The sequence below is a fragment of the Acinetobacter sp. 24-47-67 genome (assembly GCF_056779735.1).
In genome coordinates, this window is the sequence record NZ_JBWYIK010000015.1 from 1 (window position 1) to 47,706 (window position 47,706).

Genomic DNA, 47,706 nt, shown 5'->3' on the forward strand with positions numbered 1-47,706 from the left:
GTGTGGGGTTACCCATGTGAGAGTAAGTCATCGCCAGCTCATTATTCTAAACACCCCCTTCAATACAAGGGGGTGTTTTTTTATATCAAAAAATTGAATTTGAAAATAATTTGAGTAGATATCGCGAAATTTTTGGATTCATTCTGATGTTTAGTGTACTGCTGAAATTTTCTCTAAAAAATATTTTGTCCTTTCATGTCGCTCTAGTGGCTTATTAAAGAAGTCATCAGTCGGGCAATCCTCTAGAATTTTGCCTTGATCCATAAATATCACTCGATCTGAAACTTTTTTTGCAAATCCCATTTCATGGGTAACACACATCATCGTCATGCCTTCTTTTGCAAGTTGGCTCATGACTTCAAGCACTTCACCCACCATTTCAGGATCTAATGCAGAAGTGGGTTCATCAAAAAGCATACAGACTGGGTCCATACAAAGACCACGTGCAATCGCGACACGTTGTTGTTGACCACCTGATAATTGTCCTGGAAATTTATCTTTGTGTGCTGTCAAACCTACTCGATCCAAATATTGTAAGGCCTTTATTTTAGCGTCTTCAGTTGAGCGATTAAGTACTTTGATTTGTCCTATTGTTAGGTTATCTAACACAGTCATATGAGGAAAAAGTTCAAAATGTTGAAATACCATACCTACTCTAGATCTGAATTTTGCTAGATTCGTTTTAGAGTCTTTTAAAGCGGTACCATCAACGATAATATTTCCTTGTTGAAAAGGTTCTAAAGCATTTACTGTCTTAATAAGTGTAGATTTACCTGAGCCAGATGGACCGCATACAACGACAACTTCACCTTTGTTGATAGTGGTTGAGCATTCGCTAAGTACCTGAAAATCTCCATACCATTTGGATACATCTTGAATTTCAATCATTGGCATTTTGATTCTCCTTATCGAATAATGGCTATTTTTTGATGTAAGCGTTTAACTAGTCGTGAAAGTGCAAATGAAATGACAAAATAGACGACAGCAACAACTAGATAGAAAACGGCTTTGGTTTCCGAACCATAGGTATTAGCTAAAGTATTTGCATTGCCTAAGAAATCTGGTGCACTGATGACATAAACCAAAGACACATCTTGAAAAAGAACAATGGATTGCGTCAATATCACGGGTAACATATTTCTAAAAGCTTGGGGTAAAACTACATATGACATCGTCTGGCGATAATTAAACCCCAAGGCGTAACCTGCATTCACTTGTCCTTTAGAAACTGATTGAATGCCAGAACGGACAATTTCTGAAAAAAAGGCAGCCTCAAAAATGGCGAAGGTTACTACACTTGAAAATAAAGGTCCCCAATAGGTGTGATATTGGAAATCGAAAAACTTAGGAAGTAAAAAGTAAAAGATAAAAATAACTTGAATGAGGGGAACACCTCGAAAAAAGTCGACATAAAATTTTGCAAATCCACTGGCAATTTTATTATTTGATAGACGCATCATCGCGATTGGTGTACCAAGAAGAATCCCACCAATAATCGAAAGAATGGTTACTGTAACTGTAAATTTAAAACCAGCGATCAAACTTGCAACGACATCGGGATGAGTTAGAACACTAAAGTCCATTTTATTTACCTCCCGAACCTAGACCTGGTACAGCCATCCGTTTCTCAATCCATGCCATCAGGTATTTAATTGAATAAGTGATGATGAGATAAACAGGTGTTGAAAGAATTAAAATGACCACGTCTTGAGAGGTTTCTTCTCGCATTGTTTTGGTATATGCAAAAAAATTCAAAACACTTAAGGCAAAAAGTACGGCTGAATTTTTAAATACATTCATTGCTTCTGATGTCAGTGTTGGCCAAACGATTCGATAAGCCACTGGCAGAATGACATAACGATAACTTTGGTTTAAATTTAAACCAATCGCATAAGCTGCATTTTTTTGACCTTGTGAAACGGTATTAATACCTGCTCGAACCTGCTCAGCAATCCTTGCAGCGGTATATAGACCCAGTGCAAATACACCAATAATTGCTGGATTATTATTTAAAATATTTTGCCACCATCCGCCAGGAACCATTTCACCACTTCCAGTACTCATACTTAATGGCAGGAGTTGAGGAAAAACGAATGCCCAGAAAAATAATTGAACGATTAAGGGTATATTTCTGAATAACTCTACATAACAAGTCCCAATGAATGAAAGTAACTTATTGGGTAATGTACGCATAATGCCAATAAGTGAACCAAGTAAAAATGCGATGAAAAAGGCAATGACAGCAGTCCAGATCATGGTCCAAATACCTGATCCAAGTATTTGTAACCAGGTCGGTGCATCAGCAACAGCTGAATAACTTGAACCTCCAATCGCACTACAGATAGATTCAGCCCAATCTTTTTTATCAACGCCATATTCGTTAGATGCCAAGCAAAATGACGTCCAATTTAAAGAACCAACAGCCATTGAAATTTCCTGCAATGGTTACGAGAAAAAAGGGCTTAAGTGTTTCTATTTAAGCCCTCATAATTTTTGTTATTTAATCCCTGCATCATTCGGAGATGCTTTTAATTTTTTAAATGAGCTACTCATAGGCATGTTTAGATTGATATTGCGTGGTGGAATAGGTGATAAGAACCATTTTTTATAAAGGGTATCCATTTGACCATTTTTCCACATTCCAGTTACCACACGATCTGCAATCGCTTTAAACTTGGCATCCCCTTTAGGCAGCATAATTCCGTAAGGTTCTGACGAAAGGACTGGACCTACAATTTTAAAATCTTGAGGTTTTGATGATTTGGCAATGAGCCCTGCAAGAATATTGTCATCCATAACAAATGCAGCTGCACGTCCCGAAGCGACCATTGCAAAAGAATCAGCATGATCTTTACCATAGACATTGGTAACTTTTATTTTTTCTCCTCGTGCACCCATTTTAATATATTTATCCGAGGTTGTTCCTTGCGTTGTGGCAACGGCTTTACCATTTAAATCACCTAAATCTTTGAAAGGCGCTGAAGCTTTGACTGCCATACGTACTTCAGTGGCAAAGTAATTTGTAGAGAAGTTGACTTGCTGTTGTCGCTGGACAGAGTTGGTTGTCGTCCCGCATTCCATATCAATGTTTCCAGCGAGCATTTCAGGAATTCGCGTGGAAGAAGTAACCGCTTTATATTCAACTTTTAAGTTGGGGAGTTTTAAGTCTTTTTTTAATTCGTTAGCTACGTTATTACAGATATCGATGGCATATCCCATAGGTTTACCACCCACGATATATGAGATTGGATCAGAAGATTCACGATACCCGATGATCACTTTTCCATTTTTTTTGATTTTCGCAATCGTGTCAGTAGCATTGGCTTGACTCATTGTTCCACCAGCGATGATGAAGCCTAATGCGCTGAGAAGGACTTTACCAGATAGACTTTTCATCAAGAAATCTCCATGTCTTTTAATATATCGTTCTTATAATTTTGACAGTTCTCAAATTTGGTTGAAATCTATTCAAAATAAGCTATTAATTATTTTTATACTTTCTATGAGAATAAGTAAAGAATAAAAAATACTCGAAATTCAAATGAATTTAGATTTTTTGATTAACGCGAAACAAATCATGAGCTTATAAAACCTTAATCATGAGTAAGTGGTTTATTTTTAATCAACCATAACTGCAGATAACGCTAAAAAATTATTTTTTTTATTTAAACTTGAGTGCTCATATTTTTTTGAATATTAATTAAAAAAAAGTGATTGAATTATAATGTATTTTATCCTTATTTGTTATTAACAATTAAGACTAATTGATTAACTTAACACTTGAAACTTATGTTATAAGAATTGTAGGCATGATTATTGCTTAAATAATAACGATGTTAGGGGGTAATGATTAATGAAATTAGCGTTAGGACTAAAAGTATCCAATTCTTTGTCTTTGACACCCCAGCTCCAACAAGCGATCCGACTTTTACAATTATCCAGCTTAGAGTTGGAGCAAGAAGTTCAATTGCAGTTGGATAGTAATCCCTTACTTGAGAAGGTGGAAGACGATTCCCCAATGCAAAGTTTGGAGGAGTTGAATCAGGAGCAGTCTGCTAGTGATCTTACTCGAGAATTAAATGCAGATCATTTACCAAATGATTTACCTGTAGATACTGAATGGGATGATGTCTATACTCATCAATCATCATCAATGGAATTACCAGAATATGAAGAACGTGAGGATAATCGTTCAATTCAAAATACACTGAAAGATCATATTTTACAGCAAGTTAATCTCCTAAATTTCTCCCAAACTGATCTTTTGATTGCCTATTGCATCGTAGATGGTTTGGATGAAAAAGGCTTTTTAGATGAGAGCGTTGAAGAAATTCACCACGCAGTGCTGACTTTACTCGCACAGATGGATATTCAAGAAGATGTTGAGATAGATGAAATTTTAGTGGTGTTGAAACATATACAAAGACTAGAGCCGATTGGCGTTGGTTCACGCAATCTTGTGGAATGCTTATATGTTCAGCTTCAAGTATTGCCTAATACCTTACCTTGCCGTAATGACGCGTTATTGTTATTGCAGCATTATGAATTATTGATTGCCAATGACCTAAATAAATTACTGAAGCAAACAGGTTTTAAACTTGAACAGTTAAAAGCAGCAATACAACTTTTAAAATCATTACAACCCTATCCAGGTCTAATGTTTGAGAATAAAGAATCTGATTACCAGGTACCTGATGTGGTGGTGGCAAAGAAAAATGACAGTTGGCATGTGCACTTAAATCCGGATATTTTGCCAAAATTACGCATCAATCCTTATTATGCAAATATGATTCGTCGAGCTGATCAAAGTGCAGATAATCAATATTTACGCAATCAAATGCTTGATGCTAAAAATTTTATTAAAAGTGTAGATGAGCGCCATAAAACGCTTTTAAAAGTAGCGACATGTATTGTTCAGCATCAACGAGATTTTTTAGAGTTGGGTGCTGAAGGAATGAAACCTTTGGTGTTGAGAGATGTGGCGGAGGAGGTTGAGTTACATGAATCAACAGTATCTCGTGTAACCACCAATAAATATTTGCTTACGCCGAGAGGGTTGTTTGAACTTAAATATTTTTTCTCAAGCCATGTTGGAACAACGTCAGGTGGTGAAGCGTCTTCAACTGCGATCCGAGCAAAAATTAAAAAGTTGATTGCTGAAGAGAACCCAAGAAAACCATTATCTGATAACAGTTTAGCTAAGTTGTTAAATGAGGATGGTATCGATGTTGCACGTCGTACAGTCGCAAAATATCGCGAATCGTTACATATTCCTGCATCATCCGATCGAAAAGTCTTGATCTGAAATTTGAAGTGTGATTATTCTAGAGGTTCATTATGACGAAATAATGAATCTCTTTTTTTTAGTTACACGAGGTTTAGCCAGCATGATTTCATGACTTAAATTTGCAGAATAATTCTATGTTGAATGTTCTGTCATGCAATCACATGGCTTAACTCAATCAAATCCTTTAGAAGGAGAGGGATAGGATTATGCAAATAACAATTCGTGGACATCATTTAAGTATTACTCCTGCAATAGAAGAGAATATTCGTTGTAAATTCGCCGAAATGACCAAGCACCTTGATCAGGTCAATAGTATGCAGGTGAAACTCACAAAGGATCACCAAGTCGATAAGCGTTCGAAAAAAGGAAGTTCGAATCATATCGCTGAAGCAATCGTGCGTTTACCAGGCGTCGAACTTTTTGCTCAGGCATCTGGCGATGATATGTATGCATCAATTAAAAAATTGACTGAGAAAATAAAAAGACAGTTAATGCGATATCGTAAAATGCAAATGGCTTTTCAGCCGCTGCCTATATGACGGTCTGTAGCTGAAAATAAAAAAAGAGGTATATTGCCTCTTTTTTTTATAGATAAATTGTATAGCAGATGAATTCATTGAATGAGTTATAGTAAAATAATCCGTTTTTACACAATCGATCGTCCCATGAGAGGTCTTTGCAATGAATAGTGAACAGCTCACTGAAATCTTAAAAGCTGCTTTCCCTTCTGCTGATGTTGCTGTAAGTGGACAAAGTGGGAAATTTGACCTCCGTATTGTAGATGATCTGTTTGAAGGTAAAAGAACAGTTGCTCGTCAACAAGCAGTTTATGCTCCTCTTAACGAATATATTAAAAGTGGTGCAGTTCACGCTGTAACCATACGCGCAATGACAAAAGAAGAATGGCGCAAAGCTAGTCTTTTCGGAGCTTAAGGAATAAATGGATAAATTTCTAATCACTGGTGGTAAAAGACTACAAGGCGAAGTTCGCATCTCTGGTGCAAAAAATGCTGCATTGCCACTTTTAGCAGCAATGATTCTTGCTGAAACACCAATTACGCTCAGAAATGTACCCAAGCTTAAAGATGTTCATACGCTTGTAAAATTAATTGCAGGTCTTGGGATTAGCATGAAGTATGAAGGTGACACTGTTGTCGCTGATACTTCAACCCTTGATAATCAATTTGCACCATATGAACTCGTAAAGACTATGCGAGCTTCTATTTTGGTGCTTGGCCCATTGCTGGCGCGCTACGGTAGTGCAAAAGTATCTTTACCTGGTGGTTGTGCTATTGGCTCACGTCCTGTTGACCAGCATTTAAAAGCATTAGAAGCTTTAGGTGCGGAAATTGAAGTCGAAGCAGGCTATGTCAATGCAAAAGTTGATGGTCGCTTAAAAGGCGGTGAAGTTGTTTTCGATATGGTTACTGTGGGTGGGACAGAAAACATCCTCATGGCTGCTGTCTTAGCAGAAGGTGTTACTACCATCCGTAATGCGGCTCGTGAACCTGAAATCACTGATCTTGCACAAATGCTCATTAAGATGGGTGCGAAGATTGAAGGTTTAGATACGGATACATTAATCGTCACTGGCGTAGAAAGTTTGCATGGTTGTGAATATTCAGTTGTTGCTGACCGTATTGAAACAGGATCTTATTTAGCGGCTGCTGCTATTACGGGCGGACGAGTTAAAACGACACATACAGATCCATTGCTGATGGAATCAGTGTTGGATAAATTTGAAGAAATGGGTGCAGAAGTTACGCGCGGTGATGATTGGATCGAACTCGATATGATGGGTAAGCGTCCTAAGGCCGTTAGTTTCCGTACATTGCCTCATCCAGATTTTCCAACAGATATGCAAGCACAATTGATGGCGGTCAATGCAATCGGTCGTGGGTTTGCAACAATTTCAGAAACGATTTTTGAAAACCGTTTTATGCATGTACCTGAATTGTCACGTATGGGCGCTAATATTCAGGTTGAAGGTAATGATGCAGTTGTAACAGGAGTTGAAAAACTTTCAGCTGCACCTGTTATGGCAACAGATTTGCGTGCTTCATTTTCTTTAGTTTTGGCTGCTTTAGCTGCTGAAGGAGAGACTTTAATTGACCGTATTTATCACATTGATCGCGGTTATGAAGATGTTGAAGCAAAATTACAAGGTTTAGGTGCCCAAATTAAGCGAGTGAGCGAGTAAGTTAATGAGCGATATGAGAAACGGTGATCCTAATTTTGACGTAATGGGCAATTTTGATCATGGTTTAACCTTAGCATTAAGTAAAGGTCGTATTTTAAAAGAGACATTGCCATTGCTAGAAACAGCAGGGATTAATCTTTTAGAAGACCCAGATAAATCGCGTAAATTAATTTTTCCTACGACGCATAAACATGTTCGAATTTTAATTTTACGTGCATCTGATGTACCAACGTATGTAGAAAATGGTGCGGCTGATATTGGTGTTGCAGGTAAAGATGTACTGATGGAACATGGTGCACAAAATGTCTATGAACCATTAGATCTTAAAATTGCAAACTGTAAGTTAATGACAGCGGGCAAAGTGGGTATGGAGCGTCCGAAAGGTCGTTTGAAGATCGCGACCAAGTACGTGAATTTGACGCGTCAATACTATGCGAGCTTAGGTGAGCAAGTTGATGTGATTAAACTTTACGGTTCGATGGAGCTTGCACCATTGGTTGGTTTGGGTGATTACATCGTCGACGTCGTGGACACAGGTAATACACTTCGCGCGAATGGCTTAGAGCCTCTTGAAGAAATCTGTAAAGTGTCTTCTCGATTGATTGTGAACAAAGCGAGCTTTAAGCGTAAGCAAGCCTTACTTAATCCGATTCTTGCACAGCTTGAAAAAGCGGTGGATGAACGAGAAAATGCAAAGCAAGTGAAAACTGCTTGAGTTTGTTGATTTTAAGAACCGCCCGAAAGGGCGGTTCTTTATTATACAAGACTGTATTTTCTGATTTGTTCTATTAATTGAAATTGTAATTTATCTAGATTTACATATACTGGGATAAAATCAATTTCATATTCTGGATGTTTTCTAAGTTTTAAATTTATTTGATTTATCGTTAGCTTTGTATTTAGCACTTTCAAATCTGATATGAAAATATTGCATCCTTGATTCCAATCATTAAGAAATCTATTTAATTGATTATCTAAAGTAAACCGTGATAAATCTGATATTAACGAGTAAATATAGGCAGTATTGTCTTTAATTTCTTGTACTTTATGATTAAAGTCTTCTGAAGATTTTAACTCATCATAAGAGTTTTTTCTTTCAGAAATCCAATATAATAAATTAAGCTGTTCCCTATAGTTGGTGTTTAGTAAGCTGATAATTTGAAAAGAAAGTTTTGAAATTTGTTGGGAGTTAAATTGTTTTTTCCATGAAAGAAAACCAACAATAGCAACTATTGGCGTCAGTACATAAGCTGTTGTGGTAATTATGGTATTTATTCGATGCATACTTACAGCACAAATCAATGATTGACCTTGACAGTAATAAAAATATTGAAAGAATCCACAAATAGCTAAAACAACGACATAAACACCTAAATAGTAACCGACATATTTTTCTATTTCTTTCATCTAAAACTCCCCCGAATAAAATCAAATCATGATAAGAACAGAGCTCAATAGAAAATTCAATTTAATCAAAAGTTATTTTCAATCATTTCTATCTGGGTTGCTTGAATGAAGATGCCCACAAATCAACAGAAAACAGGTAAACTAAAGCTTCCCTTTAATTTCATTGTGGATAAATTGATGCGACGTTTATCGACTCAAGATCAAAATTTTAAGCAAGACTTTGCTGACTTGCTCGCTTTTGAAACCGTGAGTGACCCAGAACTTTTAAAAACAGTAGACCAAATCATTGCCGATGTTCGTCAACATGGTGATGCTCATGTTCTCAAACTCACACAACAGTTCGATCGACATCCAGCGCATCAATTTTCAGATTTAGAACTGACACAAGAGCAACTTAAAGCTGCATTTGATCATTTAACGGCTGAAGTTCGAGAAGCTTTAGAGTTGGCTGCAAATCGTGTCCGTGAATTCCATCAGGCACAAAAACAAGATGGTTGGACCTATGTTGATGCTTTGGGTAACACCTTAGGCCAAAAAGTGACGCCGCTTGACCGTGTTGGAATTTATGTGCCAGGTGGTTTAGCTTCATACCCATCATCAGTACTCATGAATGCAGTTCCTGCACACGTCGCAGGAGTGCCTGAAATTATTATGGTTGTGCCTGCACCAAATGGTGATTTAAATCCATTGGTGTTGGCAGCTGCGTATTTGGCAGGTGTCACTCGAGTGTTTACGATTGGTGGTGCGCAAGCGGTTGCAGCATTGGCCTATGGTACTGAAACCATTCCAGCAGTAGATAAAATTACTGGACCGGGCAATCGTTTTGTTGCGGCAGCAAAACGCGCCGTATTTGGTCAGGTAGGTATTGATATGATTGCAGGTCCTTCAGAAATTTTAGTGTATGCTGAAGGGGACAATAATGCAGAATGGCTTGCAATGGATCTTCTGTCTCAAGCAGAGCATGATACTGTTGCTCAAGCTGTATTTATTACGCCAGACGAGCAACTGCTTCATGATGTCGCGATTGCAATTGAAGAGCACTTAAAAGCACTTCCTAAAGCAGAAATCGCACGAACTTCTATTGCTAATCGTGGTGCGCTTGTTTTAGTTAAAGACCGTGCCGAAGGTGCAGAATTGATCAACCAAGTTGCCCCTGAACACTTGATGCTATGTTTAGATGAAGCACAAGAAATGGCTGAAGGTATTCGCCATGCAGGTGCTATCTTCATGGGGCGTTATACGCCTGAAGCAATTGGTGATTACTGTGCAGGTCCGAACCATGTATTGCCAACCTCGGGTACGGCACGTTTTTCATCACCACTCGGAGTGTATGATTTCCAAAAGCGTTCAAGCTTAATCATGTGTTCAGAGGATGGCGTGAAAACCTTAGCGAAAACAGCAGATATTCTTGCACAGCAAGAAAACTTAGATGCTCACGCTCGTTCAGCACGATATCGTTATCAGTAATTTAAGCGATAAATTTAGAATGAATATTCCTCTCTAAATCTGTTTTTAAGCATTGCTTGAAATCGAAATGCAAGTGAGGTTAGGTGAGGGTAATTAAAAAATCTCTCCCTAACCTCCTTAGTCAGTGAGGGGAATTTAGAGAATTTAAAAATGAATATTACAGTAGAACAAATGCGTTTTTGGAGTCCCGAAGTACGTGAACTAGAGCCATATGTGCCTGGTGAACAACCCAAAATCCAAAATCTTTTAAAATTGAATACCAACGAGAACCCGTATCCACCATCTCCAAAAGTTGTAGAAGCGGTACAACAAGTTTTAGCAAATGGCGCGGATGTTTTACGTTTGTATCCTGACCCTGACGCATCGGAATTAAAGCAAGCAATTGCGAAACAGCAACATGTTCCAGTGGGACACGTGTTTGTTGGTAATGGTTCTGATGAGGTTTTAGCTCATATTTTTAAGGCATTTTTTGTTCAAGATTTGCCAATTCTTTATCCAGATATTACCTACAGTTTCTATCCTGTTTATAGCCAATTTTTTGGTGTGAAAACTCAAATTTTGCCTTTAAACGAAAAATTTGAAATTGTTGTGGATGACTATAAGCAACCAAATGGCGGCATCATTATCACCAATCCAAATGCCCCTACCAGTATTGCACTTGGTTTGTCTGCAATTGAGGAAGTACTTCAATCGAACCCAAATTCAGTGGTTGTGATTGATGAAGCATATGTAGACTTTGGTGCTGAATCTGCAGTGGCTCTCGTAGAAAAATATGACAACTTGGTGGTCTGTCAAACAACTTCGAAATCACGTTCGCTTGCGGGATTAAGGGTCGGGTTTGCGATTGCACAGCCGCATTTAATTGCAGCGTTAGAAGCGGTAAAAAATAGCTTCAATTCATATCCAATGGACCGTTTTGCGATTGCCGCTGCAGTGGCGTCTTTCGAGGATCAAGCCTATTTCGAAGCGCAAAATGCCAAAGTGATTGCTAGTCGTATAAAGTTAGTTGAGCAACTGAAATCCTTAGGGTTTGATGTGTTGCCTTCTGCCGCAAATTTTATATTTGCAACACTGCCTAGCAAAGATGCAGGTCAGCTTGCAAATGAATTGCGAGAGCGTGGCATTATCGTAAGATATTTTAATAAACCACGTATTAATCAGTATTTGCGTATCACCATTGGTACAGATGAGCAAAATCAACGTTTAGTAGACACCTTGAAGAATGACATTTTAAAAGTGTGAGTGCTGCAAATTTTTGTTGTTGAAAAAGCGACCAGATAGGTCGCTTTTTTATGATTCGTACCATTGATTCATCAGTTTTAGCATGGCTTCAACCTTATCAAAACATTCTTGATATTCTGCATCGCAATCTGAACTGATTGTGACACCACCACCAGCCCAAATAGACACATCTTGCTGATATTTTTGAATCGTTCGGATCAAAATATTCCAAGAACCAGTACCATCAAAATTGAAATAACCAATAGAGCCACAGTATGCACCGCGTGGGGACTCTTCAAGTTCTTCAATAATTTCCATCGCTCGAATTTTGGGTGCCCCCGTTATTGAACCGCCGGGGAGTGCTGCGTGTAAAACATCTAATTGATGAACATCGGATTTTAACGTCGCTTCAATTTCACTGACCATGTGGTGGACTTGATTAAAGCTTTCAATGTTAAATAATTTTGGTGTCTTGACAGTGCCAGTTTCTGCATAAATGCTTAAATCATTTCTGAGAAGGTCAACAATCATTAGATTTTCGGCTTTATCTTTCTCAGAGTTGATGAGTGTTTGTTTTGATTCTTGGTCTTTTTGAGGATCTTTAAAGCGTGGCATGGTGCCTTTGATCGGTTTAGTGATCATTTTTTTATTGGGTCTAAACTCGATAAATAACTCAGGTGAACAGCTCAAAAGTTCAAGGTTATCAATTTTAAGATAAGCAGCATAAGGAGCATTTGTGAGTGCCCAAAAAGGTTTAGCTATACTCAGTAGCTCACCTTCAGCTTGTGCTACAAATTCTTGAGTTAGGTTAATTTGGTAACAATCCCCAGCAACAATGTAATCTTGTACTCGTTGAAATGCAGTTCGATATTGTTGTTTAGTCCAACGTGCTTGCATGGGTGAACTGAGTTGAAATGATGATGGACTAGATTGCTGAAAACAGTCTAATAATCGTGTATAAAGGCACTCGGCATTATGTTCAGTGCTATAGAAAACCCAATTATTATTTTCATAAATCAAATAGCTTTCATACAAGCCAAAAAACAATTGTGGTTGTTTTTTTACCTTGGTGTTGATTTGAAAATTTGCTGCAAAATTATAATCATAGTAACCAATGTAACCGCCTCTGAAATAATGGCTTGCAGAATCTGGAAGTGAATTTTCGCTACATTGAACAAAATCTTTGAGTGAAGAAAATTGGCTTTCATACTGATAATTAAAATCAGAACAACGCACAAATTGACTGAATCCGCCGTTTATATAAACGCAATATTTTTTTGGCAAAAATCCGATAATCGGTAAATCCTGATTTTCAAGATATACCAATCCTGTCAATGAACCAATTTTTTGCAAAAAATCAGCTTTACTTAGTCCTGAAATTTTTAAGTTTTGTTTAAAAAATGAAGCACTTACCATTTGTGACTTGTTACACTCTTTTCAGAAAATTTGCATCACCCATTTAATACTAGTTCACACTTATGCCATTTATCGGGAATAGGTCGAATTTTCTTAACAGATATTGATCATAAGATAACATAAGGTTAACTTAATACTGCAAAGCGAACTGCTCAAGGATGAAGTTTCAGTAGTTAAATTATAAAAACTTCAGAAACACGGAGAGCAGTCAAAAAAATGAAAAAATGCTCTTGGGAGAGTACATAATGAAATTATTCACAAAATTGGCTTTAGTTTCTTCAATGGCGGTGAGCGTGAATGCTATGGCGATGCAGGCAATGGATGATGCATCACTCAGCGCAACGACTGGTCAAGATGGTATTACTATTGCCATTGATACAACTGCTGGTATCGAAATCGATAAGTTATATATTCATGATAATGATGGTTTTACAAATAGCGCTTTGACATTCGGTGATACGACCATTAATACAGCTGGCACTGCTGATCCAACAATTGGTGCTGGTGCAATCACGGTTAACGGTTTAACGATTTCAAAGGGTACTGGAAATACTCAAAACTTAGCAACGTTGAAAGTTGATGCCGCAGATGTTGGTGGTCAAGCGGTACTTAATGTTCTTGCTGAAACTGGTGCTTTAGACATCAATGTTGGTTCTATTGGGGTTGCAAGCTCTGGCACTTACAGTTCTGATGACAATGTTCGTGGTGTTGTTGAAGGTTCTGAAAAACAAATTATTACAGGTTTAACATTATCATTGGGTGCAACCAAAGCAAACGTTCAATTAGGTAATGCACCTCAAGGCGCTATGATTGTCGTTGATTCTGAAATCACTGGTGGTTTATCTACAAGCTTAACTATTAATGATACATCTACATCGGGTGGTGGTAGCATTGGAATCGAGGGCTTGAAAGTTACAAGTTCAGGCAGTAAAAACCTGAATGCTGACGCCAAAATTGGTGTAACAAAAGATGGATTATATATCAGCCCAGCTCAATCACCATTGAATGCTTACATCCAAAAAGTTTCTTTAGGTGAAGCTAATAAGAGTATCGGTTCAATCGAAGTTCAAGGTTTGAATTTGGGTAGCACTTCAATCAAAATTTCTGGTCACTAAGTTTTTATACAAAAAACGCGTGTTGATCACGCGTTTTTTAAATTTTGCGAATTTGAAATTAAAAAGTAAAAGTACTGTATTTTTAGGATGAAAAAGGTATTCTGAATATAAGAATAAATGTGAGTGCAAACTCCAACTACAGAATCATAAAGGCAAGTACGCCGAACTAGAACAGTTAACATTATGATAGAAATTACTTTAGGCTCTGCAATTATGTATTTTTTTGCGAGTCATGCTCTCGAAATTAAAGAAAAACCACGCGAAGCAGTTTATTACAGTGAGATTGCAGACTCACGACATCTATCTTATACAAAAAATCACCGTGAACCTGTAGCTATCAAGCCGGCTATCGAAAATCAGTTTAGAGGAATAGTCCGTCAAGCGTATGACTATAGTTGTGGTTCTGCGGCGTTGACGACAGTTCTTAATGGTCACGCTGGTCTAAATTTGACAGAACAACAAACCATGGAGGGATTGTTGCGATTTGGCGAGTATGATCGAATCATTGAGCGTAGAAGCTTTTCATTATTGGATATGAAGCGCTTCGTCACTGCTTTAGGTTATGAAAGTGGGGGTTACCGTGGTGAATTCAAAGACCTGATTAAACAGACACAACCTGCTATTGTTCCAATTCACTATGCAGGTTTTAAGCACTTTGTTGTATACAAAGCATATAAAGATGGAAGGGTTTATGTTGCTGACCCTGCATTAGGAAATATCAGTTTTGATGAAGCACGATTTAAAGAAATTTGGGAAAACAATACCTTATTTTTAGTGAACGTTCCTGAATCTCAACAGACAGATCTATTAGCATTACAAGAAACAGATTTAAGACATGTCGATGATGCAACAATTAACCGTTACGCCTTAGTTGATGCACAATTTTCGTCAGATTATATGAATAAAATCGCAGATAAAGCCTCAACTATGCGTAAAGTATTAGATCTTGATCCCAAATCTCCAACGTATAATCAACCCATTACAACATATATGCGGCTTTACTATAAACGTAAGTAATTTAAATGCAATTAAATTGAATTGAAACAAAATCCAAATAATGAAGAATTGTGGTAGGAAGTAAAATGAATAATCAATGGACGAAAAGAACGCTACTCGCAATCAGTATTCAAATGATTGTCACAGGCGTCTATGCAGCACCCGAAACAGTTGAAGCTCCATCAGAAGAGAATATTTCTCAAGATACTCAAAATAATACTGAAAATAGTTCTGCGACCGAGCTTGAACAAGCACAATCAAGTTATACGGCAGAATCTACTGAAAATGTTGATGCAACACCTTCTCTTAAGCCAGGTGTTGAAGGGCAGGCTGCAAATGCACTCCAACAAAAAGAAGGTGATGCGACGCAAGAGACTAACTTGCAGGAGGTTTTTTCCTCTAATGAGCGACAATATTCACTGATTAAGCGTGGTGAGTTTTCAACGTTCTATGATCTTGATTATTCGTACTATCGGGATTCTCAAATAAATGCTTCGATCGATGAAGGACAGTTGTATCAACTTCGTATTGATGAAGATGCAAATCATACGATTACCAATACCATCACAGCGCAATATGGTTTAAGAGATAACATCACGCTAAACGCTTCAATTCCATTGGTTGCAAAGTCTGATAGTGTCAAAGATACGACCACTGCTGGATTGGGTGATATTAGCTTAGGGGCGCGTTGGGAGCCATTTCCACTGAAAGAAGGTCGTTTGCCACTTATTTTGTTTGGTAATCTATCGACAAAAACAGGTGATAGCCCCTATGAAATTAATCCTTTGACGGATCTCTCAACAGGTAAGGGGTATTATTCAGTTGGTGTTGGTGCAAGTACAAGAAAATATATTGATCCAGTTGTATTGTTTGCGTCAGTATCAACAAATTATGGTTTTAAAGAATCTGGCTTAAATCAAATCCGAGGGGGAGGAAATACTCAAGGTGAAGGTTTAACTGGGCGTAACCGTGTTTTAGATACTTTTGAACCCGGTGTTACGGCTGGATTCTCGTTCGGGTTTGCATATTCATTTAACTATGATGTCTCCTTGACCATGTCTTATCAGCAATCGATGAACATGGGTACCAAATTTACATATGATACAGGTGAATATTACGAGCCTGCGACTCAGACCAGCTCTATGTTTGCGGTGGCACTCGGTGTACGTGTTAGTCCGAAGACGATTGTCAATGGAACGATAGGTATCGGTTTAACTGAAGACTCTCCAGATGTGTCTCTCGGCCTATCGTTCCCATTAGATATACTTGGCTTCGGTAAGAAAAAAGCAAGCTAAAGGAGTTCGGAAATGAGTCAATTCCGTTTGCATCCTTTAGTTACAGCAATTGTTCTGAGTGGATGTAGTACGCAAGTCTTTGCACACCTTGGGCAGAATTTATCTGTAGATGTACGCTCATTATCAATGGGTAATGCTGTCACTGCAGATCCACCCGGGATTAGTGCAATTCACTTTAACCCTGCGGGTTTAACCAAACTCAAAGGGTTACAAACCGACGTTCAAGGCTTAGTTGCTAATTTTGATATTCAGCGTGAATTTTCCGCGCCATCAGGTTATGACGTCTTTGGATATTCTGATGATCCATTAATCTGTAATGATGCGCTTGATAATCCATCAAACCTCTGTACTGATTTTAAGGATTCTGTGAGAGGTGATGTCGAGTACGCATCCTTATATATTCCTGTATTGAAAAAAATGGTGGATTTAGGAGAAGGATGGCCAGTAGCAGCTCCAACTGGAGGGATCTCCTACAATCCACCAGGATCTAAGTTTACTTTCGCTACTGCAGTTTATGCACCTCTGGTTGCAGGTTTCGGTGCAGAAGATGGTAATCCGGGTAACTTCATGGGGCAGCAAGTTGCCATGGAGCGTATTACATATTTATCGCCATCGATTGCTTATCAAGTAAATGATGAACTTTCAATTGGTGCTTCAGTGGGCATGTCTTATCAAGCCATTGCCATGAAAACAGATTTACGTTTTCCAAATGAAATGATTGGTCTTCTTCGGATGGTGGATGAGTCTGTCTGTGCCCCTTTCCGTGGAGGGAATGACAATATTGTCACGAATATTTTGTTATTCGGCTTATGTAATACCAATGAGGGCATGAATCCATTTTCAACTTTCGGGAAAATCAATGTTGAACTGGAGCAGAGTTTATCACCAAGCTACAACTTAGGTGTCTTGTGGGAACCCACTGAAGAGTTTGGTTTGGGGCTGGTTTACCAAAGCGGTGCTAAAATGCGCTTGAAGGGTAAATATATTGTAGAAAATGGAAACGCATCCCGAGAATTAATCAAAGGACTAAACTCCTCACCTACGGGGCAAGTTTTGGCAACCATACTTGGTTTTCCAAACTATGTACCTGCGATTGAAACTGGTCTAATGTCTATGGATTTAGAATATCCAGCACATTTCCAAGCGGGGATTAAGTACAAAGTATTCCCGGACTTACAGGTAAATTTCGATGTGGGATGGACTGACTATGCGGCTTGGGATAAGTTTAAATTTGAGTTCGATCGTCAAATTTCTGCTCTGAAAATTGCAAAACTGTTATCTAATGATGTAACAGACTCATCTTTATCTCTGCCTCTAGGTTTTCAATCTCCATGGAGTTGGGGCGTTGGCGTTGAATATTCTGCCAATGACCGTTTGAAATTCCGTGCTGGTTATGAACCTAGAACAAGTGCGATCCCAGATGGAAAGCGGAATACAATGGTACCGATCAATAATGCACAATTGTTTGGATTGGGTATTGGTTACCGTTTTGATGAAGATACAGATATTGATTTATCAGTCGGGTTCCTGCGTAGCCGCGATAGAATTCCAGCGGGATCAAGTAGCCTAGCCAATCTAGACGCCGTGGATAATTTATTACTTAATCCATATGCAGGCTTAAATGTATCGACAAATACCAAAGTTACGATTTTAGGTATTAATTATAGAACGAGATGGTAATGGACTTAAATCTTGAGCAATTTAAACAAATAAAAACAAGAGTGAGCCAGTCTCTCGGTTGTGTTATATGTACAGGTTCTTTTTTAGTAAGTCCTACATTGTATGCCCAAGACTTTTACACAATTATAGGTCCAGATGGCAGACCGATTGTCATCGAAAGAGCTGCATCTAGTGCTCAAAAAAACGAATCTATTAAAAATCAAAAATCAGTTCAAAGAGAAAATATTCAGCCAAAAATCATTCAAAAAAAACCAGCAGATGAGCCTAAAAAAATACATGTTGAAATTGCTCAGTCGAGTATTAAAGCTCCTACAGCGAGCAAATCAGTTGGGCGCAGTCAAAATGACAATGATGAACAATCAACAGTGAATGTTGAAAAAAAGACTCAAGATCAAATGACGAAAATTGATCTTGCACAGACTAAAGTCAATACAAAACATGAGCAGTCATTAACAAAAAATAAATCTACACACGATCAAAATTCTAAAGAAAGCGTTCAACGTGTTGAGCAGATTTCAGATAGCAAAAACGCAGGTGGTTCACTGAAAGCTGAAACAGGAAGTCCTGTAACTGTAATTGATGGTGTTGAATACATTGATCATGAATATCTTGAGGATCGTGAGTTTAATCTGGAAGGAAGAAAACGGTTTTATGTAGTTCCTGATACGCAGGGTGTAGGTGCAGCTCGTTTTGAAACAATTGAGCGACAAAAAGGGATTACCAAAGCCGTTTTATCTCAGTTCCTACAGCCGACAGAGCCTACAGCGAAAGAAGCAATGGCTTTATCGAGTACGTACATGCGTATTGAAGCAAAAGATCTTGCAGAATCTTTGGAACATACATGTTTTCAAGATAAAAAAATTCAGAAAGCTAAGCGTTTGAAGGGTGCTCAAGGTGAAATTGGTTTATGGCCAGTTGCGCCATTGAAAGAACGTTTTGCTTACGAGGTGGTGGAGTTAGATGAATCAATTGATCAGATTCAAATTCAATCATTTGCTTCATCTCAAAATAACCCAACTTTTTATTGGCCGATTGCAGTATTTTTGGATCAGCAAGGTTGCATTTTAGAGGGAGCGACTGGTTTTAAAAGTACAGATACTCAAGCCAACGTCACGACATACTCTGCACTCGAAGGTATATTAAAAAAACCACCTCAAACACGATATTTATTACTCACCCCTTTAGTCGAATCAATTGATATTCAAAATCAAAAACTCGTGAATACTGGTCAGCTAAAGCTTAAGGCCATCAAATAAAAGAGAACTAGAATGAAAAAGTCTAATATTATCCCATTCACGTTTTCCACGCTTTTTTTAGCACTGACTGGATGTGGTGGAGAGAGTGCTAAAATAAATGAAGATCCTAACCGTGGTTCCGTTACAACCTCTAATGGTTGTTTAACCTCAAATGATGCTAATTGTCTTGGATTTGTCTTGGACTATCCTGTAGAGGGACTAAAGTTCGATTGTAGTACTGACAAACTGAATCACTATCGAACTGAACTCGATCCTAATGTTGCAACTGGTTCATGCCAAGTGGGAGACAAAGTTACATTTTATATTCAGGGTGAAGCCAGTGCTCGAAAAATTGAGTTAGGGACGGTCGATCTAGGTTCAATTGTGCCTAAGAAAATGAGCGATGTTTATATTCAGATTGGTGTACAAGATATGGCTCAAGGGCTAACTGGTAAGCCAATTGAAAATTTTAATATGTCCGATCCTACCTATAACGCAATGGTCGGAATTATACGAATTTTGCAAACATTAGGTGTAGATCAAATCAGTAATGTACCTGGTGATATACAGCAAGTTGTGCTGTCAAAAGACAATTTGGATGGTCTTCAAGTGATCAGCCAAAATATAACGGCCAATGAGTTCAACAATGGCAGTTATGTTCAGATCCTGAAACCATGGTTAGATGTCGATAAGGTATCAATTGATGATGCGGAAAAAGTAGCACAACAGATCATCAGAATGAGAAGTGTGGGTATTTATCAGGCCAATCACTTACTCTTTATTGGACAAAATACTAATTTCGCAGGGTTTCACGGCTCAAGCCTAAACAATAATCAAGCAATTGCTGATATGAGCGTAATTACTACGCGCGAAGGTTATGCGAGTGGTTATCTCTCACAGTGGAGAGGGAAACCAATTGTTACGGGTAGTAATACTTCAGAAGAGTTAGCACGAGTATTATTAATCAATCAAGTACCACCTGAAAAATTAGATGTCGTTTCTAATTCAAAAGATTGGTTGAATAATATCTCACAAAAAATACAAAAACCTTTAGTTTTTAAAAGTATTGAATCTTCAAATGACAAATTAGAAATCTATAAAGGAACTCTGTTTGGTCAATCCATTATTCCTGGTAATCAGTATGCTTATCAAGGATTCTTAGGCAGCAAGGATACACCTACAAGCACTGAGGTATATGGGGAGTGGCGTCAAGATGTCAATTCTGAGCGCTATACAGGTAAGCTTGATATTCTAAAATACAGTCCAGTGAGCTATTTAGATCGTAAAGTGTTCAAAACACGTAAAAATGTTGAAGCTGGGGATCAAATTATTTTCCCATTATACGCAGATTTAGTGTTTAACTTTAATGATAAAACGATTCCATCACAAACAGTGAGTATTGTCATTGATGAAAATGGAGATATACGAACCAATCGTACTGCATCGAGTTTAAAATCTACCACTTGTCCAAGCATTAAGAATACTTCAACCATGACCGATGAATTGGATGTTCAACAATTCATTATTGGTACGACAGGCACAACATATTCAACTGCAAATGATAAATCTCTGACAATACGTATGATTCTAGCGAATCCAATTTTTGGGAACCTAAATGGGGTCAGAGCTGGACTAAATAACAGACCAGACTTTGGAGTCGATTCTAATAGTGAACTTGTGTCATCTGGAGGTGTACGTTTAAATTTACAAAACTTAATCGTAAATAATGACATAAGAGCGGGTATTAATATCACGAGTTGGGATACTAAGGGCTCTACAGCCGCAGCTGAATGGGTGAATACGCATGCGACATACCAACACACGTACAATTCGATTCCAGAGAATAAACCAACGACTGAACAACTTAATCTAGCAAAGCTTAGAACAGGAACAATTGAAATTGCTTTAACACCTTGTTATCAAATAGGTCGAAAAGCTTAACCAAAAAAACTCCATCTTATGAGATGGAGTTTTTTTAACCTGTTTGATCAAGTCGAGTACCTAAGGTCTCTAAGTGTGTAGGAAAATGATTCGATTTTCGGTCTTCAAAATAATGACGAAGCGTTCGTTCAACACTTGGGAAAGCTAAACTATCCCATGGAATCTCGTGTTCTTCAAATAAACGACTTTCGATGGTTTCTTCACCAGCTCCAAATTTACCTTCAACAAGGTGAGATTTAAATAATACGTAAATTTGACCAATACGAGGGATATTGTACATACAGTACAATTGCTCAATTTCCACTTCAGCTTCAGCTTCTTCACGAGTTTCACGAGCTGCACCTTGCTCCATTGTCTCGAAGAGTTCCATATATCCTGCTGGTAGCGTCCAAAGACCATAGCGCGGTTCAATCGCTCTACGACATAAGAGTACTTTATCTTCCCAAATCGCTAAGGCTCCACAAATGACCTTCGGATTCACATAGTGAATGGTCTTACAATGCGTACAGACTTGGCGTACTTTATGATCACCTAAAGGAATCTGTTCGGTCGTCGGTTGCCCACAGGCCGTGCAAAAAGGCATATGCTGTCAAGTAAAAATGAGATGATTCAGCATACCCCAAAAAAATAACTTTCGCATCATTTATAGCCTTATGCACAAAATTTCATATATGATGGGATGAGAATAAAAAAGAGAGATCGAGCTATTCAAGATGATGGATCATTCATTAACATTGCAACTGCAACAACACCTTAGGTTTTCTAAACGCATTCAAAAAGCTGATGCTGCAGTATTACTTGCAATCACCAATGAAGATGATCCTAAAATTCTGCTGACGCGTCGCTCTATTTATATGAATAATCATGCGGGTGAAGTGTCATTCCCAGGAGGAAAAAGAGATCCGAACGACACCAGTAATATTGTTGTTGCACTCCGAGAAGCGTGGGAAGAAACGGCTTTGAATCCGTTCGATGTAAAGTTGCTAGGTGATCTGCCTTCAGAGCGCTCGAAAGCGGGTGTTTTAGTAAAACCTGTGGTTGGATTGATACCGCCTAATGTGAAGCTTGTCCCACAACCTACAGAAATCGATCGTATTTTTTTTGCTTCAATCCGCGAAATGATGGATGCTCGCCCAACACCTTATGAAGTTCGATTGGCTAAGCAATCAATCTATTTTCCAAGTTTAAGAGTTGAGAATGAGGTGATATGGGGTCTTACAGCAAGGATCCTGATTTCGTTGTTTCAGTATGGCTTAAATTATAAAAAAAACTGGCCCTTTTTGCTCAATTCCCCAAGTTTTAAATCTTCAATTTTCAAACAACATTAAACTATTAAATGCATAGGATTGCTGCATATGATGTACAAATTTCAAGACAAAACCCCTTCAACGACGATTCAACCATGGAATGGATGGATTGCAGAAAATGCCACTGTGATTGGCGATGTTGAACTTGGACAAGAGGTGAGTGTTTGGTTTGGTGCGGTAATACGCGGGGATAACTGCAAAATTCGTATTGGTGATTTCAGTAATATTCAAGAAAATGCCGTCTTACACACTGATCCGGGCATTGAATTGAATGTTGGGCAATATGTCACCATTGGTCATCAAGCAATGTTACATGGTTGTACGATTGGAGATAATAGTTTGATTGGTATCAACGCCGTCATATTAAATAATGCTGTAATCGGTAAAAATTGCATTATTGGCGCGAATGCGTTGATTCCAGAAGGTAAAATCATCCCAGATAATTCATTGGTGATGGGCTCTCCTGGCAAAGTAATTAAAACATTAGATGAGTTTGCAGAAGCTAAACTCAAAATGAGTGCGATGCATTATGCGCATCATTTCAAAAATTTCACTCAGCTTGAAAAATTTGAATTTTAAATATAAGTGTTGAGATTGATACCAGCGTTCAATAATCACTAAATCTGAACAGATCTGCTCTCGCAGGAATAATTCGAGTGGAGTATGATTAGCACCATTTTTAACGATTTATAGGGGCATGCATGAAATTGCTTGCATTAGAAACTGCCAATGAGCAGTGCTCAGTTTCGTTAATTGATGAGAATCAAGTACTTTTTTATCAACTAGATGATCGTGCAAAAGCGCAGACCCAATCTATCCTCCCAATGATTGAAGCAGCTTTTCAGCAAGCTGAAGTACACGTTTCAGATTTGGATGCGATCGCTTTTAGTCGTGGTCCTGGCTCATTCAGCGGTGTGCGTATTAATGCAGCGGTCACTCAGGCGCTTGCATGGTCACATGACGTGCCTGTGATTCCTGTTTCATCCCTTCAAGCTCTGGCACAGGCTGCTTATCGAATGTATCAACTGACAGAAGTTACGGCTGTACTTGATGCAAGAATGAGTGAGGTCTACATTGCAAGTTTTCAGTTAAATGCTCAAGGTTTAATGCAGTTGGTGGATGTAGAGCAATTATTAAATTATGAAAATGCTGCAGCCTATCAAAAGTTTCAAATGATTGGTTCAGGAACAAAATGTATTCATCCCGAATTAAATGATTATTCACATGTCCAAGCAACTGCTGAGGATATAGCGACGATTGCACGTGAACATGCTTTAAAAGAACAATGGCTCAGTGCCGATCTCGCACTACCCGTTTATTTACGTGACAATGCGTGGAAAAAAATTCCAGAACAAGGCAAAGCATAATTAGGAATTTCTATGGATCTTTTACTGCTGCTTAAAGCGGCAATTATGGGTATCGTTGAAGGTATTACTGAGTTTTTACCCATTTCTAGTACAGGCCATTTAATTTTAGCCGCTGAACTCATGAATTTCTGGACCAAGGAAAAAAGTGATGTCTTTGTGATTGCCATTCAAATGGGGGCAATCGCAGCGGTTATTTATGAATATTGGTCGCGCTTATGGGGTGCTGCAACGGGTATGGTCACTGGCGAAGCACAAGGTAGAAGACTCGGATTTGGTTTAATCTTGGCTTCAATCCCAATTGTTACAATAGGTTTGACCTTTGGGCAAACAGTAAAAGAGCTATTATTTAATAACTACGCGATTGCAATTGGCCTGATTGTGGGTGGTTTAATTATCATTTGGGTAGAAAAAAATCCCCCAAGAATACGTGTCAAAGAAGTTGAAGAGCTCAGTTATAAAGATGCAATTTGGATTGGTTTAATTCAAGTGCTCTCTTTGATCCCAGGTACGTCACGTTCTGGTGCTACGATCATCGGGGCAATGTTTTTAGGCGTTTCCCGCAAAGCAGCGACCGAATTTTCATTCTTTCTTGGAATTCCAGTCATTATTGGTGCTGGATTATTAGATTTATATCAAAGCTATGATGTGTTCCAGACTACTGAAGATTGGGCAGTGTTGACAACTGGGTTGATTGTTTCATTTGTCTCAGCTTTATTACTCATTCGAGCTTTGGTTGCCTATGTCGCAAAACGTGATTTTATGATTTTTGCTTGGTATCGAATTGCTTCAGGTTTAGTGATCCTTCTCTTTGCATTTACAGGTTGGAAATTATGGTAAGCGAAATACGCTTATTTGCTGAACGAGATTTTCTTGAGAAAGCACAGCATTTTAATGCTGTGCTTTCTTCTCGTGGGGTGCAGTCAACAATCGAAGAGGTTGAAAAATTGAATGCTCGATTTTTCAGACATCATCCTGAACTTGCGCTTTGTGTTGATCAAGATGGGTTGTGGCTGTGCGCACAGGGCATGCGTATGCAACCTGATTGGAAAGCCGAAGTCGGTCGCTTAAAACGTGCTAGCTTGAAATCTGAAATGATTGCGAGGGCATGCCAGTTATCTGAAAAACCCCAGCTCATTGATGCCACCGCAGGGCTTGGGCATGACAGTTTACTGATGGCACATTTAGGGGCAAATGTCACATTAGTTGAACGACATCCAATTTTATATACTTTGTTAGAATCTACTCATCAACAAGCGAGTCTTGACCCATTTTTAAAGAGTATTGTTGCGCGTATTCAGCTGGTTTTTTCAGATTCCGCTGATTATCTTAAGCAATGTGCAAACCAACACGTCGATGCCGATGTAGTATATTTAGATCCAATGTTTCCACAGCGCGATCAAAATCAAAATGCCATTAAAAAACAAGCGCAAGTTAAAAAACAAATGCAGCTGTTACATCTTCTGTTACCAGAAGATGGAGAGATGGATTTAGGTGATGAATTGTTGGCATTGGCTCAAAGCGTTGCTAAGCGAGTTATTGTAAAGCGACCAAGGCATGCTATTTATCTCAATGCACAAAAACCTGATCATCAATGGTTAGGTGATGCATGTCGATTTGATGCCTATTTTCAAACGATTGTTTCTGAGTAGTTTGGTAAATGACTCAAAAATAATCGAAAAATTGTTATATAGTTAAAAGTAGCATTGATAATTATTTAACCGAGCATAAACTTAAAAAAAGCTGATCCAAGCACCTACACAGTAATCTTATGATAGACCTTAAACCTTCAATTAACTTTTGGCATGATTTAAAAAGTAACCAGCTTGCAGGGATTTGGTTATTTTTAGGTTCAAGGAAATCACTTCAGATTGTAAGGCCATCAATTCTTCAACTTATTTTTTGGGGAATTCTTGGAGGTTCAGCGAGCTCTTTATTTAGCTGGTTGTTATCGAATGGTGCTGGAGAATTTAATTCTCAAGGATTAGTAAGTTATGCGCTCTGGCCATTTATTGCTTTAATTGTTGGGATTTTCCTTTCACAGCGTACTAATAATCCACGTTTGATGTTGGTGCCAGCATTACTTTGGTTAGTACTAGACACACATATTGTTTTGATTCAGTGTCTTATCCAATATTATTTTAATAACTTTGACTATCAACCTAATTTCCTTGTTGATCATTTGCAGCACATATTTTCTTTATTGTTTGTTTGGCAAAGTTTAGCTGTTGTTTGGGTTTTTTCGCGTGAATTAAAATGGCCTTGGTGGGAGCGACTGCTCATCATGATCGCCACGTTTTTTACACTTTTTGTGTGGCAGATTTCGTCACAAAGTCAACCAATTTGGAAGGTAGATGAGGCGCCTCCAAGTATTTCAGAACAATCATTTTACGCGCAAAGCAGATTATTAAATCAGGCGCTTGAACAGATCCAATTTGGAGAGTTTGCGAACTCGCATTGGTATTTTATGGGCGTAGCTGGTGCAAGTTATCAAGATGTATTCAAATTGGAAATTCAAAGATTTAAAGATCAATTTGATACGCGTTTCGGAACCTTTGGTCGTTCAATTGCGTTAATTAATAATCCTGCGACTCGCGAAGAATATCCAATTGCGTCAAAGACCAGTATTGATTTGGCATTGCAACGTATTGGCGCTCAGATGAATCGTGAAAGTGATGTCCTGTTTCTTTATATGACTTCCCATGGATTGAGTAACCAATTTCAAATGGAAAATACGCCAATTGATTTGGAAGACATAGATCCAAAATGGTTGCGCCAAACGCTTGATAAATCAGGGATCAGATGGAGAGTCATTGTGATTTCATCATGTTTCTCTGGTAGTTTTATTCCAGCGTTGCAATCACCAGATACATTAGTCATTACTGCAGCTGCAGCAGATCGAGAGTCTTTTGGTTGTTCAAATGATGCAGACTCGACTTATTTTGGACGTGCTTTCTTTGATTTAGCGATGCGTGAAAAAAATAGTTTACGTGAAGCCTTTGAAGATGCATCAGTTAATATTGCACATTGGGAAAATGCACAAGGGTTTATGCCATCAGAGCCACAATGGGTCATTGGTAAGAATATGGAAATTATGTTGCCGCAACTTGAAAAGAGATTATTTCCTCAGGTTGGATTATCAACCGTAAGTAGTGAACACCAGAGTGATAGTGCTCAGTTTACGAATATGCGATGATGTTTTAAAAATTAAATGTGTGAGGCAGTGCAATGGAATTGGTTCAAAAGAATAAATGTTTTGATGGTGAACAAAGAGTTTATCAGATCAATTCAAAGTTTTTGAAAAATCCCACTAAATTTTCTGTATTTTTACCTTCACAGGCACTCGAAGGTCAAAAATGTATTGCGTTGTACTATCTTGCAGGTTTGACTTGTACTGAAGAAACTTTTGTCATCAAAGCACACGCACAACGTTTAGCTGCACAATTGGGAATTATCTTGATTGCTCCAGATACATCACCTCGTGGTGACGACGTGGCGGTCGGGGATTCTTGGGATATAGGGCAAGGGGCTGGATTCTATTTAAACGCAACTCAAGCACCTTGGGCTGAGCATTATCAGATGGAGTCGTATCTTTTACAGGAGCTGTATTCTCTAGTTCTTACATCGTTTCCTGTACAGGATGAGGGGATTGGTATTTTTGGTCACAGCATGGGAGGACACGGTGCACTCACGCTTGCTTGGAAGTATCCAGACTTATTTAAGTCAGTCTCAGCATTTGCACCGATTTGTGCGCCCTCAATTTGTCCATGGGGTGAAAAGGCATTTTCAGCTTACCTCGGAGAAGAACGTGAGTTATGGAAAGCACATGATGCGAATGAACTCGTGAAAGCAAAGGGTGCTCTATATCACGAAGTTTTAATTGATCAGGGGGTTGCAGATCAGTTTTATGCTCAACTTCATCCAGCACTATTTGCTGAATCATGTAAAACCGTAGGTCAAAAGCTCACATTGCGGGAGCATGAGGGTTATGATCATGGATACTTCTTTATCCAAAGTTTTATTGATGATCATCTGCAATTCCATGCTTTACAATTGCAAAATTAATCTCATTTGAATTTTAAGATATTCATACTTAAGTTCGTTATAATGTGTGCGATATCACATTTAAACCTGTTGAATGATGACATCTCTCGGGATGTCATTTTTTATAATCAGAGAAAATAATAATGAATTCATCAGAACACTCCGCTGAACAAGCACCCTTACCATTCATCAACGATCCATTTCCATTATCTGATGCAGATGAAAATCGACCGATTTATATGGGGAAAGTATTTAAATTTAAATTTCATGGCAATGCGATGGAGTACTTTGGCATATGGATCGTCAATATTTTATTGACGATTGCGACATTGAGCCTATATGCGCCATGGGCGAAAGTACGTCGTTTAAGATATTTTTATAACAATACCGAATTTTTTCATCGCTTTTTTGATTTTACTGGTTTACCGACTAAAATTTTGATTGGTCGACTGATAGCCATTGGTATTTGGGCAATATTTGCGATTGCCTCATATATGGATATGACGATAGCAGCATTTGGTGGACTGATTATTTATATTGCTCTTCCATGGTTAGTTCGTGCCACAATTCGATTTAATGCGCGCAACAGTAAATTTGGGAACAGTCGTTTTTATTTTTCCGGCACGAATAAAGAAGCCTATAAACAATTTTTACTTGCGCTTGCTATCACCATTTTCACATTAGGTATATTTAGCCCTGTCGCAATTTGGATCTATAAAAAATACACGCTTAATCATTTATATGTTGGACAACTCAAATTTCAATTAAACAATGACTGGCCCAGTTATATGCGGGCAGTATATGTTCCCATGATTCTCTTTGTATTGATTCTTATGCTCATCGGATTTGGCGGTTCGACATTATCAGTACTCAGTGGTCATGGAATGGATATGATGCTGATGATGATCTTTGCCGTTTATGCGATTGGAATGTTGTTTATTGGTCCGTTAATACAGGCACGAATTTTTATTACTACGTGGAATAGCACAACACTCAACAGCAGTCAGTTTAAGACCCGTTGTAATCAATGGCGCTATGCATGGATTGTTGCGAGTAATTGGATCGCTAGAATCTTAAGTTTAGGATTATTGTCAGCATGGGCTGCTATTCGCATTTATCGATACCAAGTTGAATCGATGAGCTTAGAATTAAATGATGATCCAAACCTGATGATGAATATTGCGCAAAGTGATCATAGTGCGATCGCGGAAGAAATTAGTGATATTTTTGATATTGATATTTCACTTTAGGAGTTAATTCAATGAATCAACCTCTCACAGTGACATATTATGATGGTGTTCTTTCTAAGCCTTTTACAGCACAGATTCGCCCTGTTAATCAAGACAGTATCGCTGTCAGTTATACAGAACAAGGCGAAGTGAAAACAGTCTACTATCATGCAGATGAAATGGTATTGCTTGGTAAAATTGGTCGACGTAATCCAGCAATTGAGTTAACACATGACGCTAGAATTGAATTTCATGAGCGTCAGCTTCCTGAATGGTTGCCTGTTGAGCATAAAAATTTTCATCAAAAAGTATGGAAACTTGAACGTACACCATCGTTGATTATTTTTAGTGTTATTTTCGTGGTCGCACTTGGTTTCTCCGTCATTAAATGGGGAATACCGACAGCATCGCACATTGTTGCTTTCCAGCTGCCAGAAAATACGCTGAATCGTTTGGGTGGTCAGGCAGAAGTTTATTTAGCCGAATACACTAAACCTTCTCAGTTATCACAGCAAAGACAGGATCGGATTCTCGCGGATTATCTGAAATATGTTGCTGATGGTCATCCCGCTCAGTTGAAATTTAGGGAAGGTGCCTCGCTTGGAGCCAATGCGCTCGCATTGCCAAACAATACAATTTATCTCACCGATGAATTAGTGAAGCTCGCCAAGAATGATCAGGAAATTATCGGCGTTTTGGCACATGAACAAGCACATTTATTAAAACGTCATAGCTTACAACAAGGTCTTTCGAGCCTAGGATTCAGCGTACTTTATATTGCCATCACTGGTGATGGATCGGATTTAATTGCGACTTTGCCAGTTGCCATGATTGGTGCAGGGTATTCACGGAAGTTTGAGTTAGAATCAGATCAGTATGCGCTAGAACTCATGCATAAACATGAAATGGATACAGTGCATTTTGCAAACTTTTTAAAACGTATGAGTGATGATATGGGAGAAGACGAAGATCAATCAAAAATTCTTGATCTCTTTGCAAGTCATCCTGCCACTGAAGAACGAATTCGCCGTGTTACTGAATTTAAACAGCAACAATAATGAAAAGCCGACTTTATGTCGGTTTTTCTTTAACTTTCTCTAGACCATATAACTTGATAGTCAGCTTGAACCATGCGATTGATATGATCAAGCACGACATTTTCTAGTCGTATTAATTCTTCTAAAGATATTTCTTCTTTATTCACAATACTGACATGAAGTTGATCAGGTTGTATTGATAATTCAACTGTCACTTTTGGCATAAAAATTTGATATTGGTCATCGCTATTGGCGACATCAAATTTATGTTTCCAATGATTGCTTAATCGTTTAGCGATACGTAATGCTTCGGAGCTTTCTATCGTTGTGGTTGTTTTCATTATTTACCCTAATGCTTGAAATTTATTGTATCTTAACATTCATCTCACCATAAGGTTGTTCCGAATATGCAACATAGCTTTGCATAAGCCATATTCCGTCCTTGAAGATTTTTATCAACGATTTGCATTTTGAGTTGAAATTTAAATAGCAGTAATTTCGAAGGAATGAATAAACGAAGTTTTGCTATAATCATCTTTTGAATTCTAATTTCCCGCCAGGTCCTGACATGTCCAAGCCATTCTTAATTGCTCCATCGATTTTATCTGCTGATTTCGCTCGCTTAGGTGAAGAAGTCGAAAACGTACTTGAAGCAGGTGCAGATGTGGTCCATTTCGATGTAATGGACAATCATTATGTACCAAATTTAACTTTTGGTGCTGGTGTATGTAAGGCACTTAAAAAATATGGTATTCAGGCCCCAATTGACGTTCATCTTATGGTGAAACCAGTCGATCGTATGATCGGAGATTTCTTAGAAGCGGGTGCAGATATCATCACTTTTCATCCAGAAGCATCAGACCATATCGACCGTTCATTGCAGCTGATTAAAGCTGGTGGTGCTAAAGCAGGTTTAGTTTTTAACCCTGCAACGCCTTTACATTACCTTGATTATGTACTGGATAAAGTGGATCAAGTCTTATTAATGAGCGTCAACCCTGGCTTCGGTGGACAAAAATTTATCCCAAAGACACTAGATAAGCTTCGTGAAGCACGCAAAATTATTGATGCATCTGGTAAAGATATTCGCTTAGAAGTTGATGGTGGTGTTGGTCCAGCAAATATTCGTGAAATCGCTGAAGCTGGTGCTGATATGTTTGTGGCTGGTTCTGCCATTTTCGGAAAGCCAGATTATAAAGCTGTAATTGATGAAATGCGTGCAGAGTTGGCGAAAGTAGGTTCAATTAACGTTTGATCCGAAACATGTATAACACTACACACATCTGTGGATAAGTTTATGGATAACTTGGTGGATATCTGTGTTGATAACAGTCTGGATAATTTGAATAGATTATAATCATATTTAGTTCAATGGTTTGTTTATTAGACAATAAATGTATAAAAAGGACTCATTTGAGTCCTTTTTTACAAAAAATGGATCTTCTTATCCTTTCTGTTGAATTGTTTGGGGGAGAAATTTTCGTTGCTCATTATTTGGCTTATCTTCGTGAATAAGTCTTAAAAGAGCGAGATAAAAAATCAATTTAAACATCCCAGACCAGTGATTCTATAGTGCAGTAAAGTGTTTTAATTTAGTGCGGATTTAGTCTTCTATCTGCCAATAGCGATCGTCTTTGTAATGCAATAGCCTAAAAATGCAGAAATAATCTAGAAAAGCTAGTCCGATAATGACCTATTTTTTGTAGGTGTATTTTGGGTCAAAAATTGTAAAATTGCGCCTATTTTGTGCGTGTGTTGATATAATTCAACCATCATTTGGAGGAACGACCTCCCTCATTTCTCTGAGAAAAATCGTCAGGACGGCCTGACTCTTAAATTATTTTAATTGGGAGCAGGCATCATGGCTTGGTTTATTCTTATTCTCGCGGGTTTATTTGAGATCGTTTGGGCATATAGTATGAAAATGTCTGAAGGATTTACTAAATTCACACCGACTGCAATTACTCTATTTTTTATGGTTCTCAGTTTTGGGTTGTTGGCACATGCCATGAAAACATTACCTCTGGGAACTGCCTATACGATTTGGACGGGGATTGGTGCAGTAGGGTCTTTTTTAGTCGGCATTTTTATTCTGGGTGAGCCTGCGACAGCAATGCGGATGATTGCGGCTATTCTGATTATTTCAGGTTTAGTCATGATGAAATTAGCTTCAGCGTAAGATTTAAGGCAGCGTATCCATACGCTGCTTTTTAAATTGAGAGAGGGTTTATTTTGGCTTGGTTAGTCTTGATTGTTGCAGGGTTGTTGGAAGTGGTCTGGGCCTATTTTATGAAAGTTTCAGATGGCTTTACCAAATTGACACCCAGTATTTTGACGATCGTTTTCATGATCGCAAGTTTTGCTTTACTTTCCCATGCGATGAAAACTTTACCACTCGGGACAGCTTATACCGTATGGACAGGCATAGGCGCTGTAGGTTCTTTTATGGTTGGGATTTTTATTCTTGGAGAACCTGCAAATGCAATGAGAATGATCGCCGCAGTATTGATTATTTCGGGTTTGGTCTTAATGAAGTTATCATCAACATAGTTAGATGATTTAATTTACAAGCGATTAAAAAAATGACTCAGCTTTATTTAAAAAAAATAATGACACCTGTCGGTGAACTTCAATTGGTTGCTCATGATCAAGCATTGATTGTTGTCGCTTGGGAAAATGCACTTCCTCAGTTTATTCAAAATCAAATAATCATTCAGCGGGATGATCACGAGATTTTATGCATTGCCGAAACACAGCTTCGCGAATATTTTTTAAAACAACGTCAGGTATTTGATTTGCCCATAGAACTTTATGGGACAGAATTCCAACGCTCGGTATGGAATGCGCTGTTAAAAATTCCTTTTGGAGAGTCTAGAACGTATAAGCAAATTGCTGAGGATGTTGGGAATGTAAAAGCGGTTCGAGCGGTCGGGTTGGCCAATGGGAAAAATCCTATCGCGATCATTGTACCTTGTCATCGTGTAATAGGTGTCAATGGCAAGCTGGTCGGATTTTCAGGAGGTGTGGAAAATAAGCTTAAGCTGCTGCAGCTTGAAGATGATAAGTGGTGATGTTATAACAGCATAAACATATGAAATATAAAAATTATGTCTAATGAAAATCCTATAATTACAATTGTTGTTAATCTCATATCGCAGTTATGGTGGTTGATCTTAATTCTAGCAATCATCCCTGTATTCAAAATGTTTGTACCTTATATCAAAGGAAAATTGGGTGAATACATTGTCCAATATCATGCAAAAAAATTTTTGAATGAGGACTATATTTTACTGAATGATCTAACATTTTTGGATCAGGACAATCAGACCACACAGATTGACCATATTTTATTGAGTCCTTATGGAATATTTGTGATTGAGACCAAAAACTATAAAGGTTGGATTTTTGGCTCATCACATCAAAAAATGTGGACTCAAAAAATTTATAAATCTAGCCATAAATTTCAAAATCCATTGCACCAAAACTACAAGCATATAAAGGTTTTAGAGGGATTGTTAAAAGATTTAATCGATTCAAATCTGTCGATACATGGGTTAATAGTTTTCGTGCCTAATTGTGAGTTTAAAACACCAATTCCTGTACATGTTCATTGGGGTAAAAGTTGGATTGAAGAAGTTAAAAGCTACCAAATGAAAGTGATTGATGATCGTAGACTACAGAGAATTAAATATCGTATTGAAAAAGCAGCGCTTCAAAAATCGTGGAAAACCAATAGAGAACATATCCGATCAGTCAAAGAAAGACTAAAAGATTAATAAAAAAGCCCACAGTCAGTGGGCTTTTTATTTAGAAGCGTTTTGGAATTCTTTGGCCACCTTCAACTGGGATTTCAGCACGTTTTAATACACCAAATAGCCATGTTTCCGCATGGTGAACTGCATTTTTAATTTGATCACCTTGTGCCAACCTCCCTGCAATAAAACTAGCAAGAGAACAGCCTGAACCATGATACTCACCTTCAAGACGAGGGCATTTTGTTTCAGAGACCATATCACCGTTAATGTAGAGTGCATTTCTAATATAAGTCGGTGTGTCTTCGTGACCACCTTTGACTAATACAGCTTTAGCACCCATTTCAAATAACTTCTGTGTGGCTTGATCTAAATCTTCACAGCCTGTTAATGCGCGAAGTTCAACGGTATTGGGTGTAAGAATCGTAGCAAGAGGAATCAATTCAACAAAAGCCTTGACCAATGTTGCTTGATTTCCTAATGAGCCACCACTATTGGCAACCAAAACTGGATCGAGTACGTATTGGAAATCAGGATGTGCTCTTAGGAATTCTGCCAAAGCGGCGATATTGTCGGTAGTGCCGAGCATGCCAGATTTCACTACTTTGATAGGAAGATCATTCACTACAGCATTCGCTTGAGCCAGCAGTAAATCTTTTGAGGTTGCTTCAAATCCAAAAACTTGTTGAGAGTTTTGAATGGTTAACGCTGTACATGCGATTGCTGCATGAGCACCACTTTGGCCGATCGCTTCAATATCTGCTTGTAAGCCAGCACCACCAGATGGATCTAAACCAGAAAAGCACAATACAGTAGGGCGCACAACAATGTCCTTCATCGATCAATTTGGAGTAGTATAGGCAAGTTTCTGAGAAGTCTCGATAGCATTTCTAAAAAAGGTACAGCATGATTAAAAATATTCTCATTGATTTAGATGGAACGCTAACTGATCCTAAAGTGGGTATTACGACTTCTGCACGTTATGGTTTAGAAAAAGTAGGTCATCTTATCGCGGAGGATGAGAATATTGATTGGATTATTGGACCACCTTTAAAAGCCTCGTTGGCCAAAATTTTGAAGGTTGATGTGAATGATGATTTGGCGGAACAGGCTTTACTTGGTTATCGTGAACGCTTTGCTGTAAAAGGTTTATTTGAAAATTTATTATTTGAAGATGTAGCAGAGACATTGGCAACACTTAAGAACAAAGGTTACAGATTGTTTTTAGCTACTGCAAAGCCTGAGGTGTATGCCCAGAAAATTCTTGAACATTTCAATCTCACACCGTATTTTGATTATGCCTATGGCAGTGAGTTAAATGGTGACCGCACCAATAAAGCTGAACTGATTGCATATATTTTAGAGCGAGAAAAAATTAAGCCAGAAACCTGTTTAATGGTAGGGGACCGAGAGCATGACATTATCGGTGCTCGAAAAAATGGGATTGAAACGATTGCGGTGGAATACGGTTATGGCAGTGATGCAGAGTTAGCCGCTGCTGCACCCAAAGCCAGAATTCAAGCTTTCCATCAAATTTTAAATTACGTTGATTAATCTAAGCCGAAATTTGGGCTCAAGAGCAACTCTCAAGAGATTGCTCTTCGTAGCTTAGCTTAGATCCAAGTACAAGGACTCTTTGACCTCTTCCATCACGATGTAACTATGGGAGGATGCAGAGGAGGGAAGCATTTTAAGCAGGTCACCCAGTAGTTGGCGATAAGCACTCATTTCTTTTAGTCTCGCTTTCACCAAGTAATCGAATTCACCTGAAATTAAATGACACTCTAATACCTCAGGTATCTCAACTAAATTCTTGGCGACTTGATCAAAAACATCTCCAGATTTCGCCGATAACTTAATTTCTAGAAAGACGAGTAAATTACGCTCCAATAACTCCGGATTTAATCGGGCGTAATAGCCCATAATAATGCTATCTCGTTCTAGTCTTTTCACTCTTTCCGAGCATGGGGTTGTAGAAAGATTTACTTTTGCAGCCAGTTCACTAATGGCAATACGACCGTCCTTTTGCAGAATATCTAAAATCATACGATCAGTGCGATCTAATTTCCGCATGAATAATTTCCTTATTTTTTAATTTTTTCAGGATAAAACCCTTAAATTACCTAAATTATAACGATTAAAAGAGTGAAAAAAACTATTAAAGCAAAAATATACTAGTGAAATAAACTACACAGTGCTGAGGGATAGTTCATGCGCGTTATTGTATTAGGTAGTGGTGTCATTGGTGTTGCAAGTGCGTATTACCTAGCGCAACAAGGAGCAAGCGTCACTGTATTAGATCGTCAATCAGGTCCTGCCGAAGAAACGAGTTTTGGCAATGCAGGACAGATTTCTCCTGGGTATTCTACACCATGGGCCGCACCAGGAATTCCATTTAAAGCGGTTAAATGGATGTTTCAACATCATGCACCATTAGCAATTAATGTAGATGGAAGCTTGTGGCAGCTGAAATGGATGGCTCAAATGTTGAAGAACTGCAATGCGGCACATTACGCCATCAATAAAGAGCGTATGGTACGTGTTGCTGAATACAGTCGAGATTGTTTAAGAGAATTACGCGAAAATATTGGCATATCTTATGAGAATCGTTCAAAAGGAACATTACAAATTTTTCGTAAGGATGCGCAATTAGACGCAGTTCAACGAGACATTGAAGTTTTAAAAGAAACAGGTGTCGAATTTGAGTTATTAGATCGTGAAGGTCTAGGTCGAGTTGAACCTGCATTAGCGGAAGTTAAAGACAAATTAGTCGGTGGCTTACATCTTCCAAATGATGAGACTGGTGATTGCTATATCTTTACCAACGCGCTTGCTGAATATGCAAAAGGTATTGGTGTTGAGTTTAAATTTAATCAAAATGTTGAAAAACTCGTAGTTGAGGGCGACGAAATTAAAGGCGTTATTGTAGACGGTCAGGTACTCACGGCAGATCGTTATGTACTTGCCTTCGGTAGCTATTCACGAGATTTTATTAAACCATTAGGTCTAGATTTGCCCATTTATCCTGTAAAGGGATATTCATTAACTATACCTATCGTGGATGCGCAATATGCTCCTCAATCAACTGTCTTAGATGAAACTTACAAGATTGCAATAACTCGTTTTGATCAACGAATTCGTGTTGGTGGGATGGCTGAGTTAAGTGGTTTTAATAAAGAGTTAAATGAGGATCGCCGTGGCACCTTAGAGATGGTAACACGTGATTTGTTCCCAGGTGGAGATATGGCACAAGCCAGTTTCTGGACGGGACTACGACCGATGACACCAGACAGTACGCCTATTATCGGTGCGACGAAATATAAGAATCTATTTTTAAATACTGGACATGGCACGCTCGGCTGGACCATGGCATGTGGTTCTGGAAAGCTGATTAGTGATTTAGTGCTGAATCGGACTCCAGAGATTAGTACCGATGGACTTTCAATTCAACGTTATAACCACGCAGCTTAAAGGCTGCGTGGTTTGCTATTAAAAAATAAATAATAGGACAAGGAATATGTCTCGCCCAATACAGGCTGTTATTCACTTAAACGCGATCAAGCATAATTTGAAAGTTGCTAAGCAACATGTACCGAATGCCCAAGTTTTTGCTGTTGTTAAAGCTAATGCTTATGGTCATGGGATCGAGCGCATTTATTCAGCCTTAGTGGATGCAGATGGAATTGCACTTCTAGAGCTGAGTGAAGCACAACGAGTTCGAGATTTAGGTTGGAAAGGCCCAATTTTGCTTTTGGAAGGTATCTTTCAAGAAGCGGACTTACAGTTGTGTCACGATTTGGATCTTCAATTTACCGTTCATAACGAGATTCAAGTCGAATGGATTAAGCGGTGCGGTTTAGATGCTCATTTTAATATTTTTCTGAAAATGAACAGTGGCATGAATCGTTTAGGATTCCAACCTCAACGTTACTCTGAAATTTGGAGTCTGTTAACTGAATTGCCGCAAGTGTCATCAATCACTCACATGACACATTTTTCTGATGCTGATGGCGAGCGCTTGAATCAGGTTGGCGTTGACTATCAAATTTCAGTATTCAATCAAATCGTCAGTGCTTTAGGTGGTCCTTGCTCAGTAAGTAATAGCGCAGCCATTCTTAGACATGCCAATCATGTCCACTCTAACATTGTACGTAGTGGCATTATGTTGTATGGGAGTTCACCGGATTATCCAACCCATACTATTCAAGATTGGGACTTAAAACCAACAATGTCTTTAAGAAGTGAATTGATTGCAATTCAAGAAATTAATCCTCAGCAAAGTATTGGCTATGGATCGACATTTTTTGCAGAACAAGCTATGAAAATTGGCATTGTCGCTTGTGGATATGCAGATGGATATCAACGGATTACTCAATCTGGCACAGCAGTGCTTGTGAATGGGCAAAAAACTTCTTTAATTGGTCGTGTAAGTATGGACATGCTAGCTGTTGATATCACGCATATTGAAGATGCAAAAATTGGCAGTGAAGTCGTACTGTGGGGCGTCTCAAAGTACGGAAGTTTGTTACCGATTGATGAGGTCGCTGCAGGAGCGAGTACTGTGGGATATGAGTTAATGTGTGGCGTAACGACGCGGGTTCGATTTGTTCTAGAAATTTAATGTTAAAAATTCAACGATCAACACTAGGATCGATACTGAGTAATCAAGGAATTAATATGCAAAATCAGGATATTCAAAAATTCAATAGTAATGGCGTGATGAGTGCAGTTACAGTCTTTAATCAAGTGGCTTATCTTTCTGGTCAAGTACCTAAGATTACGACGCCTGATATCGCCTTACAAACGAAAGATGTGCTGAATACGATCGACGCTCTTTTGGCTCAAGTAGGCACAGATAAATCTCGTTTATTGTCAGCACAAGTTTTCGTGAAGAATTTGGAAGATTTTCAAATCTTCAATCAAATTTGGATTGAATGGATGGAGGATTCAATACCACCATCACGAGCAACCATTCAGGCTGACCTCGTTAATCCAGAATGGTTAATTGAAATCGCAGTGATTGCTGCATTGAAATAACTGAATATAAGTAAGACTTCACGAGGAAGAGTCATTTATGGCTCCTCTCATAATAACAAAATCTCTCGAATCTCAGTTTGAAGCGGAATTTAGGCTGATCGATTAGATTAGATGGTGTAAAAGGATGTTGAATAATGACAACCACAAATATTGATGAACAATCATCTCCCAATGAATTACAGCGTAAGCTTTCAAATCGACATTTACAACTCATCGCCATCGGTGGAGCGATTGGTACAGGGTTGTTTATGGGCTCAGGAAAAACGATTTCACTTGCAGGACCTTCAATCATCATCATTTATATGATTATTGGTGCTATGTTTTTTTTCTTGATGCGTGCCCTTGGTGAAATTCTTTTATCTAATCTGCACTACAAATCATTTATTGATATGGCACATGATCTCATTGGACCAGGTGCAGGGTATTATATTGGTTGGTCCTATTGGCTGGGATGGATTTTGGTCGGTATTGCTGATTTAGCAGCAATTATCAATTATCTCAGTTTTTGGTTACCTCCAGATCAAATGTTTACCCCAATGGGGCAAGCAGCGATTAGTGCAGGATGTGTCTTATTCATACTCGCAATTAACTTAGTCACTGTAAAACTTTTTGGTGAAATTGAGTTTTGGTTTGCATTAATCAAAATTTTAGCCATTATTGGATTGATCTTGGTGGGTGCCTTCATGGTGTTTACGAGTTTTCAGTCACCAAGTGGTGCTGTTGCAAGCTTCAGTAACATTTGGTCTCATGGTGGAATGTTCCCGAAAGGAACCATGGGCTTTTTGGCAGGCTTTCAAATCGCAATGTTTGCCTTTGTTGGTGTAGAGTTACTCGGGACGATGGCTGCGGAAACCAAAGATCCTGAAAAAAATTTACCAAAAGCGGTTAATGCTATTCCGACACGTATTATCATTTTCTATGTGCTTTCGTTGATCATGATTATGTCTGTGACACCTTGGATCAATATCCCAGCAGATCAAAGTCCATTTGTGACATTATTTTTATTTGCGGGTATTGGTTCAGCTGCTGTGATTATGAACCTAGTGGTTTTGTCTTCTGTGATGTCTTCCATGAACAGTGGCGTCTTTTCTACCAGTCGAATGTTATTTGGATTGGCACGTGACGGCCAAGCCCCTCAAAAGCTAGCAGAACTTTCAAGTCGTGCCGTACCTGCTAAGGGATTAATCTTTTCATGTACATTTATTATGGCCGGTGCAGCATTTCAGTATTTTGTGCCAAATACGATGGAAGCTTTTACATTAGCAAGTTCGCTGTGTGTGATTCTTTTCATTAGTATTTGGGCGATTATCATGGTGTGCTATATACGCTACCGTAAATTGCGACCTGAGCTACATGAAAAGTCGAATTTTAAAATGCCGGGTGGAGTGGCAATGTCATACGTTGTATTGGCATTTTTGCTATTTGCATTAATCATTTTAAGTTTAGAGCCAGACACGCTTAAAGCTTTGATGATTAGCCCAATCTGGTTGATTCTGTTAGCTGTAACATACCGTGTTCTTTATAAACCACGTATGCGTAAGCGTAACCATAATTAATTTTTAGAGAAAGAAAAAACCTCCACGAATGGAGGTTTTTTTATATTCTTTAGTTAGAATGTAGGTTTGACCACAACTAAAATTACAACTGCGAATAAGATCAATGTGGGCATTTCGTTGAAATAGCGCCAGAACTTATGACTTTTATAGTGTGCATTATCAATGAGTTTTTTACGGTAATATCCACACACTAGGTGGTATATGACCAGTAATCCGACTAAACCAACTTTTAAATAAAACCATAAAGCTTCATGATAATGTCGAGTTGCATCACCCCAGTCCACTAAAAAATGTGCAGTGATCAATGTTGCGATCATCGCAGGCCACATAATGCCACGATAAAGCTTACGTTCCATGACTTCAAAGCGTTGATGACTTATGGCATCTTCACTCATCGCATGATAAACATAAAGCCGTGGTAGATAGAACAAAGCAGCGAACCAACATACCACAGCAATAATATGTAATGCTTTTACCCATAGGAAAGCATCTGAAGGAGCATCCATCTAATCACCCATTATGGGCGGAATTAAATTAGCCTTCCCATTTCTTGAAAATGAGGCAGGCATTTACGCCGCCGAAACCAAAACTGTTACTCATTACAGTATTCAGTTTTGTATCGCGTTTTTCAAGTACGATATCAAATGGTTTTGCACCTTCATCAAGCTCAGTAACGTTGATATTTGGTGCAATAAAGTCATTCTGCATCATGAGAATAGAGTAAATCGCTTCTTGTACACCTGCAGCGCCTAAGCTATGACCTGTCATAGATTTTGTTGAACTTAAAGGTGGTACTTGACCTTCACCGAATGCACGTTCCATTGCTTTCAATTCAGTCACATCACCAGCTGGTGTAGATGTGCCGTGTGTATTTACATAATCAATTTTTTCAACACCATGCTGTTTTGCTTCATCAAGTGCCATCAAGATGCAACGTGTTGCACCTTCACCTGATGGTGCGACCATATCAGCACCATCAGAGTTGGCTGCATATGCAACGACTTCAGCAAGAATATTTGCACCGCGCGCTTGAGCATGCTCAAGAGATTCAAGTACCACGAAACCACCGCCGCCAGCAATGACAAAACCATCACGATCAGCAGAGTAAGGGCGAGAAGCGGTTTCTGGTGAGTCATTATATTTTGAGCATAAAGCACCCATTGCATCAAATAATAGACTTTGTGACCAATGGTCTTCTTCACCACCACCAGCGAGCATTAGATCCTGTTTGCCAAGTTGAATCAGGTTGTATGCGTAACCAATGGCATCAGCTGAGGTTGCACAAGCACTTGTAATAGAGTGAGCGATACCTTGTAATTTGAATGCCACACCAACGTTAGCTGTAATAGTATTTGACATATTGCGTGGAACAAAGAAAGGGCCAATTTTACGTGCGCCTTTCTCTTCAAGAAGTTCAATCATTTCAGCGACAGAAGCTGTAGAGTTGCCGCCTGAACCACCCGCAATACCATAACGAGGATTGCCCGCAAGATCTTCAGCGGTTAGACCCGCATTTTCAACCGCAGCGACTGCAGCGTTATAGGCATACATCGCACATACACCCATGAAGCGTTTCAGTTTACGGTCAATACCGTCAAAATTTTGTTCTGCTGCAGCACTAACATGACTTTTAAAATTAAGTTCAGCATAAGTTGGGTTAAAACGTGTGCCTGAAATACCATTTTGTAAGGCATGATTTACATCTTCTAATGTATTACCAATGCATGAGTTAATGCCCATACCAGTGATTACAACACGTTTCATTTACAATTCCCTATTATGGTGAAGTCATTTTATGGAAAAATTCACATCGATTTGATTTGATGTAAAAGTCCATAAGATCTTGTCAAAAATTCGTATCATGATATCAGAATCTATTTTAAATTCTTATGGCAAATCAATATCGCAGCGTTAAAACGCTTATTGGCAGATATGTTCACTATATTGCAACCGAATAAAACACGATAAAGTTGAGATAACTCTTGACTGCACATAGAATTTTAAACATAAGTGATAAATGCGAAGGAGGGTTGTAAATGGCAAATTCTAATAATAAGCAATCAAGCGGACTGGTATCAAAAGCATTTGGAGTGGCTAAAAAGCTCAGTGCTACTGGATTTGAACTGGCACAACATGTTGCACCAGGATCAATTGCGAAATTGACGCAACAACCTGATCCACAAAAAATTATTGACATAACTTTAGATGAGAGAAAAATGACTGAACAAAAAAAGTACGAAACCCCTCAACAATTATTTCGTGATCATGTCCCTCAAGTTTCTCAAAAAATTTTTGGTCGTCATTATAGTAAATTAAATAATGTTGCTTCTTTTATCTCTCCGGACTTAAACAACAAAGTTGCAGATTATTTTTTTGATAAATTGAATGATTTTGTTTCTGAGTTAAGTTCAGTTGAGCATGTGTTAAAGGAAGTTGGTGCAAAAAGCTTGGATGAACTTAAATCAAGCCCTGATCGTGCGAATCGTATCGGTGAAGCATTAGCCAATCAAAATAAGTTGATTGCAGCGGTTCAGGGGGCAGTGTCTGGTGCGACAGGCGTAGTTGGTACGGCCATCGATATTCCTTTCTCGTTAGCATTTACGTTGCGTAGTATTTACCAAGAAGGGCGCGCGCACGGTTTTGAACTTAATCATCGTCAAGAGCAAGAGATCGTTGAGTATGTATTCAAACAAGTCGATTTAGGTGTTATTGCGGAAAAGCAAACACTTTTAGTGGCATTAAGAACAGTCGCAAATTTATTGGAAACACAAGATACTCATCAGCTACAAACCCTATTGGGCTCTAGTAACGACTTCACGGCTTTAAAAAATTGGCTGAGTAATCCTGAAGGTGGTTATAAATGGAATTGGTTGAATCAGATTCCTCAAATTTCAATTTTATCTAAATTAGCACCTGTGGCTGGTGCTGGTATTGGTGCAGTATATAGCTGGCGTTTGGTGGAAGAGGCTCATTCTAAAGCTAGAGCTGTTTTTTCAGGAGCACAGCAGTACATTCTCCAACATCCAGATGAGCAGGTAACTGTTCAGGAGGCCTTTGAGCGCGGTACAGAATTATTAAAGCAATCTTCACTCGCATTGAATTCCGCAGTGTCAATCAATAATGAGTTAGTGGTTGAGGTTGAAGAGTTTGCAAAAAAACTTGAAGGAGAAGAGTCTATTCAAGTTGATGAGTCTGCAGTTCATAATGATTCAATTTCAGCAATTAAAATTGAAGCAAAATCTGCCGAGTCTGAAAAAGAAGAAGCGGTCAGTGTTGAGGATGGTCTTAAGGCCTTAGCTGAAAAACATGTGGAATCGGCTTCTAATGAAAGTGTTCAAGACGCTGATAAAGACCAGCCTCAAGGCGAACCTATTGTGCAGGTAAAAGCGTCTCCTAAGCGTCGTAATTCAAAAAAGAAAGACGAAGCAGCAAACTCACTACCTGCGTCACAGAAAAAACAATAAATTTAGTTATGAATGGTTGATCAAATCATTCTGAAAATTTCGTTGTAAGCACACAATGGTCAATATTTGATGTCATGTTGAATGTTGACCATTTTTACTTCTTGGCTTACAATTGCATGCCCTCAAAAAGTAGTATTTTTTGGGGCTTTTTATTAACGGGAGAATTGCCACATGGCAACAACAAATCAGTTGATCCGTAAGGGTCGTACGACTTTGATTGAAAAATCAAAAGTTCCTGCGTTGAAGGCTTGTCCACAACGTCGTGGTGTTTGTACACGTGTTTACACAACTACACCTAAAAAACCTAACTCAGCAATGCGTAAAGTTTGCCGTGTTCGCTTAACTTCAGGTTTTGAAGTATCTAGCTATATCGGTGGTGAAGGCCATAACCTACAAGAGCACAGTGTTGTTCTTATCCGTGGTGGTCGTGTTAAAGACTTACCAGGTGTACGTTACCATACCGTTCGTGGTTCTTTAGACTGTGCTGGTGTTAAAGATCGTAACCAGTCTCGTTCTAAATACGGTACTAAGCGTCCTAAGAAATAATCTAACTAGATCATTTTCTTAAACGTATAGAACTGCAATCCTTTATCGTCTCGCTTGTCTGATTTCTGCATTTAATTTTGTGAAATTCAAGCGACGTGTAGTAAGGCCAGCGAATAGTACATGACACTTTGTACTGCTGCTGGATAAACCTGAAGTGTCATATTTATAGGTAGTATTAAAATGCCAAGACGTCGCGTAGTCGCTGCTCGTGAAATCCTTCCGGATCCTAAGTTCGGCAGCCAAACAATCGCTAAGTTCATGAACCACGTAATGCAAGATGGTAAAAAATCTATTGCTGAAAGTATCGTTTACGGTGCTTTAGACCGCGTTCAAGAAAAATCTAAAGTAGACCCAGTTGAATTTTTCGAGACTACTCTTGAAAAAGTTCGTCCTATGGTCGAAGTAAAAGCACGCCGTGTTGGTGGTGCTACATACCAAGTTCCTATGGAAGTACGCCCATCCCGTCGTACTGCTCTAGCGATGCGTTGGTTAGTAGATGCTGCTGCTAAGCGTTCTGAAAAAACTATGGCGTTACGCCTTGCTGGTGAGTTGCTTGACGCAGCTGAAGGTAAAGGTTCAGCGATCAAGAAACGTGAAGATGTGCATCGTATGGCTGAAGCCAACAAAGCTTTCTCTCACTACCGTTTCTAAGCGGATAAAACAGCCCCTATTCAGGAGGGTGGTAAGTCGGGTTTCACTGATTTGTCATCGAATCGCTTTAAGCTGCTCAGCAGCTTAAAGCGTCCTGTTTTAAACAACAAAATTTAGGAATGCAAGAAATCATGGCTCGTCAAACCCCAATTTCTCGTTACCGTAACATTGGTATCTCAGCACACATTGATGCTGGTAAAACAACGACTTCTGAACGTATTTTGTTCTACACAGGTGAGAGCCACAAACTAGGTGAAACTCACGAAGGTTCAGCAACAACTGACTGGATGGAACAAGAGCAAGAACGTGGTATTACCATTACTTCAGCAGCAGTAACTTGCTTCTGGAAAGGTATGGGTAACCAGTTCGAACAACACCGTATTAACGTAATTGACACACCGGGACACGTTGACTTCACGATCGAAGTTGAGCGTTCTATGCGTGTTCTTGACGGCGCGTGCATGGTTTACTGTGCTGTAGGTGGTGTACAACCTCAGTCAGAAACTGTATGGCGTCAAGCAAATAAATATAAAGTACCTCGTATTGCGTTCGTTAACAAAATGGACCGTACTGGTGCAAACTTCTTCCGTGCTGTTGAACAAGTAAAAACACGTCTTGGTGGTAATCCAGTGCCAATCGTGATTCCTGTTGGCGCAGAAGAAAACTTCCAAGGTGTAGTAGACCTTATCGAAATGAAAGCGATTATCTGGGATGAAGCATCTCAAGGTATGAAGTTTGAATACGGTGAAATTCCTGCTGACCTTGTTGAGCTTGCTCAAGAATGGCGTACGAACATGGTTGAAGCTGCTGCAGAAGCATCAGAAGAACTCATGGATAAGTACCTAGAAGAAGGTGATTTGACTAAAGAAGAAATCATCGGTGGTCTTCGTGCACGTACATTGTTGAATGAAATTCAACCAATGCTTTGTGGTTCAGCGTTCAAAAACAAAGGTGTTCAACGTATGTTGGATGCTGTTATTGAATTCTTACCAGCACCTACTGACGTTGAAGCAATTAAAGGTATCTTAGACGACAAAGATGAGACAGAAGGTTCTCGTGAAGCGTCTGATGAAGCACCGTTTGCTGCGCTTGCGTTCAAAATTATGAACGACAAATTCGTTGGTAACTTGACATTCGTTCGTGTTTACTCAGGTGTTCTAAAAGCTGGTAGTGCAGTTTATAACCCTGTTAAATCTAAACGTGAACGTGTTGGTCGTATTGTACAGATGCACGCTAATGACCGTCATGACATCGAAGAAATTCGTGCGGGCGATATCGCGGCATGTGTAGGTCTTAAAGATACGACTACAGGTGATACACTTTGTGATGAAAACAACGTGATCACATTGGAGCGTATGGAATTCCCAGAGCCAGTAATTGCACTTGCAGTTGAACCTAAAACTAAAGCTGACCAAGAAAAAATGTCAGTTGCTTTGGGCCGCTTGGCGAAAGAAGATCCATCATTCCGCGTTCGTACTGATGAAGAATCTGGTCAGACTATTATTGCTGGTATGGGTGAGCTTCACCTTGACATCATCGTTGACCGTATGAAGCGTGAATTCGGTGTTGAAGCGAACATTGGTAAACCAATGGTTGCTTACCGCGAAACGATTAAAAAATCTGTTGAGCAAGAAGGTAAGTTTGTTCGTCAAACTGGTGGTAAAGGTAAATTCGGTCACGTATATGTACGTTTAGAGCCAATGGATCCTGAAGCTGGTAAAGACTACGAGTTCGCTGAAGAAGTTGTTGGTGGTGTTGTACCTAAAGAATTCTTTGGTGCTGTAGACAAAGGTATTCAAGAACGTATGAAGAATGGTGTCCTAGCTGGTTACCCAGTTGTTGGCATCAAAGCGACATTGTTCGATGGTTCTTACCATGATGTCGACTCTGACGAATTATCGTTCAAAATGGCGGGTTCTTACGCATTCCGTGATGGTTTCATGAAAGCAGATCCTGTTCTTCTTGAACCTATCATGAAAGTTGAAGTAGAAACTCCAGAAGACTACATGGGCGATATCATGGGTGACTTAAACCGTCGTCGTGGTATGGTTCAAGGTATGGACGATTTACCTGGCGGTACTAAAGCAATCCGTGCTGAAGTTCCACTTTCTGAGATGTTCGGTTACGCAACACACATGCGTTCTATGTCTCAAGGTCGTGCGACTTACTCTATGGAATTTGCTAAATATGCTGAAACTCCACGTAACGTGGCTGAAGGCATCATTGCTAAGTTCCAAGCTGGTGGTAAAAAAGGTGACGACGAGTAATCTTTCGATTACTATAAGCCCAACTAATTCATAGTTTAAAACCAAGTGCTCATGGAGTGATCCTCCATGAGTAGTTTAAAAAGGAAGATCTCATGGCTAAGGCTAAGTTTGAACGTAATAAGCCACACGTTAACGTGGGCACAATCGGTCACGTTGACCATGGTAAAACAACTTTAACTGCTGCTATCGCAA

49 protein-coding genes are annotated in these 47,706 nt (G+C 38.9%); 37 read left to right on the forward strand and 12 right to left on the reverse strand.

From position 1 onward, the window contains the following. Positions 1-150 precede the first annotated feature (150 nt). From AC1M9K_RS13655 to AC1M9K_RS13670, 4 genes are all read right to left on the reverse strand, one after another. A complete protein-coding gene (locus tag AC1M9K_RS13655; RefSeq protein WP_035270823.1) occupies positions 151-894 on the reverse strand; it encodes an amino acid ABC transporter ATP-binding protein in 744 nt (247 codons plus the stop codon). Between the two features lie 11 nt (positions 895-905). Continuing rightward, entirely contained in the window at positions 906-1,583 is a 678-nt protein-coding gene (locus AC1M9K_RS13660) for an amino acid ABC transporter permease (RefSeq protein ID WP_180028741.1), read from the reverse strand. A 1-nt stretch (position 1,584) separates the two neighbouring features. Next, positions 1,585-2,427 carry an amino acid ABC transporter permease gene (locus AC1M9K_RS13665; protein ID WP_035270829.1) on the reverse strand — a complete coding sequence of 281 codons (843 nt, stop codon included), beginning with the start codon at positions 2,425-2,427 and terminating at the stop codon, positions 1,585-1,587. A 69-nt stretch (positions 2,428-2,496) separates the two neighbouring features. Beyond that, positions 2,497-3,396 carry an amino acid ABC transporter substrate-binding protein gene (locus tag AC1M9K_RS13670; RefSeq protein WP_180028739.1) on the reverse strand — a complete coding sequence of 300 codons (900 nt, stop codon included), beginning with the start codon at positions 3,394-3,396 and terminating at the stop codon, positions 2,497-2,499. Between the two features lie 457 nt (positions 3,397-3,853). Here AC1M9K_RS13670 and AC1M9K_RS13675 point away from each other — a divergent pair, with 457 nt between their 5' ends. From AC1M9K_RS13675 to hisG, 5 genes are all read left to right on the forward strand, one after another. After that, positions 3,854-5,305 carry an RNA polymerase factor sigma-54 gene (locus tag AC1M9K_RS13675; RefSeq protein WP_481589564.1) on the forward strand — a complete coding sequence of 484 codons (1,452 nt, stop codon included), beginning with the start codon at positions 3,854-3,856 and terminating at the stop codon, positions 5,303-5,305. Between the two features lie 188 nt (positions 5,306-5,493). After that, positions 5,494-5,826 (forward strand): ribosome hibernation-promoting factor, HPF/YfiA family, encoded by a 333-nt coding sequence (gene hpf, locus AC1M9K_RS13680; protein WP_035268921.1) that lies wholly within the window; start codon positions 5,494-5,496, stop codon positions 5,824-5,826. A gap of 142 nt (positions 5,827-5,968) precedes the next feature. Beyond that, positions 5,969-6,220 (forward strand): BolA family iron metabolism protein IbaG, encoded by a 252-nt coding sequence (gene ibaG / locus AC1M9K_RS13685; protein WP_035268923.1) that lies wholly within the window; start codon positions 5,969-5,971, stop codon positions 6,218-6,220. 7 nt (positions 6,221-6,227) lie between these two features. Next, complete coding sequence (gene murA, locus AC1M9K_RS13690; RefSeq protein WP_481589565.1) at positions 6,228-7,487, forward strand: UDP-N-acetylglucosamine 1-carboxyvinyltransferase; 1,260 nt, start codon at positions 6,228-6,230, stop codon at positions 7,485-7,487. Between the two features lie 4 nt (positions 7,488-7,491). Beyond that, positions 7,492-8,202, forward strand: coding sequence for an ATP phosphoribosyltransferase (hisG, locus tag AC1M9K_RS13695; RefSeq protein WP_481589566.1), 711 nt, complete (start codon positions 7,492-7,494; stop codon positions 8,200-8,202). 41 nt (positions 8,203-8,243) lie between these two features. Here hisG and AC1M9K_RS13700 read toward each other — a convergent pair whose 3' ends face one another. Then, complete coding sequence (locus AC1M9K_RS13700; RefSeq protein ID WP_481589567.1) at positions 8,244-8,894, reverse strand: hypothetical protein; 651 nt, start codon at positions 8,892-8,894, stop codon at positions 8,244-8,246. A 165-nt stretch (positions 8,895-9,059) separates the two neighbouring features. Between AC1M9K_RS13700 and hisD the strand changes: the two genes are divergently transcribed. Together hisD and hisC are read left to right on the forward strand one after the other, a co-directional pair. Further along, positions 9,060-10,361, forward strand: a complete 1,302-nt coding sequence (gene hisD, locus AC1M9K_RS13705) for a histidinol dehydrogenase (RefSeq protein WP_481589579.1) — start codon at positions 9,060-9,062, stop codon at positions 10,359-10,361. Between the two features lie 150 nt (positions 10,362-10,511). Continuing rightward, complete coding sequence (hisC, locus tag AC1M9K_RS13710; protein ID WP_035268929.1) at positions 10,512-11,603, forward strand: histidinol-phosphate transaminase; 1,092 nt, start codon at positions 10,512-10,514, stop codon at positions 11,601-11,603. 48 nt (positions 11,604-11,651) lie between these two features. Here hisC and pabB read toward each other — a convergent pair whose 3' ends face one another. Next, positions 11,652-12,998: an aminodeoxychorismate synthase component I gene (gene pabB, locus AC1M9K_RS13715; RefSeq protein ID WP_481589568.1), complete on the reverse strand. Its 1,347-nt coding sequence runs from the start codon at positions 12,996-12,998 to the stop codon at positions 11,652-11,654. Positions 12,999-13,243: 245 nt separating this feature from the next. On the opposite strand from pabB, the gene filA reads away from it, so the two are divergent. From filA to filF, 6 genes are all read left to right on the forward strand, one after another. After that, a complete protein-coding gene (gene filA, locus AC1M9K_RS13720; protein ID WP_092768589.1) occupies positions 13,244-14,113 on the forward strand; it encodes a putative pilus system protein FilA in 870 nt (289 codons plus the stop codon). 183 nt (positions 14,114-14,296) lie between these two features. Then, positions 14,297-15,130, forward strand: coding sequence for a putative pilus system C39 family peptidase FilB (filB, locus tag AC1M9K_RS13725; RefSeq protein WP_035268934.1), 834 nt, complete (start codon positions 14,297-14,299; stop codon positions 15,128-15,130). Between the two features lie 65 nt (positions 15,131-15,195). Further along, on the forward strand, positions 15,196-16,404 hold the full coding sequence (gene filC, locus AC1M9K_RS13730) for a putative pilus system protein FilC (RefSeq protein ID WP_092768595.1): 1,209 nt from the start codon (positions 15,196-15,198) through the stop codon (positions 16,402-16,404). 12 nt (positions 16,405-16,416) lie between these two features. Next, a complete protein-coding gene (filD, locus tag AC1M9K_RS13735) occupies positions 16,417-18,084 on the forward strand; it encodes a putative pilus system OmpP1/FadL family transporter FilD (protein WP_180028732.1) in 1,668 nt (555 codons plus the stop codon). After that, positions 18,084-19,340 carry a putative pilus assembly protein FilE gene (gene filE / locus AC1M9K_RS13740; protein WP_481589569.1) on the forward strand — a complete coding sequence of 419 codons (1,257 nt, stop codon included), beginning with the start codon at positions 18,084-18,086 and terminating at the stop codon, positions 19,338-19,340. Before filD ends, filE begins: the two co-directional genes overlap by 1 nt. 12 nt (positions 19,341-19,352) lie before the next feature. Next, positions 19,353-21,260, forward strand: a complete 1,908-nt coding sequence (gene filF / locus AC1M9K_RS13745; protein WP_481589570.1) for a putative pilus system protein FilF — start codon at positions 19,353-19,355, stop codon at positions 21,258-21,260. Between the two features lie 34 nt (positions 21,261-21,294). On the opposite strand, the gene AC1M9K_RS13750 is transcribed toward filF, so the two are convergent. Then, positions 21,295-21,843: an NUDIX hydrolase gene (locus AC1M9K_RS13750; RefSeq protein WP_035268253.1), complete on the reverse strand. Its 549-nt coding sequence runs from the start codon at positions 21,841-21,843 to the stop codon at positions 21,295-21,297. Positions 21,844-21,973: 130 nt separating this feature from the next. Between AC1M9K_RS13750 and AC1M9K_RS13755 the strand changes: the two genes are divergently transcribed. From AC1M9K_RS13755 to AC1M9K_RS13795, 9 genes are all read left to right on the forward strand, one after another. Next, positions 21,974-22,588 carry a CoA pyrophosphatase gene (locus tag AC1M9K_RS13755; RefSeq protein WP_035268255.1) on the forward strand — a complete coding sequence of 205 codons (615 nt, stop codon included), beginning with the start codon at positions 21,974-21,976 and terminating at the stop codon, positions 22,586-22,588. A gap of 27 nt (positions 22,589-22,615) precedes the next feature. Next, the gene (locus AC1M9K_RS13760) at positions 22,616-23,146 is read left to right on the forward strand and encodes a gamma carbonic anhydrase family protein (RefSeq protein WP_035268256.1); all 531 of its coding nucleotides are present in this window, start codon (positions 22,616-22,618) and stop codon (positions 23,144-23,146) included. 122 nt (positions 23,147-23,268) lie between these two features. Then, positions 23,269-23,934, forward strand: a complete 666-nt coding sequence (tsaB, locus tag AC1M9K_RS13765) for a tRNA (adenosine(37)-N6)-threonylcarbamoyltransferase complex dimerization subunit type 1 TsaB (RefSeq protein ID WP_481589571.1) — start codon at positions 23,269-23,271, stop codon at positions 23,932-23,934. Positions 23,935-23,946: 12 nt separating this feature from the next. Continuing rightward, positions 23,947-24,771, forward strand: a complete 825-nt coding sequence (locus AC1M9K_RS13770) for an undecaprenyl-diphosphate phosphatase (RefSeq protein ID WP_481589572.1) — start codon at positions 23,947-23,949, stop codon at positions 24,769-24,771. After that, positions 24,765-25,583: a class I SAM-dependent methyltransferase gene (locus tag AC1M9K_RS13775; protein WP_092768607.1), complete on the forward strand. Its 819-nt coding sequence runs from the start codon at positions 24,765-24,767 to the stop codon at positions 25,581-25,583. Before AC1M9K_RS13770 ends, AC1M9K_RS13775 begins: the two co-directional genes overlap by 7 nt. 119 nt (positions 25,584-25,702) lie before the next feature. Then, entirely contained in the window at positions 25,703-27,127 is a 1,425-nt protein-coding gene (locus AC1M9K_RS13780; RefSeq protein WP_180028728.1) for a C13 family peptidase, read from the forward strand. A 32-nt stretch (positions 27,128-27,159) separates the two neighbouring features. Continuing rightward, positions 27,160-27,996 carry an S-formylglutathione hydrolase gene (gene fghA, locus AC1M9K_RS13785; RefSeq protein ID WP_481589573.1) on the forward strand — a complete coding sequence of 279 codons (837 nt, stop codon included), beginning with the start codon at positions 27,160-27,162 and terminating at the stop codon, positions 27,994-27,996. Between the two features lie 218 nt (positions 27,997-28,214). Next, a complete protein-coding gene (locus AC1M9K_RS13790) occupies positions 28,215-29,225 on the forward strand; it encodes a YjgN family protein (RefSeq protein WP_481589580.1) in 1,011 nt (336 codons plus the stop codon). Positions 29,226-29,236: 11 nt separating this feature from the next. Continuing rightward, a complete protein-coding gene (locus tag AC1M9K_RS13795) occupies positions 29,237-30,262 on the forward strand; it encodes a M48 family metallopeptidase (protein ID WP_481589574.1) in 1,026 nt (341 codons plus the stop codon). A gap of 29 nt (positions 30,263-30,291) precedes the next feature. Here the strand turns inward: AC1M9K_RS13795 and AC1M9K_RS13800 are convergent, their stop codons facing one another. Then, complete coding sequence (locus tag AC1M9K_RS13800; RefSeq protein WP_481589575.1) at positions 30,292-30,582, reverse strand: DUF2218 domain-containing protein; 291 nt, start codon at positions 30,580-30,582, stop codon at positions 30,292-30,294. Between the two features lie 227 nt (positions 30,583-30,809). On the opposite strand from AC1M9K_RS13800, the gene rpe reads away from it, so the two are divergent. From rpe to AC1M9K_RS13825, 5 genes are all read left to right on the forward strand, one after another. Then, positions 30,810-31,496, forward strand: coding sequence for a ribulose-phosphate 3-epimerase (gene rpe / locus AC1M9K_RS13805; RefSeq protein ID WP_035268285.1), 687 nt, complete (start codon positions 30,810-30,812; stop codon positions 31,494-31,496). Positions 31,497-32,102: 606 nt separating this feature from the next. Further along, positions 32,103-32,420, forward strand: a complete 318-nt coding sequence (locus AC1M9K_RS13810; protein ID WP_092768625.1) for a DMT family transporter — start codon at positions 32,103-32,105, stop codon at positions 32,418-32,420. 53 nt (positions 32,421-32,473) lie between these two features. Continuing rightward, entirely contained in the window at positions 32,474-32,791 is a 318-nt protein-coding gene (gene sugE, locus AC1M9K_RS13815) for a quaternary ammonium compound efflux SMR transporter SugE (RefSeq protein ID WP_035268289.1), read from the forward strand. A gap of 32 nt (positions 32,792-32,823) precedes the next feature. After that, the gene (locus AC1M9K_RS13820; protein WP_035268291.1) at positions 32,824-33,312 is read left to right on the forward strand and encodes a methylated-DNA--[protein]-cysteine S-methyltransferase; all 489 of its coding nucleotides are present in this window, start codon (positions 32,824-32,826) and stop codon (positions 33,310-33,312) included. 36 nt (positions 33,313-33,348) lie between these two features. Continuing rightward, positions 33,349-34,017, forward strand: a complete 669-nt coding sequence (locus AC1M9K_RS13825; RefSeq protein WP_051586594.1) for a nuclease-related domain-containing protein — start codon at positions 33,349-33,351, stop codon at positions 34,015-34,017. 31 nt (positions 34,018-34,048) lie between these two features. Here the strand turns inward: AC1M9K_RS13825 and AC1M9K_RS13830 are convergent, their stop codons facing one another. After that, positions 34,049-34,816 carry a hydroxymethylpyrimidine/phosphomethylpyrimidine kinase gene (locus tag AC1M9K_RS13830; protein WP_035268321.1) on the reverse strand — a complete coding sequence of 256 codons (768 nt, stop codon included), beginning with the start codon at positions 34,814-34,816 and terminating at the stop codon, positions 34,049-34,051. Between the two features lie 83 nt (positions 34,817-34,899). Here AC1M9K_RS13830 and AC1M9K_RS13835 point away from each other — a divergent pair, with 83 nt between their 5' ends. Then, the gene (locus tag AC1M9K_RS13835) at positions 34,900-35,547 is read left to right on the forward strand and encodes an HAD-IA family hydrolase (RefSeq protein WP_481589576.1); all 648 of its coding nucleotides are present in this window, start codon (positions 34,900-34,902) and stop codon (positions 35,545-35,547) included. A gap of 54 nt (positions 35,548-35,601) precedes the next feature. Here AC1M9K_RS13835 and AC1M9K_RS13840 read toward each other — a convergent pair whose 3' ends face one another. Then, positions 35,602-36,066: an Lrp/AsnC ligand binding domain-containing protein gene (locus tag AC1M9K_RS13840; protein ID WP_035268295.1), complete on the reverse strand. Its 465-nt coding sequence runs from the start codon at positions 36,064-36,066 to the stop codon at positions 35,602-35,604. A gap of 138 nt (positions 36,067-36,204) precedes the next feature. Here AC1M9K_RS13840 and AC1M9K_RS13845 point away from each other — a divergent pair, with 138 nt between their 5' ends. The 4 genes from AC1M9K_RS13845 to AC1M9K_RS13860 all read left to right on the forward strand — a co-directional run bounded on the left by AC1M9K_RS13845 (position 36,205) and on the right by AC1M9K_RS13860 (position 40,586). Then, complete coding sequence (locus AC1M9K_RS13845) at positions 36,205-37,464, forward strand: D-amino acid dehydrogenase (RefSeq protein WP_035268298.1); 1,260 nt, start codon at positions 36,205-36,207, stop codon at positions 37,462-37,464. Between the two features lie 46 nt (positions 37,465-37,510). Beyond that, the gene (gene alr, locus AC1M9K_RS13850) at positions 37,511-38,614 is read left to right on the forward strand and encodes an alanine racemase (RefSeq protein WP_035268301.1); all 1,104 of its coding nucleotides are present in this window, start codon (positions 37,511-37,513) and stop codon (positions 38,612-38,614) included. Positions 38,615-38,670: 56 nt separating this feature from the next. After that, a complete protein-coding gene (locus AC1M9K_RS13855) occupies positions 38,671-39,030 on the forward strand; it encodes a RidA family protein (RefSeq protein ID WP_035268302.1) in 360 nt (119 codons plus the stop codon). Between the two features lie 134 nt (positions 39,031-39,164). Further along, a complete protein-coding gene (locus tag AC1M9K_RS13860; protein ID WP_092768649.1) occupies positions 39,165-40,586 on the forward strand; it encodes an amino acid permease in 1,422 nt (473 codons plus the stop codon). A 53-nt stretch (positions 40,587-40,639) separates the two neighbouring features. Here AC1M9K_RS13860 and AC1M9K_RS13865 read toward each other — a convergent pair whose 3' ends face one another. Further along, positions 40,640-41,092: a CopD family protein gene (locus AC1M9K_RS13865; protein ID WP_481589577.1), complete on the reverse strand. Its 453-nt coding sequence runs from the start codon at positions 41,090-41,092 to the stop codon at positions 40,640-40,642. Between the two features lie 28 nt (positions 41,093-41,120). After that, positions 41,121-42,350, reverse strand: a complete 1,230-nt coding sequence (locus AC1M9K_RS13870; protein WP_035268310.1) for a beta-ketoacyl synthase N-terminal-like domain-containing protein — start codon at positions 42,348-42,350, stop codon at positions 41,121-41,123. Positions 42,351-42,622: 272 nt separating this feature from the next. Between AC1M9K_RS13870 and AC1M9K_RS13875 the strand changes: the two genes are divergently transcribed. The 5 genes from AC1M9K_RS13875 to AC1M9K_RS13895 form a co-directional block, all read left to right on the forward strand. Beyond that, positions 42,623-44,050 carry an EcsC family protein gene (locus AC1M9K_RS13875; protein ID WP_481589578.1) on the forward strand — a complete coding sequence of 476 codons (1,428 nt, stop codon included), beginning with the start codon at positions 42,623-42,625 and terminating at the stop codon, positions 44,048-44,050. A 171-nt stretch (positions 44,051-44,221) separates the two neighbouring features. After that, positions 44,222-44,596, forward strand: a complete 375-nt coding sequence (gene rpsL / locus AC1M9K_RS13880) for a 30S ribosomal protein S12 (RefSeq protein ID WP_004648013.1) — start codon at positions 44,222-44,224, stop codon at positions 44,594-44,596. Between the two features lie 180 nt (positions 44,597-44,776). Beyond that, positions 44,777-45,247 (forward strand): 30S ribosomal protein S7, encoded by a 471-nt coding sequence (gene rpsG / locus AC1M9K_RS13885; protein ID WP_004648014.1) that lies wholly within the window; start codon positions 44,777-44,779, stop codon positions 45,245-45,247. Positions 45,248-45,378: 131 nt separating this feature from the next. Beyond that, a complete protein-coding gene (gene fusA, locus AC1M9K_RS13890; RefSeq protein ID WP_035268315.1) occupies positions 45,379-47,514 on the forward strand; it encodes an elongation factor G in 2,136 nt (711 codons plus the stop codon). 92 nt (positions 47,515-47,606) lie between these two features. Beyond that, on the forward strand, positions 47,607-47,706 hold a 100-nt coding region (locus tag AC1M9K_RS13895), incomplete at its 3' end, for a GTP-binding protein (protein WP_009586195.1).

What these genes read in the sequence shown, in the direction of transcription:
- pabB (WP_481589568.1), bottom strand. Translation starts at nt 12,998, where the DNA reads ATGGTAAGTGCTTCATTTTTTAAACAAAACTTAAAAATTTCAGGACTA.
- AC1M9K_RS13845 (WP_035268298.1), top strand. Translation starts at nt 36,205, where the DNA reads ATGCGCGTTATTGTATTAGGTAGTGGTGTCATTGGTGTTGCAAGTGCG.
- AC1M9K_RS13770 (WP_481589572.1), top strand. Translation starts at nt 23,947, where the DNA reads ATGGATCTTTTACTGCTGCTTAAAGCGGCAATTATGGGTATCGTTGAA.
- fusA (WP_035268315.1), top strand. Translation starts at nt 45,379, where the DNA reads ATGGCTCGTCAAACCCCAATTTCTCGTTACCGTAACATTGGTATCTCA.
- hisC (WP_035268929.1), top strand. Translation starts at nt 10,512, where the DNA reads ATGAATATTACAGTAGAACAAATGCGTTTTTGGAGTCCCGAAGTACGT.
- filC (WP_092768595.1), top strand. Translation starts at nt 15,196, where the DNA reads ATGAATAATCAATGGACGAAAAGAACGCTACTCGCAATCAGTATTCAA.
- AC1M9K_RS13870 (WP_035268310.1), bottom strand. Translation starts at nt 42,350, where the DNA reads ATGAAACGTGTTGTAATCACTGGTATGGGCATTAACTCATGCATTGGT.
- rpsL (WP_004648013.1), top strand. Translation starts at nt 44,222, where the DNA reads ATGGCAACAACAAATCAGTTGATCCGTAAGGGTCGTACGACTTTGATT.
- AC1M9K_RS13875 (WP_481589578.1), top strand. Translation starts at nt 42,623, where the DNA reads ATGGCAAATTCTAATAATAAGCAATCAAGCGGACTGGTATCAAAAGCA.
- filA (WP_092768589.1), top strand. Translation starts at nt 13,244, where the DNA reads ATGAAATTATTCACAAAATTGGCTTTAGTTTCTTCAATGGCGGTGAGC.
- AC1M9K_RS13855 (WP_035268302.1), top strand. Translation starts at nt 38,671, where the DNA reads ATGCAAAATCAGGATATTCAAAAATTCAATAGTAATGGCGTGATGAGT.
- rpe (WP_035268285.1), top strand. Translation starts at nt 30,810, where the DNA reads ATGTCCAAGCCATTCTTAATTGCTCCATCGATTTTATCTGCTGATTTC.
- alr (WP_035268301.1), top strand. Translation starts at nt 37,511, where the DNA reads ATGTCTCGCCCAATACAGGCTGTTATTCACTTAAACGCGATCAAGCAT.
- AC1M9K_RS13860 (WP_092768649.1), top strand. Translation starts at nt 39,165, where the DNA reads ATGACAACCACAAATATTGATGAACAATCATCTCCCAATGAATTACAG.
- AC1M9K_RS13790 (WP_481589580.1), top strand. Translation starts at nt 28,215, where the DNA reads ATGGGGAAAGTATTTAAATTTAAATTTCATGGCAATGCGATGGAGTAC.
- AC1M9K_RS13840 (WP_035268295.1), bottom strand. Translation starts at nt 36,066, where the DNA reads ATGCGGAAATTAGATCGCACTGATCGTATGATTTTAGATATTCTGCAA.
- AC1M9K_RS13655 (WP_035270823.1), bottom strand. Translation starts at nt 894, where the DNA reads ATGCCAATGATTGAAATTCAAGATGTATCCAAATGGTATGGAGATTTT.
- hisG (WP_481589566.1), top strand. Translation starts at nt 7,492, where the DNA reads ATGAGCGATATGAGAAACGGTGATCCTAATTTTGACGTAATGGGCAAT.
- rpsG (WP_004648014.1), top strand. Translation starts at nt 44,777, where the DNA reads ATGCCAAGACGTCGCGTAGTCGCTGCTCGTGAAATCCTTCCGGATCCT.
- AC1M9K_RS13675 (WP_481589564.1), top strand. Translation starts at nt 3,854, where the DNA reads ATGAAATTAGCGTTAGGACTAAAAGTATCCAATTCTTTGTCTTTGACA.
- filB (WP_035268934.1), top strand. Translation starts at nt 14,297, where the DNA reads ATGATAGAAATTACTTTAGGCTCTGCAATTATGTATTTTTTTGCGAGT.
- murA (WP_481589565.1), top strand. Translation starts at nt 6,228, where the DNA reads ATGGATAAATTTCTAATCACTGGTGGTAAAAGACTACAAGGCGAAGTT.
- filD (WP_180028732.1), top strand. Translation starts at nt 16,417, where the DNA reads ATGAGTCAATTCCGTTTGCATCCTTTAGTTACAGCAATTGTTCTGAGT.
- AC1M9K_RS13795 (WP_481589574.1), top strand. Translation starts at nt 29,237, where the DNA reads ATGAATCAACCTCTCACAGTGACATATTATGATGGTGTTCTTTCTAAG.
- ibaG (WP_035268923.1), top strand. Translation starts at nt 5,969, where the DNA reads ATGAATAGTGAACAGCTCACTGAAATCTTAAAAGCTGCTTTCCCTTCT.
- AC1M9K_RS13825 (WP_051586594.1), top strand. Translation starts at nt 33,349, where the DNA reads ATGTCTAATGAAAATCCTATAATTACAATTGTTGTTAATCTCATATCG.
- AC1M9K_RS13800 (WP_481589575.1), bottom strand. Translation starts at nt 30,582, where the DNA reads ATGAAAACAACCACAACGATAGAAAGCTCCGAAGCATTACGTATCGCT.
- AC1M9K_RS13670 (WP_180028739.1), bottom strand. Translation starts at nt 3,396, where the DNA reads ATGAAAAGTCTATCTGGTAAAGTCCTTCTCAGCGCATTAGGCTTCATC.
- hpf (WP_035268921.1), top strand. Translation starts at nt 5,494, where the DNA reads ATGCAAATAACAATTCGTGGACATCATTTAAGTATTACTCCTGCAATA.
- AC1M9K_RS13760 (WP_035268256.1), top strand. Translation starts at nt 22,616, where the DNA reads ATGATGTACAAATTTCAAGACAAAACCCCTTCAACGACGATTCAACCA.
- AC1M9K_RS13810 (WP_092768625.1), top strand. Translation starts at nt 32,103, where the DNA reads ATGGCTTGGTTTATTCTTATTCTCGCGGGTTTATTTGAGATCGTTTGG.
- fghA (WP_481589573.1), top strand. Translation starts at nt 27,160, where the DNA reads ATGGAATTGGTTCAAAAGAATAAATGTTTTGATGGTGAACAAAGAGTT.
- AC1M9K_RS13660 (WP_180028741.1), bottom strand. Translation starts at nt 1,583, where the DNA reads ATGGACTTTAGTGTTCTAACTCATCCCGATGTCGTTGCAAGTTTGATC.
- filF (WP_481589570.1), top strand. Translation starts at nt 19,353, where the DNA reads ATGAAAAAGTCTAATATTATCCCATTCACGTTTTCCACGCTTTTTTTA.
- tsaB (WP_481589571.1), top strand. Translation starts at nt 23,269, where the DNA reads ATGAAATTGCTTGCATTAGAAACTGCCAATGAGCAGTGCTCAGTTTCG.
- AC1M9K_RS13750 (WP_035268253.1), bottom strand. Translation starts at nt 21,843, where the DNA reads ATGCCTTTTTGCACGGCCTGTGGGCAACCGACGACCGAACAGATTCCT.
- AC1M9K_RS13865 (WP_481589577.1), bottom strand. Translation starts at nt 41,092, where the DNA reads ATGGATGCTCCTTCAGATGCTTTCCTATGGGTAAAAGCATTACATATT.
- AC1M9K_RS13755 (WP_035268255.1), top strand. Translation starts at nt 21,974, where the DNA reads ATGATGGATCATTCATTAACATTGCAACTGCAACAACACCTTAGGTTT.
- AC1M9K_RS13835 (WP_481589576.1), top strand. Translation starts at nt 34,900, where the DNA reads ATGATTAAAAATATTCTCATTGATTTAGATGGAACGCTAACTGATCCT.
- AC1M9K_RS13820 (WP_035268291.1), top strand. Translation starts at nt 32,824, where the DNA reads ATGACTCAGCTTTATTTAAAAAAAATAATGACACCTGTCGGTGAACTT.
- AC1M9K_RS13665 (WP_035270829.1), bottom strand. Translation starts at nt 2,427, where the DNA reads ATGGCTGTTGGTTCTTTAAATTGGACGTCATTTTGCTTGGCATCTAAC.
- filE (WP_481589569.1), top strand. Translation starts at nt 18,084, where the DNA reads ATGGACTTAAATCTTGAGCAATTTAAACAAATAAAAACAAGAGTGAGC.
- AC1M9K_RS13700 (WP_481589567.1), bottom strand. Translation starts at nt 8,894, where the DNA reads ATGAAAGAAATAGAAAAATATGTCGGTTACTATTTAGGTGTTTATGTC.
- AC1M9K_RS13775 (WP_092768607.1), top strand. Translation starts at nt 24,765, where the DNA reads ATGGTAAGCGAAATACGCTTATTTGCTGAACGAGATTTTCTTGAGAAA.
- AC1M9K_RS13780 (WP_180028728.1), top strand. Translation starts at nt 25,703, where the DNA reads ATGATAGACCTTAAACCTTCAATTAACTTTTGGCATGATTTAAAAAGT.